The sequence below is a fragment of the Synechococcus sp. H55.7 genome (assembly GCF_047462395.1).
Taxonomy (GTDB): domain Bacteria; phylum Cyanobacteriota; class Cyanobacteriia; order Thermostichales; family Thermostichaceae; genus Thermostichus.
Genome location: NZ_JANSJD010000016.1, coordinates 1 through 57,671 on the forward strand (window position 1 = coordinate 1; position 57,671 = coordinate 57,671).

Annotated in this window: 46 protein-coding genes, 1 tRNA gene and 1 pseudogene (1 of these 48 running past the window's edge); 18 read left to right on the top strand and 30 right to left on the bottom strand. The window is 60.6% G+C overall.

Annotation, left to right across the window (positions count from 1 at the left end; genetic code table 11):
- Positions 1–431: 431 nt before the first annotated feature.
- A complete protein-coding gene (gene argJ, locus NW851_RS09015) occupies positions 432–1,649 on the bottom strand; it encodes a bifunctional glutamate N-acetyltransferase/amino-acid acetyltransferase ArgJ (RefSeq protein WP_414333851.1) in 1,218 nt (405 codons plus the stop codon).
- Positions 1,650–1,898: 249 nt separating this feature from the next.
- On the opposite strand from argJ, the gene NW851_RS09020 reads away from it, so the two are divergent.
- Positions 1,899–2,705: an ABC transporter ATP-binding protein gene (locus NW851_RS09020; RefSeq protein WP_414333849.1), complete on the top strand. Its 807-nt coding sequence runs from the start codon at positions 1,899–1,901 to the stop codon at positions 2,703–2,705.
- Positions 2,706–2,769: 64 nt separating this feature from the next.
- Entirely contained in the window at positions 2,770–3,756 is a 987-nt protein-coding gene (locus tag NW851_RS09025; protein WP_414337918.1) for an ABC transporter permease, read from the top strand.
- A 104-nt stretch (positions 3,757–3,860) separates the two neighbouring features.
- On the opposite strand, the gene NW851_RS09030 is transcribed toward NW851_RS09025, so the two are convergent.
- Both NW851_RS09030 and NW851_RS09035 read right to left on the bottom strand, forming a co-directional pair.
- The gene (locus NW851_RS09030) at positions 3,861–4,874 is read right to left on the bottom strand and encodes a phosphate ABC transporter substrate-binding protein (protein WP_414333846.1); all 1,014 of its coding nucleotides are present in this window, start codon (positions 4,872–4,874) and stop codon (positions 3,861–3,863) included.
- A gap of 92 nt (positions 4,875–4,966) precedes the next feature.
- Positions 4,967–7,117, bottom strand: a complete 2,151-nt coding sequence (locus NW851_RS09035; RefSeq protein ID WP_414337922.1) for a ribonuclease catalytic domain-containing protein — start codon at positions 7,115–7,117, stop codon at positions 4,967–4,969.
- A gap of 416 nt (positions 7,118–7,533) precedes the next feature.
- On the opposite strand from NW851_RS09035, the gene NW851_RS09040 reads away from it, so the two are divergent.
- Together NW851_RS09040 and NW851_RS09045 are read left to right on the top strand one after the other, a co-directional pair.
- Positions 7,534–8,166, top strand: coding sequence for a response regulator transcription factor (locus tag NW851_RS09040; RefSeq protein WP_414337924.1), 633 nt, complete (start codon positions 7,534–7,536; stop codon positions 8,164–8,166).
- Between the two features lie 189 nt (positions 8,167–8,355).
- Positions 8,356–9,564 (top strand): Coenzyme F420 hydrogenase/dehydrogenase, beta subunit C-terminal domain, encoded by a 1,209-nt coding sequence (locus tag NW851_RS09045; protein ID WP_414337926.1) that lies wholly within the window; start codon positions 8,356–8,358, stop codon positions 9,562–9,564.
- A gap of 225 nt (positions 9,565–9,789) precedes the next feature.
- On the opposite strand, the gene NW851_RS09050 is transcribed toward NW851_RS09045, so the two are convergent.
- Complete coding sequence (locus NW851_RS09050) at positions 9,790–10,986, bottom strand: aspartate aminotransferase (RefSeq protein WP_414333839.1); 1,197 nt, start codon at positions 10,984–10,986, stop codon at positions 9,790–9,792.
- A gap of 163 nt (positions 10,987–11,149) precedes the next feature.
- On the opposite strand from NW851_RS09050, the gene der reads away from it, so the two are divergent.
- Positions 11,150–12,526 carry a ribosome biogenesis GTPase Der gene (gene der, locus NW851_RS09055; protein ID WP_414337928.1) on the top strand — a complete coding sequence of 459 codons (1,377 nt, stop codon included), beginning with the start codon at positions 11,150–11,152 and terminating at the stop codon, positions 12,524–12,526.
- A 35-nt stretch (positions 12,527–12,561) separates the two neighbouring features.
- On the top strand, positions 12,562–13,026 hold the full coding sequence (gene smpB / locus NW851_RS09060) for an SsrA-binding protein SmpB (protein WP_414337930.1): 465 nt from the start codon (positions 12,562–12,564) through the stop codon (positions 13,024–13,026).
- Positions 13,027–13,238: 212 nt separating this feature from the next.
- On the opposite strand, the gene NW851_RS09065 is transcribed toward smpB, so the two are convergent.
- The 3 genes from NW851_RS09065 to NW851_RS09075 form a co-directional block, all read right to left on the bottom strand.
- Complete coding sequence (locus NW851_RS09065) at positions 13,239–13,841, bottom strand: glutathione S-transferase family protein (protein ID WP_414337933.1); 603 nt, start codon at positions 13,839–13,841, stop codon at positions 13,239–13,241.
- A gap of 217 nt (positions 13,842–14,058) precedes the next feature.
- Positions 14,059–15,069: a GTPase Era gene (gene era / locus NW851_RS09070; protein ID WP_414337936.1), complete on the bottom strand. Its 1,011-nt coding sequence runs from the start codon at positions 15,067–15,069 to the stop codon at positions 14,059–14,061.
- Positions 15,070–15,090: 21 nt separating this feature from the next.
- Complete coding sequence (locus NW851_RS09075; protein ID WP_414333829.1) at positions 15,091–16,800, bottom strand: SpoIID/LytB domain-containing protein; 1,710 nt, start codon at positions 16,798–16,800, stop codon at positions 15,091–15,093.
- A gap of 77 nt (positions 16,801–16,877) precedes the next feature.
- Between NW851_RS09075 and NW851_RS09080 the strand changes: the two genes are divergently transcribed.
- Positions 16,878–17,300: a DUF1818 family protein gene (locus NW851_RS09080; RefSeq protein ID WP_414333827.1), complete on the top strand. Its 423-nt coding sequence runs from the start codon at positions 16,878–16,880 to the stop codon at positions 17,298–17,300.
- A gap of 255 nt (positions 17,301–17,555) precedes the next feature.
- Here NW851_RS09080 and NW851_RS09085 read toward each other — a convergent pair.
- From NW851_RS09085 to NW851_RS09100, 4 genes are all read right to left on the bottom strand, one after another.
- A tRNA-Val gene (locus NW851_RS09085) sits at positions 17,556–17,627 on the bottom strand.
- A gap of 113 nt (positions 17,628–17,740) precedes the next feature.
- On the bottom strand, positions 17,741–18,079 hold the full coding sequence (locus NW851_RS09090; RefSeq protein WP_414333826.1) for an antibiotic biosynthesis monooxygenase family protein: 339 nt from the start codon (positions 18,077–18,079) through the stop codon (positions 17,741–17,743).
- 3 nt (positions 18,080–18,082) lie between these two features.
- Positions 18,083–18,835, bottom strand: coding sequence for a phosphoadenylyl-sulfate reductase (locus NW851_RS09095; protein ID WP_414337940.1), 753 nt, complete (start codon positions 18,833–18,835; stop codon positions 18,083–18,085).
- Positions 18,836–18,912: 77 nt separating this feature from the next.
- Positions 18,913–19,842, bottom strand: coding sequence for a metallophosphoesterase family protein (locus NW851_RS09100; RefSeq protein ID WP_414337943.1), 930 nt, complete (start codon positions 19,840–19,842; stop codon positions 18,913–18,915).
- Positions 19,843–20,100: 258 nt separating this feature from the next.
- Between NW851_RS09100 and NW851_RS09105 the strand changes: the two genes are divergently transcribed.
- The 3 genes from NW851_RS09105 (at position 20,101) to NW851_RS09115 (ending at position 26,054) form a co-directional block, all read left to right on the top strand.
- Positions 20,101–20,268 carry a hypothetical protein gene (locus NW851_RS09105; RefSeq protein WP_414337946.1) on the top strand — a complete coding sequence of 56 codons (168 nt, stop codon included), beginning with the start codon at positions 20,101–20,103 and terminating at the stop codon, positions 20,266–20,268.
- Positions 20,269–20,401: 133 nt separating this feature from the next.
- Positions 20,402–22,642, top strand: a complete 2,241-nt coding sequence (gene recJ / locus NW851_RS09110) for a single-stranded-DNA-specific exonuclease RecJ (protein ID WP_414337949.1) — start codon at positions 20,402–20,404, stop codon at positions 22,640–22,642.
- Between the two features lie 136 nt (positions 22,643–22,778).
- Complete coding sequence (locus NW851_RS09115; protein WP_414333820.1) at positions 22,779–26,054, top strand: AAA family ATPase; 3,276 nt, start codon at positions 22,779–22,781, stop codon at positions 26,052–26,054.
- Here NW851_RS09115 and NW851_RS09120 read toward each other — a convergent pair.
- The 6 genes and pseudogenes from NW851_RS09120 to NW851_RS09145 form a co-directional block, all read right to left on the bottom strand.
- Positions 26,051–26,479 carry a GerW family sporulation protein gene (locus NW851_RS09120; protein ID WP_414337951.1) on the bottom strand — a complete coding sequence of 143 codons (429 nt, stop codon included), beginning with the start codon at positions 26,477–26,479 and terminating at the stop codon, positions 26,051–26,053. The two genes, NW851_RS09115 and NW851_RS09120, sit on opposite strands and share 4 nt — an antisense overlap.
- Before the next feature lie 265 nt (positions 26,480–26,744).
- Positions 26,745–27,008, bottom strand: coding sequence for a DUF2973 domain-containing protein (locus NW851_RS09125; RefSeq protein ID WP_414333816.1), 264 nt, complete (start codon positions 27,006–27,008; stop codon positions 26,745–26,747).
- Positions 27,008–27,331 carry a DUF2605 domain-containing protein gene (locus tag NW851_RS09130; RefSeq protein ID WP_414333814.1) on the bottom strand — a complete coding sequence of 108 codons (324 nt, stop codon included), beginning with the start codon at positions 27,329–27,331 and terminating at the stop codon, positions 27,008–27,010. Before NW851_RS09130 ends, NW851_RS09125 begins: the two co-directional genes overlap by 1 nt.
- Positions 27,332–27,376: 45 nt before the next feature.
- A pseudogene (locus NW851_RS09135) lies at positions 27,377–28,861 on the bottom strand (cobaltochelatase subunit CobN); the annotation flags it as partial.
- Between the two features lie 27 nt (positions 28,862–28,888).
- Positions 28,889–30,067 (bottom strand): transaldolase, encoded by a 1,179-nt coding sequence (locus NW851_RS09140; RefSeq protein WP_414337955.1) that lies wholly within the window; start codon positions 30,065–30,067, stop codon positions 28,889–28,891.
- 255 nt (positions 30,068–30,322) lie between these two features.
- Complete coding sequence (locus NW851_RS09145) at positions 30,323–31,312, bottom strand: RluA family pseudouridine synthase (RefSeq protein WP_414337957.1); 990 nt, start codon at positions 31,310–31,312, stop codon at positions 30,323–30,325.
- Between the two features lie 260 nt (positions 31,313–31,572).
- On the opposite strand from NW851_RS09145, the gene ppsA reads away from it, so the two are divergent.
- Both ppsA and NW851_RS09155 read left to right on the top strand, forming a co-directional pair.
- Positions 31,573–34,038 (top strand): phosphoenolpyruvate synthase, encoded by a 2,466-nt coding sequence (ppsA, locus tag NW851_RS09150; protein WP_414337959.1) that lies wholly within the window; start codon positions 31,573–31,575, stop codon positions 34,036–34,038.
- A gap of 63 nt (positions 34,039–34,101) precedes the next feature.
- Entirely contained in the window at positions 34,102–35,370 is a 1,269-nt protein-coding gene (locus NW851_RS09155) for a dihydrolipoamide acetyltransferase family protein (RefSeq protein WP_414337962.1), read from the top strand.
- 30 nt (positions 35,371–35,400) lie between these two features.
- Here the strand turns inward: NW851_RS09155 and NW851_RS09160 are convergent, their stop codons facing one another.
- Together NW851_RS09160 and lipA are read right to left on the bottom strand one after the other, a co-directional pair.
- Positions 35,401–36,513 (bottom strand): DUF389 domain-containing protein, encoded by a 1,113-nt coding sequence (locus tag NW851_RS09160; RefSeq protein WP_414337964.1) that lies wholly within the window; start codon positions 36,511–36,513, stop codon positions 35,401–35,403.
- Between the two features lie 77 nt (positions 36,514–36,590).
- A complete protein-coding gene (lipA, locus tag NW851_RS09165; RefSeq protein ID WP_414337967.1) occupies positions 36,591–37,481 on the bottom strand; it encodes a lipoyl synthase in 891 nt (296 codons plus the stop codon).
- Between the two features lie 174 nt (positions 37,482–37,655).
- Between lipA and tkt the strand changes: the two genes are divergently transcribed.
- On the top strand, positions 37,656–39,656 hold the full coding sequence (gene tkt / locus NW851_RS09170; RefSeq protein WP_414337969.1) for a transketolase: 2,001 nt from the start codon (positions 37,656–37,658) through the stop codon (positions 39,654–39,656).
- A 289-nt stretch (positions 39,657–39,945) separates the two neighbouring features.
- Here the strand turns inward: tkt and NW851_RS09175 are convergent, their stop codons facing one another.
- Positions 39,946–40,308, bottom strand: coding sequence for a hypothetical protein (locus NW851_RS09175; RefSeq protein ID WP_414337972.1), 363 nt, complete (start codon positions 40,306–40,308; stop codon positions 39,946–39,948).
- Between NW851_RS09175 and NW851_RS09180 the strand changes: the two genes are divergently transcribed.
- Both NW851_RS09180 and NW851_RS09185 read left to right on the top strand, forming a co-directional pair.
- The gene (locus tag NW851_RS09180) at positions 40,307–40,732 is read left to right on the top strand and encodes a hypothetical protein (protein ID WP_414337975.1); all 426 of its coding nucleotides are present in this window, start codon (positions 40,307–40,309) and stop codon (positions 40,730–40,732) included. The genes NW851_RS09175 and NW851_RS09180 overlap by 2 nt on opposite strands.
- A gap of 258 nt (positions 40,733–40,990) precedes the next feature.
- Entirely contained in the window at positions 40,991–42,037 is a 1,047-nt protein-coding gene (locus tag NW851_RS09185; protein ID WP_414337978.1) for a hypothetical protein, read from the top strand.
- A gap of 121 nt (positions 42,038–42,158) precedes the next feature.
- Here NW851_RS09185 and NW851_RS09190 read toward each other — a convergent pair whose 3' ends face one another.
- The 8 genes from NW851_RS09190 to psbV all read right to left on the bottom strand — a co-directional run bounded on the left by NW851_RS09190 (position 42,159) and on the right by psbV (position 50,925).
- Positions 42,159–42,425: a hypothetical protein gene (locus NW851_RS09190; RefSeq protein ID WP_414333116.1), complete on the bottom strand. Its 267-nt coding sequence runs from the start codon at positions 42,423–42,425 to the stop codon at positions 42,159–42,161.
- Positions 42,422–42,727 (bottom strand): hypothetical protein, encoded by a 306-nt coding sequence (locus NW851_RS09195; protein WP_414337980.1) that lies wholly within the window; start codon positions 42,725–42,727, stop codon positions 42,422–42,424. The genes NW851_RS09190 and NW851_RS09195 overlap by 4 nt, the downstream gene beginning before the upstream one ends.
- A gap of 21 nt (positions 42,728–42,748) precedes the next feature.
- On the bottom strand, positions 42,749–44,578 hold the full coding sequence (locus NW851_RS09200) for a proline--tRNA ligase (protein ID WP_414337982.1): 1,830 nt from the start codon (positions 44,576–44,578) through the stop codon (positions 42,749–42,751).
- Between the two features lie 108 nt (positions 44,579–44,686).
- A complete protein-coding gene (gene infB / locus NW851_RS09205) occupies positions 44,687–47,839 on the bottom strand; it encodes a translation initiation factor IF-2 (protein ID WP_414337984.1) in 3,153 nt (1,050 codons plus the stop codon).
- A 385-nt stretch (positions 47,840–48,224) separates the two neighbouring features.
- Positions 48,225–48,524: a YlxR family protein gene (locus NW851_RS09210; RefSeq protein ID WP_414337986.1), complete on the bottom strand. Its 300-nt coding sequence runs from the start codon at positions 48,522–48,524 to the stop codon at positions 48,225–48,227.
- A gap of 61 nt (positions 48,525–48,585) precedes the next feature.
- Positions 48,586–49,713 (bottom strand): HD-GYP domain-containing protein, encoded by a 1,128-nt coding sequence (locus NW851_RS09215; protein WP_414337988.1) that lies wholly within the window; start codon positions 49,711–49,713, stop codon positions 48,586–48,588.
- Between the two features lie 145 nt (positions 49,714–49,858).
- Positions 49,859–50,383, bottom strand: coding sequence for a photosystem II cytochrome PsbV2 (psbV2, locus tag NW851_RS09220; protein ID WP_414333126.1), 525 nt, complete (start codon positions 50,381–50,383; stop codon positions 49,859–49,861).
- Complete coding sequence (gene psbV, locus NW851_RS09225; protein ID WP_414333127.1) at positions 50,383–50,925, bottom strand: photosystem II cytochrome c-550; 543 nt, start codon at positions 50,923–50,925, stop codon at positions 50,383–50,385. Before psbV ends, psbV2 begins: the two co-directional genes overlap by 1 nt.
- A 306-nt stretch (positions 50,926–51,231) precedes the next feature.
- Between psbV and NW851_RS09230 the strand changes: the two genes are divergently transcribed.
- On the top strand, positions 51,232–52,119 hold the full coding sequence (locus NW851_RS09230; protein ID WP_414333128.1) for a hypothetical protein: 888 nt from the start codon (positions 51,232–51,234) through the stop codon (positions 52,117–52,119).
- A 30-nt stretch (positions 52,120–52,149) separates the two neighbouring features.
- On the opposite strand, the gene NW851_RS09235 is transcribed toward NW851_RS09230, so the two are convergent.
- Both NW851_RS09235 and NW851_RS09240 read right to left on the bottom strand, forming a co-directional pair.
- Positions 52,150–53,454 (bottom strand): hypothetical protein, encoded by a 1,305-nt coding sequence (locus tag NW851_RS09235; protein WP_414337990.1) that lies wholly within the window; start codon positions 53,452–53,454, stop codon positions 52,150–52,152.
- Between the two features lie 49 nt (positions 53,455–53,503).
- A complete protein-coding gene (locus NW851_RS09240; RefSeq protein WP_414333130.1) occupies positions 53,504–55,366 on the bottom strand; it encodes a M61 family metallopeptidase in 1,863 nt (620 codons plus the stop codon).
- A 289-nt stretch (positions 55,367–55,655) separates the two neighbouring features.
- Here NW851_RS09240 and ntcA point away from each other — a divergent pair, with 289 nt between their 5' ends.
- Both ntcA and eno read left to right on the top strand, forming a co-directional pair.
- A complete protein-coding gene (ntcA, locus tag NW851_RS09245) occupies positions 55,656–56,330 on the top strand; it encodes a global nitrogen regulator NtcA (RefSeq protein ID WP_414333132.1) in 675 nt (224 codons plus the stop codon).
- Between the two features lie 190 nt (positions 56,331–56,520).
- Positions 56,521–57,671, top strand: the 5' portion of a protein-coding gene (gene eno / locus NW851_RS09250; RefSeq protein ID WP_414333134.1) for a phosphopyruvate hydratase. It continues 133 nt past the right edge of the window; the window shows 1,151 of its 1,284 coding nt (coding positions 1–1,151); it begins with the start codon at positions 56,521–56,523; its stop codon lies off the right edge, out of view.

A 57,671-nucleotide genomic window follows, 5' to 3' on the forward strand; every position in this document is an offset into this window, starting at 1 on the left:
CGATTAAGCTAAACCGAGAGAGGACAAGGCTTTCCCAATCATGCTGACCGCACAAATCACCTTGCTGGTCTATGGAGTTTTACCTAGTCGGCGATAGACTGAACTACTCTGAAAAATAGCCCACACTATGCTCAGCGTAGCCGAGGTTTAGCACAGCTAGGTATGTCGCGCCGAGAGAGGCGGCCAGCTATAATGCCAAGCGCCAGCATGGAGCCCTGGAGATCTTCCTCAGGGCGTCGCGGCATGCCGCCTTTCTGCTCAGCAATGAGCGGGATGCCATCGCTTCATTGCTGGGTAGCAATATGGGGACTCCGTCCCGCTGTTGCGAACAGCAATGTTCAGCGTAAATGTATCGGCTCTAAGTCTTTTATCGGAGGACTGGTTGGGGCCACACTCGCGTTCGATTCGGTGGTCATAATGGGATCCCTCCTTTAGGTGGTGTATTCGGCGTTGATGCGCACGTAATCGTAGCTGAGATCGCAGCCCCAGGCCATGCCCTGGCCGGATCCCTGGTGGAGATCCACCGTGAAGGTTACCGGATCCCCCTTCAAGTACTCAGAAGCCGCCTGGCGATCAAAATTCAGGGGCATGCCCGCCTGCATAAGCAGAAAATCTCCCAAGCGAATCTCCAAGCAGCGGCTGTCAAAAGGGATCCCGGCCCGACCGGCGGCGGCGGCCACCCGTCCCCAGTTGGGGTCGTTGCCAAAGGCTGCCGCCTTTACCAAGGGAGAGCTGGCGATCACACGGGCCATCTGCCGAGCCGACCTGTCGTCGGGGGCGCCTTGGACGCGGATTTCCAGCAGCTTGGTCGCCCCCTCCCCGTCGCGGGCAATGGCCTTGGCCAGATGGATGCAAACTTGGTTGACCATCTCCGCCAAAGTTTGGGCGGCTGCTGTGCCGGCTTGAATAGCCGGGATCCCGCTCCGGCCATTGGCCAGGGCCAGGAGCATATCGTTGGTGCTGGTATCCCCATCCACGGTGATTTGGTTAAAGCTGAGGTCGGCAGCTTGCTGGAGGATCTGCTGCCACAGATGGGGATCTACAGCCGCGTCGCAGGTCAAGAAAGCCAGCATCGTGGCCAAGTTGGGATGGATCATGCCAGATCCCTTGGCAATGCCCCCCAGCCGGACGGTGTACCCGTCGATCTCGGCCTCTAGGGCAACGCTTTTGGTCACCAGGTCGGTGGTGAGGATGGCACGGGCAGCACTCTCCCCTCCTGCTGGCGAGAGGCTGTCGATCAGGCGGGGCAGGGCTGCCTCAATTTTGGCCATTTCCAATTGCCGCCCGATCACCCCCGTCGAGGCCGTGAGCACCTGTTGGGCCGGGATCCCCAACCGTTCTCCCACCCAGAGGGCCAGTTGGGCGTTGTTGCGTTCCCCTTCTTCTCCGGTACAGGCGTTGGCTTGGCCGGCATTGCAGAGAATAGCCTGCACCGGCTGCCCTTGGGCGAGGATCCCTTGGTTGTAGGTAACACAAGCGGCCTTGACCTGGTTGGTGGTAAAAACACCCGCCCCCACCGCCTCGCAGTCAGCAACGATCAAGGCCAGATCCGCAGCTCCTGAGGGCTTGAGGCCGGCGGCCACTCCAGCAGCTCGAAACCCTTGTGGGGCAGTGACGGCACCTTCAACCGGTTTAAATTGGGATCCCATGCGTTCCTCGGCCAGGTGGGGGTCGGCAATATCATAGCGGCTTGCGGCTCGGGTTTGGGTTCAGGGCAAGTTTTGCCTGAGAAACCTTCTGAAAACCCGTCCTGAGGGCAAAAGTTGTAGTTCTACTAACCAAGCAGAGGCGGCAGAGAGGGTTATTTTTAAAGTATGGGGTGTGCCTGTGTAACCTTCTCTCCTCTTTGCTGGATTTGCAAGGTACCCTCTTGTCCCCTCCCCTAGGAACTGCAAGCCATGCCTGCCCCTGTCATTACCCTTAGCCATGTCAGCAAGGCCTATGCCAATGGCACGGTGGCTTTGCAAGACATGAACATGACCATCCAAGAGGAGCAGTTTGTCAGCTTGGTGGGGCCATCTGGCTGTGGGAAAAGCACGGTGCTGCGGCTGATCGCAGGGCTGGGTGACCTAACCACCGGCTCTATCGAATGGGGGCAAAACACCTCCCAAGGAGAGCCCAAATTGGCCTTTGTGTTTCAGGAGCCGGCCCTCATGCCCTGGGCAACGGTGATGGACAACGTGCGCCTGCCCCTGAAGTTGGCCGGTGAGCCCAAGCCAAAAGCCGATCGAGATGTTCTGGAAGCTCTAGAACTGGTGGGCCTACGGGGGTTTGAGCGCCATTTTCCCCGCGAGCTGTCCGGCGGTATGCGCATGCGGGTTTCCATTGCTCGCGCCTTGGTAACCAAGCCGCAGGTGTTGCTGATGGACGAGCCTTTTGGTGCTTTGGACGAGATCACCCGCAGCAAGCTAAACAGCGAGCTGCTGGAGTTGTGGCAAGAAAAGCACTGGACGGTCATCTTTGTTACTCACAACATCTATGAGGCTGTCTATCTTTCCAACCGCGTGGTGGTGATGGCGGCTCGTCCGGGCCGGGTGGTAGCCGATATTCCCATCGATGCCCCCTATCCCCGCTCGGAAGAGTTTCGCACCTCAACCCTTTACAACGACTACTGCCGTGAAGTGTCGGCTCGTCTCCAGGAAGCCATGTATGGCGCGGCTCAGGAGCCTTATCTGCGTCCCCTCTCGGCCGGACGTTCGCGCTGACGGGATCCCTTCCTTGACGGTGTTCCCTGTTGTGTAGAGCCCCCTTCCTCATCAACCTCAGGATATGTTCGATGCTTTCCTCTCCCTTTTCAATTGGCTGTATCGCCGGCTGGGATCCCTTGGCGCGGCGGAGCGCTTGTCTCTGCCTTGGCCGGATTGGGCTCCGCCCAGGCTGACCGGAGCGGTTAGAGAACAACTCAGGTTCCAACCCACGGCTGCCGCTGCTGGGCCGAGTGCTGCGCCGGCAAAGGGGTTGGATCTGGGCCGCTGGTTCAATCTGGAGGTGATGGCCCCCGTTATTGTCGGGATCCTCTTTTTGGTGGGCTGGGAAGTGGCGGTGCGGGTGACAGGAATGCCCCACTATCTCTTGCCGGGGCCGATTTTGGTGGCGCAAACCCTTATCCGCGACTGGGGAACGCTTTTTCCTTCTCTGTTGATTACTCTGCAGATCACGGTGGTGGCCTTTTTGGCCGCCACCGTATCCGGGCTTGTGCTGGCGATTGTGTTCACCCAGAGCAAGTGGATCGAGCGCAGCTTTTTCCCCTATGCGGTGCTTTTGCAAACAACGCCCATTGTCTCCATCGCGCCGCTGATCATCATTTGGCTGCGCAACAACACCTTTGCCGCGATGGTGGTCTGCGCGTGGATTGTGGCTTTTTTCCCGATTCTTTCCAACACCACTCTGGGGTTGAACAGCGCCGATCACAACCTGCTCAACCTGTTTCAACTGTACAAGGCCAATCGTTGGCAAACCTTGATCTACCTGCGGCTGCCCAGCGCCATGCCCTATTTCATGGGGGGCCTGCGCATCAGCGGCGGCCTTTCTTTGATTGGGGCGGTGGTGGCGGAGTTCGTGGCTGGTACCGGTGGGCAGCGAGCTGGGATCGCCTACCAGATCTTGATCTCCAGCTTCAACCTGCAGGTGCCGCGCATGTTTGCAGCCTTGATCTTGGTTACCGGCTTGGGGATCCTGATCTTCATTTCCCTAGGCGCCTTATCGGAGAGGGTATTGGGCAAGTGGCACGAGAGCGCCATGCGCCGAGAGAATTGAACTGTGACATACTCCCGCACTCCTGCTGGCGCCTAGAGTGCAGGCTTTGCCAATAGTGACTCCTGCCATCGCAACCGGCTCCGCGCCGCTGCCGCTGTGGGTTGCTATCGAAGGGGGATGAACTCGGTGCGGCCAATGATTTGTTGGCCTTGATCCGAGAGGGCATAGTTGATGAAATCGGCCACCGCAGGGCTGGTTCTCTGAGGTGCTACCAAAAACACGTTGCGGGCCAGAGGATAGCGGCCACTTTGGATAGCCTCGCGGGTGGGCATCTGGCCGTCGATGGGCACCATCCTCACCGTTTGCTGGTTCTGCACCTGATCCACGGTGCTGTAGGTGATGCCGTCTTCTCCCAAAGCCCGCAGGAGAGGGGTGGTGACATCTTCGGTGGCGGTGGTGAAGTAGGGCGGGTTGTCGGGGGCAAAGGGCAGCCCCAGCAACACCAGCTCTTGGAAGACAGTGTAGGTGCCGCTCTGGGGGGCGCGGTTGAGAACGCGAATTGGGCGATCCGGGCCGCCCACCTGACTCCAGTTGGTGATCCGACCCTGGAAGATATCGGCCAATTGCTGCAGCGTCAGGCCGCCTTTGTAGGGGTTGTTCACCCCCACCGCCACCGCCAGGGCATCTTTGGCCACCGGGATCGCCTGCAAACCGGCCTGCACTTCGCTGGCATTGAGGGGGCGGGAGCTGGCGGCCATCTGGATGCGCCCTTCCATCAGGGCCTTGAGGCCGGCATTGGAGCCGTTGGGTTTGCCATCCGGGATCCCGTAGGTGAGGGGAATGCCGGGGTTGCGCTGGCTGTAGCCTGACTTCAAGGCCAAGACAAGGCGAACCATTGTGACGCTGCCATCCATCTGCAGCACCGCCGGGTTGGGCAGGGAAGTGTCCAGCTTAACCGGGCCGGCAGGCAGATTGGGGGCTTGCGCCTGGGGAAGGTTGGGTGCCGTCGGTGCCTGTGGCTGGGCAGCCGGAATCTGGCTGGGGACAGAAGGCACGTTCCCTCGATTCAGGAAAGAGTCAAGCAGGCCGGAGCGATAGGCATACCAGCCGCCTCCCCCCAGTATCGCCAGCAAAAGAATGTAAACAATCGGAGGCGGGCCAGAGCTTTGTGCGGTCATGGGATCCCCCCAGAGAAATTCGCAGTCCAGACATTATGAGACCTTCCCCCTCCGTTGTATCAATTACCTGGGGAGATTGGGTAAGCGTCAGGTTAAGGGGCATCCCGTCCCACCTCGCGCAGCTCGATCACATCCGCGCGGGGATCCGCCTGCACGACTTCCAGTTCAATCCAAGCTGCTAGAGGAACCTGGCGTTCTAGGCGTACCGGCACCCGAAAAGCGATCTCATCCAGCAGGGCCAGCACCAGGTTTTCTTGCTCGCGCAGATAGCCCAAGACCAAGGCCCGCCAAATCTGCCCCGGTCGCTGGCGCAGGTACTCAATGCTCCAGTAGCGCTTGGACTTGCGCTCCACTTGAACCGCTTCTGCAGTGCCCGGCTCAATGGCCAGCAACAACTGCTGCACCTCGGCTTCGGTCAAGGGCAAGGGATCCCCGCGCAAGAAAGCCTTGATCTGGTAGTGGGCCACCAGATCCAGGTAGCGGCGAATGGGGGAAGTTACTTGACAGTAGGCATCGAGACCCAGCCCCGTATGTCGCCCCGGTTGGGTGGCCACCTCTGCCCGCGATAGACAGCGCATGATGGCAAAAGATCTCACCGGCCCCTGGGGATACAGATCCAAAACCTCCGGCGGGGGGAGCTCAGGGGCCGGCTGCAGGCGATAGGGCACCGGGATCCCGTTTTGGCAAGCAAAGCGAGCAGCCACCTCACCGGCCAGCACCATCATCTCCGCCACCATCTGCCGCGCCGGCGTATCCTCAATAACACGCAGGTGGGGGATCTCGTCCATGACCTTGATATCTTGCTCCGGCAGGCCGATCTGGATGGCCCCTTGAGCCAGGCGCCAGGCGTAGCGCCAGCGAGCGGCCCGGGCAATGGCCGTCAGTTGTGCCTCTGCCCCCAACTCCAGCATCTCGTCGGCATCGTCATAGGTGAGGCGGTAGTTGACCTTGATTTGGCTAAGGCAGATCTCGTAGTTGCGCACGACACCGTCGCATCCCAGCCGGATGCCGAAGCTGAGGGCAGGCCGCACCTCCCCCTGCACCAAGCTCATCAGGCCGGTGGACAGCTCCGGTGGAAACATCGGGATCACCCGCTCGGGCAAATAGACGCTGGTGCCCCGCCGGCGGGCCTCCAGATCCAAAGGATCCCCCCACTGTACCCAGCAACTGGGATCGGCAATGTGGATCCAGAGCTTGATCTCCTCATCCGACCAAAACTCGACGCTGAGGGCATCGTCGATATCGCGGGTGCTGGCGTCGTCGATGGTGTAGGTGTGGAGATGGGTGAGATCGCGGCGCAGATGGGGATCCAGGAAGGGAGGAGGGCCGCCCAGCAAAGTTTGGGTGTAGCGCTCCACCTCCTTGGGAAATTGGGTGGGGATCCCGGTGAGGCGCAGAGCCAGGTTCTCGTGGCGGCTCCACAGGCCCAGGGCCACCAGGGCGTCAAAGGCTCCTTGGGGAGTGTCGGGAAATCCCATCAGTTGCAGCAGTTGCGAGGCCCGTTCCCGATCCGAGGGGGTGAGGTTGTGGGAGAGATCCTCGTGGCTGCGAATGCTGGCCGCCGCTCCCTGCAGAGCTAGGCGCTCCAGCAGCTCCAGACGGGCTCGCTCCGCTGGGGTCCAAGTGTACTTTTGCCCAGGCTGGGCCACCGCTGCCCTTAGGCGGGCCTCAAACTCGGCCTGTTCCTGCTGCCGCTGCTGGGTAACGGCAATTTGATGGCGGATTTCCTTCACCTGCGCCGGGGTACGCGGCTCGTAGCCTTCCCCCTTTGCCTTAAAGTAGATGAAATCCTCACTCAAAAGGCGGTAAGCAGCATAAGTAGAGACCGGGGAATCGTCGGAAAACAACAACTGGGCCATCTCCGACAGGCTCAGGAGCCGGCGCTCCTCCTGAACCAATTCCCAGGCCAAAGCTAAGCTTTCGGGATCCAACTTCGCCTGCACCGCCTGCCAAAAGCCGGGAATGTCGGAAGCCGTGAAACTGGATCCCCCATTCAAGGCAAAGGTAATTTGGCGAGGGTGAACGCTGTGCACCTGCCCCGAAGCCACGCCCAGCAGTAGGTTCTTTTTGCCCTCGGTGCCCTGAACCACGGCCAACACACGGTCGTTATTGTGGCGAAACTCCACCAGCGTGCCCTTTTCCACCCTCTCTCCCCATGTCGGCTGTCGTTGAAGCGCAGGCTCTCCTCCATTTTCCACCAGCTCTGCCCGCCTGCCCACGCGGAAACCCCGGCCAGAAGACATGCAGACACGAGAACTGGCAATCTTTGCACATCAATACTTAAAGAGAATATGGGTATACGGTACTATGTATACATGAGACACCTATGGGATACAGGCCTTCCGGTAGATTGTGGTTACGTATTCCACACTGCGATTCCAAGGGAGGGGCAAGTTCTGACAAGTTTCTGGGATCAAGTTACCAATTGAGATCCCCAAATTGCGTAGAGATACTGTTGCCAGCATTTCTCAAGCATGCAGTTTCCACTTCCATATGGTATTCTGAGCTCTGAGGGTAGGATACAGTTACCCCAGGCTGCTACTTAGTTAAGCTAGGGGTGTGCCATAGGAAAGCACCCATCGTGGTTTGTTTTCCCTAGACAAAGGTTAGGGAAGCAGATCCCTGCTTTTTCCCTCTTCTAGCGCTCAAAAGGTCAGCCGTGGACAACCCAAAGCGACTGTTGCTTGTCGATGACGATCCCAACCTGATCCTGCTGGTAAAGGACTACCTGGAGTTTCGCGGCTATGAGGTGGTGGCGGCGAGCAACGGTCAAGAAGGGTTAGAGGCGATGCGCCATTTCACGCCGGATTTGATCATCTGCGATGTGATGATGCCAGAGATGGATGGCTACACGTTCGTCCAGACCATTCGCTCCAACAGCGCGACGGACTGGATCCCGGTGATTTTTTTGTCGGCGCGCGGGCAAACGGCGGATCGGGTGCGCGGGCTCAATACGGGGGCAGATGTTTACCTGGTCAAGCCCTTTGAAGCGGAAGAGCTGGTGGCCCAGGTGGAGTCGGTTCTCAAGCACACGGAGCGCCTGTTGCAAATGCAAAGTGTCGGCATTCAGCCGGTCATCAAGCTGGAGCGGGAAATTGAGCTGACCCCGACGGAAACCAAGGTGCTCCAGCATGTGGCCAGGGGGATGTCCAACCGCGAGATTGCCGAGGTGATGGGGGTGAGCCAGCGCACCGTCGAAAGCCACGTCAGCAACATGCTGAGCAAAACTGGCTTGCACAACCGCACCGAGCTGGCCCGCTGGGCCCTCGAAAGTGGTTTGGGCAGGGGCTGAGGGGCCGCCGAGAGAACTTCTGCTGTCCAGTGGGGTGGTCGAGCTGTGGGCCTCACTGGGCGGCGGTGAAGGTGGCCAGTAGGATGGGGGATCCCTCAACTTTTCTGCCCTTGTCCGTCGTTTTGGCAGCAAACTGAAGAAAGTGAGGTAACCGGTCAGGGTGCCTCTGTCCACTACGGTCTAGAACCCATGGGATCCCGTTTACCGCGTCCGGCTCGGCCCATCCGCTCCGGCCACTACCCGGCCAAAGAGCTGTGCAGCCAGTGCGGCCTCTGCGATACCCGCTATGTCGCCTACGTCAAAGAAGCCTGTGCCTTCTTAAACCAGCAGTTTACCCACCTGGAAGAGCAGACCCACGGGCGATCCCGAGAGTCGCTGCGCTCCGAGTCGGCTGCCGTCAGCGACAGCGACTACTTCGGCGTCTACGAGGCAATGTACACGGCCCGCAGGCGGGATCCGATCCCGGGTGCCCAGTGGACGGGCATCGTCAGCAGCATCGGCATGAAGGCCCTCAGCAGCGGCCTAGTAGAAGGGGTGGTGTGCGTGCAGGCGGATCCCCAGGATCGCTTTCAGCCACGGACTGTCTTGGCGCGTACTCCGGAGGCGGTTTTGGCGGCGCGGGTCAACAAGCCAACCCTCTCCCCCAATCTCTCCGTGCTGGAGCAGGTGGAGCAAAGTGGTCTCAAGCGCCTCTTGGTTATCGGGGTGGGCTGTCAGATCCAGGCTTTGCGGGCGGTGGAGAAAAAGCTGGGCCTAGAGAGGCTTTACGTGCTGGGCACGCCCTGTGTGGACAATGTCAGCCGCGCCGGCCTGCAGAAGTTTTTGGAAACCACCAGCCGCTCCCCGCAAACGGTGGTGCACTACGAGTTCATGCAGGACTTCCACATCCACTTCAAACACGAAGACGGCTCGGTGGAAAAGGTGCCTTTTTTCGGCCTTAAGACCAAAGAACTCAAGGACGTATTTGCCCCCTCTTGCCTTACCTGTTTCGACTACGTCAACGGCCTGGCAGATCTGGTGGTGGGCTACATGGGATCCCCCTTTGGCTGGCAGTGGCTGCTGGTGCGCAACTGGCGCGGGCGGGAGCTCTTGGATCTGGTTTGGGAAGAGCTGGAAACCCAACCGGTGATCTCGCAGGGATCCCGGCGGGCGGCAGTGCAGCAGGGGATCCAAGCCTACGAGCAAGCCCTGAGCTTGCCCATGTGGCTGGCTCGGATCCTGGGGGCAGCAATCCAGCGCTTTGGGCCCCGTGGCCTGGAATATGCCCGCTTTTCCATTGATTCCCACTTTGTCCGCAACTATCTCTACCTGCGCCGCCACTACCCCCATAAGCTGGAGCAGCATGTCCCTCCCTTTGCCCGGCGCATCGTAGAGCAGTACCAACTCCCCTCTCCCTAAGGGAGAGGGGTTGGGGGTGAGGGCAACTCCCTAAGGGAGAGGGGTTGGGGGTGGTCGCGTTAGCGGCGCGGAGCGCTTGGGCAACTCCCTAAGGGAGAGGGGTTGGGGGTGGTCGCGTTAGCGGCGCGGAGCGCTTGGGCAACTCCCTTGGGGAGAGAGGCTGGGGGTGGTCGCGTTAGCGGCGCGGAGCGCTTGGGCAACTCCCTTGGGGAGAGGGGTCGGGGGTCAGCAATAGCGGATCCCGGCTTCCGCCCAGCGGTCGATGGCCTGGCCCAAGCGCTCGCAATCGGCAATCAGGCTAATTCGCACATAGCCTTCCCCCCCTTCCCCAAAGGCGTTGCCAGGGGTTACGACCACGCCCGTAGATTCCAGCACCCGCAGGGCAAACTCCGTCGATCCCTCAGGAGTGCCATCGGCAGTGCGGGGGGTCGGGATCCAGAGGTACATCGTCGCCCGCGGCGGCTCAATCTGCCAGCCCAGCTCCGCCAGGCGGCTAATGAGATAGTCGCGCCGGCGGCGGTAGCGCTCCTGCACCTGCTGTAGGTAGCTCTCTGGCAGGGCCAAAGCCGTCTCGGCCGCCTTTTGCAGTGCGCCAAAAATGCCGTAGTCGAGGTTGGTTTTCAGGGTGCGCAGGCTCTGGATGATCTGGCGGTTGCCCACCACAAAGCCCACCCGCCAGCCGGCCATGTTGTAGGTTTTGGAGAGGGTGTGGAACTCCACAGCCAAGTCCTTGGCGCCGGGGATCTGCAGCAGGCTGGTGGGCCGATAGCCGTCAAAGGCCAGCTCCGCGTAGCACAGGTCGTGCACCAGAATCAGCTCATAGCGGTGGGCAAAGGCCACCACTTCTTCAAAAAAAGAGCGGGGCGCCACCGCCGCCGTTGGGTTGTTGGGGTAGTTGAAGTAGAGCACCCGCGCCTGCTTGGCCACCTCCGGCGGGATCTCCTGCAGGTCAATTAGCCACTCCTTCTCGGGGCGTAGCAGCAGCGGGTAGATCTGCCCGCCGGCAATCATGGGCCCGCGAAAATGGGCCGGGTAGGCGGGGCTGGGCACCAGCACCAGATCCCCCGGATCCACGTAGGCCAAGGCCAGGTGGGTCAGGCCCTCTTTGGATCCCAAAAGAGGCAGCACCTCCCCATTGGGATCCAGCTCCACCCCGTAGCGGCACCGGTACCAATCGGTGATCGCCTGGCGGAAGCTGGCCGTGCCCTCGAAGGGAGGGTAGCCGTGGTGGACGGGATCGGCGATGGCCGCCTGGGCTGCCTCCACCACCGGCTGGGGGGTGGGCCCATCGGGGTTGCCCATGCCCAGATCGATCAAATCTAGCCCCTGCTGGCGGGCGCGGGCCTTCAGCTCATCCAAGCGGGCGAAGACGTAGGCAGGCAGCTTGTTCAAGCGTTGGGCGGGGACGAGAGCGCGGTTCATACAAATAGAAAGGCAAGCCGACACCTGGCTCACTTGGGGTTAACTGCACAGCTTACCGCCAGACCCGCACCTGAAGCAATGCGAAGCAGGGCCGAGCTTGGGTATCTCGGATCCCAAAGGCTAGGATAGAAATCTAAGTTCGGTTTTGTGGCAAGGCAGAGCAGTGGCTTTACCCCTTGTGGCCGTTGTGGGTCGCCCCAACGTGGGCAAGTCCACCCTCGTCAACCGCCTGGCGGGGGTGCGTTCCGCCATTGTCCACGATGAGCCGGGCATCACGCGGGATCGCCTCTACCAAGAGGTGGAGTGGAACGGGCGTCGCCTGCAGGTGGTGGATACCGGCGGCCTGGTCTTTGGCGACGACAGCGAGTTCTTGCCCCACATCCGCCAGCAGGCCATGGCGGCGATGGCGGAGGCGCACGCTGTGATCTTTGTGGTAGATGGCCGTGAGGGACTGACCCCCGCCGATCGGGAAGTGGCCGATTGGCTGCGCAAACAACCCCTGCCGGTGGTGGTGGCCGTCAACAAGTGCGAGTCGGGGCAACTGGGCCTGGCCCAGGCGGCGGCTTTTTGGGAGTTGGGGCTGGGGGAGCCGATCCCCTGTTCCGCCATCCACGGCAACGGGGTGGCCGAGCTGTTGGAGGCGGTGCTGCCCCATTTGCCTGAGGTAGACGAAGCTGCAGCAGCAGCGGATCCCATCGCCGTGGCCATTGTCGGCCGGCCCAACGTGGGCAAGTCCAGCCTGCTCAACCGCCTGGTGGGATCCCAGCGGGCCATCGTCAGCCCCATTGCCGGCACCACCCGCGATGCCATCGATACCGTCGTTACCTGGGAAGGGCAGCCCTACCGTCTCATCGACACCGCCGGGATCCGCAAAAAAAACCGGGTGGAATATGGAGTGGAGTTTTTCAGCATCAACCGCGCCTTCAAAGCCATCCAGCGCTCGGACGTGGTGCTGCTGGTCATTGACGCCCTCGAGGGAGTGACCGAGCAGGATCAGCGGTTGGCCGGCCGCATCGAAGAAGAAGGCCGCGCCTGTATCGTCGTCGTCAACAAGTGGGATGCCGTCGAAAACAAAGATACCTACACCCTCAACGAGTTCACCCGCGAGATTCGCGACAAGCTTTACTTTATCGACTGGGCGCCGCTGCTGTTCATCAGCGCCCTCACCGGGCAGCGCACCCACAAGATCTTTGCCCAGGTGAATACGGTGGTGGCCGCCCATCGCAAGCGCATCGCCACCGCCGTGGTCAACGAGGTGCTCCAGGATGCCCTCGCCTGGCAATCGCCCCCCGCCAACCGCCAAGGCAAGCAGGGCAAAATCTACTACGGCACCCAAGTGGCGGAGCAACCTCCCACCTTTCTCCTGTTTGTCAACGATCCCGATCTCTTCAAAGACAACTACCGCCGCTACTTGGAAAAGCACTTCCGGCAAAACCTCGACTTCACAGGCACCCCCATTCGCTTTCGTTGGCGCGGCAAAGCCGAGCGCCTCGTGGGACGGGCAGTGCAAAAATTAGAGGGATCCCTGGCCTCTCGTTAGGCCCTCTGGAGGACGGAGCTCTATTCTGAAAGCCTATGGCTGTGGATCCCAACGTCAAAACCCTGGTGGAGAATCGTCGCGCCCGCTTCGAGTACGAAATCTTGGAGACCTACGAAGCCGGGCTGCAACTGACCGGCACAGAGGTGAAATCGATACGGGCGGGCAAAGCCAACTTACAAGACGCTTTTGCCCTCTTTCGCGATGGCGAGGCCTGGCTGCACAACCTGCACATCTCCCCCCATGGCACCGCCAGCAAGGTGTTCAACCACGATCCCACCCGCCGCCGCAAGCTGCTGTTGCACCGCCGCGAGATCGACCGGCTGCGGGGCCTGGTGGAGCAAAAGGGCCTGACCGTGGTTCCCCTGAGGCTGGTGCTCAACCGCGGCTGGATCAAAGCCCATCTGGGCGTGGCCCGCGGCAAAAAGCTCCACGACAAGCGGCAGGCCATTAAAGAGCGGCAAACCCAGCGAGAGATCCAGCGAGAGCTAAAGGGGCGCTAAGGCTCGCCAAGCTTCCGGCAGCTTCCAATGGGGTGGCCAGCGGGGCAGCCTAGGCGATCCCAAATGCCGCTGGAGCCCTTCGTTGCAGCGATTTCCAGTTTTCCCCTCCCTTGGGCAGAGAGGCTGGGGGTGAGGAATCCTCCGATAGGCTTGGAAGCAAAATCCAACTCGGTCGGCTGCAGGGGGAGGGAAGGAGCCGCCGCCAGCAAGTTCTAGGCACCAGGGAGGGGGAAGAAGCGGTCGGTGGTTTTCACCCGCTCACACCAGGCGCGGATGTTGGGGAAGGGTTTGAGGTCGAACCCACCTTGCTCCGCCACGTGGGTGTAGGTGAAGAGGGCAAGGTCGGCAATGGTGTAGCGGTTGCCCACGAAAAACGCCTTCCCCTGCAGATGGCCTTCCATGATCTCCAGGGCATCTGTGCCGAATTTCAAGTTCTGGGCGATCAAGTCGGCGTGGGCCTCGGCTTGGCCGGCCCGCACCCAGAAGCGAGTGGTGGCAATGTAGCGGGCAATGCGGGTTTGTTCAAAAAATAGCCACTTCAAGATCTCGGCCCGTTCCAACTTGTTTTGGCCGTAGAGGGGGGTGTCTTCTGCCAGGTAAACCAAGATCGCGGCAGACTCGGCCAGGACGGTCCCGTCTTCCAGCTCCAAAGCCGGGATCTGGCCCAGAGGGTTCTTGGCCAGGTACTCGGGGCGGCGATTTTCTCCGACCCTAGAATTGACTTCAACCGTCTCGTAGGGGATCTGCAACTGCTTGAGCAGCAGCTCTACTTTGTAGCAGTTCCCAGAAGTTGGGATCCCGTACAGTCGCAACATTGTCGTTAACCTCACCCCAAAACGCCCAATATAACGCTCAATATAAAAACTCCGTATAAAAACTCCGTATAGAGACTCCGTTGAGCTGCAGGGGCTTTGCTATCCAGGCTGACGCAAGAATTCCGGCCAGAATCCAGCATCGTGGTCTATAAACCAGCCCCATCGAGACGCTCCCTGCCGCCGGCGCTGCTCCCAGAGGAGAGTCTACATTTCGGCGCTAGGGGGGCATAGCCCTATAGCCCAAGTCGCGCAGGAGGTGCTCGGAGCGCCGCCAGTGGGGCCGCACCTTGACGAACAGCTCCAGGTAGACCTTGCCCAGGATCAGCTTTTGAATCTGTAGACGGGCGGCCTGGCCGATCTGCTTGAGCCTTTCCCCGCCTTTGCCGATGAGGATCCCTTTTTGCGAGTCCCGCTCCACGTAGAGGGTGGCCAAGACGCGGGTGACGGTGGGGGTTTCTTCCACCTGGTCGATGGTCACGGCCACCGAATGGGGCACTTCCTCGCGGGTATGCAGCAGCACCTGTTCGCGGATCAGCTCTGCCATAATGAACCGCTCCGGCTGATCCGTCACCAAATCCGGCGGGTAGTAGTAGGGGCCGGTGGGCAGCAGATCGATGGTGGCCTGGATGAGGGGCGCCAAACTGCCGGGATCCAGCGCCGACACCCAGATGACAGGGGCACCGGGGCGCAGGGCTTGGTAGCTCTCTTGGTGGGCCTGGCGCGCGGCAGACTCTTTGGGCAGTAGATCCACTTTGTTGCAGACGAGGATGCAGGGGGTAGCAGCAGGGATCCGCTCGGCGATGAAAGTGTCCCCACGTCCCGCCGGCACCGAGCCATCCACCACGAAGAGGATCACGTCCACTGCGGCAATGGCAGCCTGGGCGTTGTGCACCAAGATCTCCCCCAGGCGATGATGGGGCTTGTGGATGCCGGGGGTATCCACCCAGATGATCTGGGCTTGCGGCAAGGTGAGGATCCCTTGCAGCCGGTTGCGGGTGGTCTGGGCCACGGGAGAAGTGATGGCGATCTTCTGGCCCACCAAAGCATTCAGCAGGGTGGACTTGCCCACATTGGGCCGCCCGATCAGCGCCACAAACCCCGACTTAAAGCCCGGCGGGGCAACTGGAAGCGCATCGGCGACGCGAGAGGGCTGCGGTTCAGCGGGCGCTTTTCCCTGAGGGCCAGCAGGGGTTTCTTGGCTCTGCGCTCGTAGCTCTTCTTCAGCCATGGCCTTCCCCAGCCTTTGTTTCTAGCGGACAGAGTAGGCCCCTGCGGCGGCAGGTAACTGCAGGGATAGGGATCCCAGCGGGGCCAAGGTGGTGCCGGGGTAATAAAAAGCGAGGATTTGCGCCGCGTTCAACCCCCGCCGCGCCAAGGTATAGGAGCCGTACTGGCTCAGGCCCACCCCATGGCCAAAGCCGCCGCCGATAAAGCGATAGCCTACCAGTCGCTCCCCTTGTTTTAGAGGCTCTATCCGAAATAGGGTGCTGTAGAGGCGGGGAAAAGCCAAGCGCACCTGATCCTTGCGCAAAAGAATCGAGTGGAGCCCTTCCGCCGTCTGCAAGTCCAACTGCAGCGCCTGCACCCGGCCACTGACAGAGCGCTCCAGAATCTCCATCCCCGCAATGCTGCTCCAAATGGGCATTGGGATCCCCAGATAGTCTTGGCCGGCTCGCAACTGGGCATTCAGCTCCTCCAGCGATTGGGAGAACTCCCAGCGGAAGAGGCGCGACACCCCCGATTCATTAAAACCCTCCCGCCGGGCCAGGAAGGCTTGCAAGTCGTTCTCCTGCCGCAAATCGAAGGGCTTATCGGGCGGGTGGGCGATATCCACCTGCGGACGCAGATAGGGGCGCGGCTCCCCGTCCCAAACCTCTTCAAACGCCGCCGATACGCCGCCGTTGGTGGAAGAATAAACGGCATCCACCAGCTCGCCGTTGTAGGTGAGCACCAGGCCGCTGGTCTGGCGAATGGCTTCGTCGGCCCGTGGGTGGGTGCCGCTCAGCCCCTTGTAAACCTGGCAGTGGGTGTTGGCACAGAGCTGGTAATCGTCGATCCGAAAGCGGTGTAGGTTCTTGAGGGCGTAGGTGCGCGCCAAAATCGCCTGGGCAGCCATGGCGGCAAAGGGAGCCCCTGGCCCCACCTCATGGGGCACCACCCCCCGCAAATAGGTTTCCAAGGGCACAGCGTTGACCACCGTATAGCTGCCGTAGGCATTGGGCTGAAGGGTAATGGATCCGGCATAGTAGCGGTCGTTCACCCGCAAATAGCCGGCATCGGAGGTCACCCGGAGGCGGGTGCGGTGGTAGCGAAAATGCTCATGCACCCAGCTCAGCTCTGCCCGTTCGCGTCGCTCCTGCACCTCCAGCCGCACCTGAGGGATCCCTTCTTTCTGGGCATATTGCTGAATCTGGATCAGTTGTTGGGGGGTGTAGGCGCGGTTGGCCCACACCTGCCATTCCTGCGGTTGGGCGATCTCGGTGTGGATGCCCAGAGATTCCCAGTAGTTGGCGCTGGCCTCGGCGCTCTCGAAGCTTTTGTGGCTGCTGAGGATGAGGCGGTACACGGTTTCCGGGCTGGCCAGGGCGCGGTTGACGATCCCAACAGTAACTTGTGGGAGGCGCTGCGTCTGGGTGCTGCCGTCTGCTTGAGCAAATTCCAGGGTGAGGAAAGACCCCAGCGGCGCTGCCAATTCCACCTGATCTTGCTCAGAAAGGCCAAAGCGTTGCACAATGCCCACGTGTAGGATCGGGTTTTCGGGGGTGGCCGCCGCGGACAATCGCGCCGGCGAAACAGGGTTCTCGGCCTCTTTGCGCACCCCGGTCGCGTCAGCGGCACGGAGCACCAAGGCTGTCAGCAACAGGCCCAAGCCGGAAATGAAGGTGCTTTGTTTGCGCCAGCGGAGCGGAGTCCTTAAAAACCGGCGAGGTTGGGCAGTAGGAGACTGACAACTGGCCATGGCCGCTTTATCCTAAAACACACCCTGTCGATTGTACCCGCATCTTTTCTGGCCTACCGGCAGCGGTGCAAAGCCCTATGGATGCTGTTCCCGACAAGGAGTTCCCCATCGGACGGAGCCCTGACGTGGCCCGCTCTGCTTTGCGCAAGGGATCCGGCTGGCGGCTGGGCTGGGATCCCTCCCGCTCCCCCTTTGTGGCCCTGGTGGGGGGAGAGACTTGGGCGCTGGAGCTCACCCAAGAGGAGTGGCAAGCGTTTGCGGAAGGGGTGCAGCGCCTGCAGCAGGATCTGGCGGCCATCGCCTCCCAACTGATGGCGGAGGAAAGCATTACACTGGAGCAGACTTTCCCTGTCTTGACTTTGATAGCCAGCGGCAGCGCCACCGCCTGGGGCCTCTACCTGCAGTTGCACCAGGGCCGGCGCGGCGAAGGTTTTTGGCCTGCTGACGTCGTCCCCGAACTCTGTCGGGCCGTTGCTCAATTTTTTGACCCAGCCTCTTGAGCAAGCCTGCAGGGCAACTCTCCCGACAGGCCTGGCCCTTAGCCAACCATTACTCCCGTCAACACCCGAGAGAATCCGTGACATCCACTACTTTCCCCCGCAGGTTGGCAGCGGCATTGGCATCCGCATTATCCAAGAAACTTGCCTGTGAACTGTACGCCTCATCGACCTCGATGAAGTCCCGCTCCCACAAAATACCCAGGAGCAGCTCAACCTAGCCCTGTAGCTTGCCCCCAAAGCGGATTCTGAAGGACATGGGCTGTGCTGGAATTGAACCAGCGGCTCCCACCGTGTCAAGGTGGTACTCTACCACTGAGTTAACAGCCCCTCTGAGCGATGCCGACGCACACCTGGGCGGAAGGTCGGAAATTGATAATATCACATTCAACCCGTGCGATTGAGAATCAGCTTGACTCGAGAGTGGGTGCTGAACCGGCATCCTATTTTTGCAAATTTAAATCGAAGGGATGTTCGGATCCGGCCAACAACTGGTAGTGCAACACCTGCGGCGGGCGAGCAAAGTAGGGCCCGATGAGGGCACGCCAGCGGACAAAGTTTTCCGATTGGCGGAAGTTGACCAGATGGGCCTCTAGGGATCCCCACTGCACCAGCAGCAGGTATTGCTGGGGGTGCTCCAAACAGCGCTGCAGTTGGTGTTGCCGATAGCCATCGGTTTGTTGCAGATAAACGAAAGCCTGGCCGATGGCAGCTTCAAAAGCAGCCTCCGAGCCGGGGGTAATTTCAAACCGGGCCACCTCCAGGACAGGAGCCGTGTTCATAGGCTATGTGTGCAGACCACACTCGGTTTTGGCTGTGCCCTTCCAGCGGCCGGAGCGGGGATCCGCCCCCGGCTCTACCGGCGCCGTGCAGTGGAGGCAGCCGATGCTGGGATAGTTGCGATCGTGCAGGGGATTGTAAGGGATCCCGTGGGCGAGGATGTATTTCCAGACTTGGCCGTTTGTCCAGTCGGCAAGGGGGTTGAGCTTGAGGCGGTTGCGCTTGGCATCCCACTGCACCTTGCCAATATCGGCGCGGGTGGGGGATTGCTCGCGGCGCATCCCGGTAATCCAGGTGGTGCAGTTGGCCAGGGCGCGATTCAGGGGCTCTACCTTGCGAATGTTGCAGCAGAGGTCGGGGTTGGTGCGGTACAGCTCTGGCCCATATTGCGCCGCCTGCTCTTCGGGGGTGAGCAGAGGTTTGAAGATCTCCAGTTGCAAGTGAGGGTAGCGGGCCAACACCTGTTGCTGCAGTTGCAGGGTTTCCGGGAAGTGAAAGTCGGTATCCAGGAAAAAGGCGCGCACCTGCGGGCGAATGGCCGTGAGCAGATCGATCAACACCAGGTCTTCCGGGCCCAAGCTACAGGCCAGCACCAGCCCATCTCCAAACTCCTCTACCCCCCAGGCCAGCAAGTCACTGGCCGACAAGGGCTCAAAGTGCTCGCTCAGAGAGGCTACCTGGGGCTGATACTGTTCTCGCACGGCCTGGGCCGCCAGCTCCCAGCGGCTAGAAGAAGAAGAAGAAAGGCTTGCTGTCATAGGGGGAAGACACCGAATGCAACGATCCTCGTCTTTATTAATCTACACTAATTCGGTCAAGCTTTGGGATTTTTGGGCTACGAGGCAGCGGCGGGCAGAGGTAGGGATCGGGATCCCCTGGCACGGAGGGGGATTTGTCCCCAGCGATCCCGTCGGATCCCCATAACCAAGCCGTGCCAGAGGGGGCTGGGATCCAGCTCCGGCAGGTGAACCCAGTGGTAGCGCAACACCCCTCGCCGTGGGTTGATATCCAGCTCAAACACCCGCAGAGCCGAAACCGGCCCCACCAGCGGAGGTGCCGTCAGGTAAGGGATCCCATCTCGCACATACACCTTCGGCACATGCAGATGCCCGCTCAACACCGCCACCACCCGCCCGTGATTGGCCAGGAGGGTGTGTAGTGCCGAGGCTTGCTCGCTGCGGAGCCGGTACTTGCGGAACAAGACCGCATCCATCTGGGTGGGGGAGATAAAAGGAGGCTGATGGATGAGCAGAATCAGCCATTCCTCGGGCACCGCTTGTAGATGTTCGCTTAGCCAGTGCAGTTGCGAGGGACGCAGCACACCCTGAGGCAAGGGGAAGTGTCCTAAACTAGCGTCGAGGGCAACCAGGCGGATCCCGGGCAGAGGGGAAAGGCTGTAATCGACATAACCGGTAGGAGCTGGGGACAGGGGGAATTGGCTTTGGCACCAACGGATGAACTGATCCCGGTTGAAGCGCCCTTTTCTCCTCAAGGTATCGACATCGTGGTTGCCCAGGCTGAGGTAGTAGGGCACCCGCAGTTGGGCGAGAATCTCCCGGAACAACTCAAAGCTCTCCGGATCGGCTTGATCCACCAGATCGCCGGTAAACAGGACAAAGCGCAGATCGGGTACTTGGTTGAGATGGGCAACGGCAGCTTGCAACTGGCGGCGAGGGGAATCGGACATCCACCAGCAGCGGCAGCCCGTCTCGGGCATCAGGTGGACATCTGAAACTTGAGCAAAGCAAATGCGTTGGGTTGCCATTGTCTAGGTACTTATTCACACCCCACGCCCGCATCATAGTCAATAACCAGCCAGAGGGCTATGGGCTTCTCTTAACCTCTGCCGCGATGACCTCACCCCCAGCCCCTCTCCCAGAGGGGGAGTTGTGGTTGCTGTGATTTGGAATCGCCACAAATGAGTCTGATTCTTGTTCCGGCGCCGCTGCCGAGCAACCGCTAGGGTATAGGGACACAGATCTTCGACAAGAGGATCCCTCAGTTCAAGCAAGGAGAAAACATCATGTCTGCTACCACCCTTGTTCGTTGCGCCTGCGAACACTGCAACTGCAGCTTCGAAAGCAGCCAAGGCTATCGCTACGAAGGCCAACTCTACTGCAGCGAAGCCTGTGCCACCCATGACCACGCCCACCCTTCGCCTTGCTGCGTGGCCTCTCACTGCTGTCAATAGCAGGTTGGCAGGGATCGCTCACCCCGGCTGTTGCTTTCCGGGATCCTGTGTTGCTTCTCTCCCTGGGCAGTTTTTGATACGCTCCTAAGGAGCTCTATCCCCGTCGGCCCGGGGGCCGGCCCAACCCGTTGGCATGGAATACCGCTGGGATCTGCTGCCCACTCCACCCCAGTTTGATCCGGAGCTGAGCCGAGAATACGGCAAGTATGCAGCCAAGGTGCTGGCCTTGCGTGGGCTGCACAGCCGGGAACAAGCGCGGGCCTTCGTCGATCCTGATCAGTATTCTCCCACGCCAGCGGGATCCCTGCCGGATCTGGAGCGGGCAGTAGCACGCCTGTTGCAGGCAAGAAAAAGAGGAGAAACCCTTTGCATTTGGGGAGATTTCGACTGCGATGGCGTTACCGCCACCAGCCTCTTGCTCTCGGCGTTACAGCCCTTGGGCTTCCGAGTCCAGTTCACCCTACCGCTGCGCAGCAGCGAAGGGCATGGCTTGAACCCCCAGCGGCTGCAGCAGGTGCTGGCCCAGGGCTGCCAAGTGCTCCTGACAGTGGATTGCGGTATGGGCAATGCCGCCGAGATTGCCGCCGCCCAAGCCGAAGGGGTAGACGTGATCGTGGCGGATCACCACACGCTGCCGGATCCCTTGCCCCCTGCCCATGCGGTGGTCAACCCACTGCGCCTGCCAGAGGAACATCCGCTGCGCTTTCTGCCGGGGGTGGGGGTGGCCTACAAGCTGGCGGAGGCCCTCTACCAAGCGCTGGGGATCCCAGGCGTAGAAGAGCACCTGGATCTGGTGGCGGTGGGGATCGTGGCCGATGTGGCGGTGTTGCAGCGGGAGTGCCGCTACCTGGTGCAGCGGGGCCTGCCCGTGCTGGCCAAGACGCAGCGCCCGGGGCTGCGAGCTCTTTTGGATCAGATGGGCAACGGCCAATCCTCAGGAACACCAACAGCCCAGGATATCGCCTTTCGCCTTGCTCCCAAGCTGAACGCCATTGGCCGTTTGGACGATGCCAGCCTGGCGGTGGAGCTGTTGACCACCTCCGATCCGCAGCGGGCCCAGACGCTGGTGGAGCATTTTGTTGCCCTCAATGAGGAGCGTAAGCGCCTTACCCAGCAAGTGATTCAAGAGGCCGGCCAACAGGTGGAAAGCCTAGATCTGGGGCGGGAGGGGGCGATTGTCCTGGCCGGAAGCGGCTGGAACCCAGGGGTTTTGGGGATCGCCGCGGCGCGCTTGGCGGAGCAATACGCTTGCCCGACGGTGTTGATCGCCAAAGACGAGAGGGCGGGACGGGGCTATGGGTCGGGCCGCTCGATTCCAGGGGTGAACCTGGTGGAGGCCATCGAGGCCGTGCGCCCCCTCTTGCTGGGGGGAGGCGGACACCCTATGGCTGCCGGGATCCAAGTAGATCTGTCTTGCCTGGCCGCTGTACAACTGGCTTTGCGGCGGGAGCTGGCCGCGAGGGTCAGCCCGGATCGCCAAGCTCGCGCCCTGGCGGTGGAGATCGTCATCGATTGGGAACTGTTGGCCTCTCAGGGGCGGGATAGGGTGGCAGAGCTGGACGAGGTGTATCGGCAGTTGCAGCTTCTGCAGCCCTTTGGCCACGGCAATCCCAACCCCGTCGTAGCCCTGATGAACGTTTGTCGCGGCAGCGTCAAGCTGGGGGCTTCCCAGAATGGCCGCCACTTAAGGTTTGATCTGCAAGGCAGGCCGGGATCCCGTACCCTCTGGTTTTGGCAAGCCGGCGAAGAGCTGGAGCAGTGGCAAGAATGCCAGGCTATGGACATCGCCCTGCAGTTGGAAGCGGATGACCAGGGCAGACAACCCTGGCAAGGCAAAGTACTGGCGCTGCGCTCCTCTGGCGACTGGCAGGCGCCCACCGTTTCCGCCACCCGTCTCCAGATCCAGGATTACCGGCAACGCCCCCTGCCGGATTCTCTCAGAGAAGCCGTCTGCTACAGGGGGCAGGCTCTGCCCCTCGATCAAGACTTCCTCCCGTCGGCAAAAACAGCTCTGGTGCTGGCCCGCTGGCCCTGGCTGCCGACGGATCTGGCCCAACTGCTGCAACAGCTACAGCCGCAAACCCTGATCCTGGCTGCTTCTGGCCACCGCTGGGAGCAGATCCCCCAACTGCAGGCACTCTGGCAAGCGGGCCAACGGGATCCCGACGCTCTGGCGGCAGCGACTGGCCTGCCTCGACAGTGGCTAGCGGAATTGCACAGCCCAGAGGAAATTCCCACCTTGCTGCTGGGCCGCATCCGCGAATCCCAAGCTTTCCACCGCTGGCTGGACGAGGCCAGCTCCGACCAAATCGCCCAGCTCTGTCAACGGCTGCTGCAACCGGATCCCGCGCCGGCGGCTTTGTCTCCGAAGTAGAGGTGAGGGATCCCTTCAATTCCCGCAAAAAAGTTGGCAAGGCTTGGGATCTGGCCAACCCTTTCAAGGCCGACGCGATACTCTAGATCAAACGGCTTAGCTCTAGCGTTTTGCCGCACCCAGAGCCCAGTCTTCCGTGATCCCGGTTCGCCTGACCTTACACCATTTTCTCTGCTACTCTCACGCCGTTTTGGATCTGCGCGGGATCCACACCGCCTGCATTTGTGGCCCCAACGGGGCGGGCAAATCGGCTTTGCTCGACGCCCTTACCTGGGGCCTCTGGGGACAAAGCCGGGCCAGCAACGACAGCGATCTCATCCGCAAAGGTGCCAGTGAAACCTGGGTGGAAGTGATTTACCGCTCGCGGGGGCAAACCTACCGCATCCTGCGCAGCCGCCACCTGTCGGGGGAGGGATCCCTGGAGTGGCAAATTCAAGCTGGAGAAACCGCCTGGCGCAGCCTAACCCGCCGCGGCATGCGCGCTACCCAACAGGCCATCCAAAGTCAGCTTGGCCTCGACTACGATACCTTCATTCACTCGGCCTACCTGCGGCAGGGACGAGCCGATGCCTTTACCCTGAAGCGCCCCGGCGAGCGCAAGCAGATCTTGGCCGATATGCTCAAGCTGGGCCAGTACGACCTGCTGGCCGAGCGCTGCCGCGAACAGGCTCGCAGTGCCAAGCTGAAAGCGGATCTACTCCAAGAGCGCCTGCCCAAGCTGGAGCAACAGCAGGCCTCTATCGAGCAGATCCAAGCCGAACTGGAGCAGCTCCAACAACAGCAAACCCATCTGCAACAGCTCCTGGCCCAACAGCAGCAGGAATTACAGTCTCTAGAGCGGGCCTATGAACATCGCCACACCCTAGAGGAGCGCCACCGGCAACTCACCCAACACCTGCACAAGCTCAGCGCCAACCTGCACCACACCGAACAGCAGTGGCGAGCCCAACGACAGCACCTGCTGCAGTTGGAAGAGCTGATCGCCCAAAGCGAGGAGATCCTGGCGGGCTACGAACGCTATCAGTCCCTGATGGCCCAAGATCGCCATCTTCACCGCCTCTTCGAGCAACAGCAACACCTGCTCCAAGAGCGCCAAAAGCTGCAGGCCCAACAAGCTGAGTACCAACAGCAGCAACTGCGCAGAATGCAGCGGCTGCAACAGGAATTGGCCGCCTGCCAGGCCCAAGCCCAGGCCGATGCCCAGGTGCTGGCAGAAGGGGAGCGCATCGAAAACGCCCTCCACCACTACCGGCAAGCCCAGGAGCGCCTGCAGATCTTGAACGATGCCCAGGCCCAAGCCGCCGCCCTCCTAGAGCAACAACGGCACTGGCAAGAGCAGATCCGCCGCGAGCGAGAACGCCTGCAAGCCCGCCTCCAGCTCCTCAAGCAGCAACTGCAAAACCAGGAAACCCTGGCCCAACAGCAGCAGCAACTGGCCCAGAAAATTGCCGCCGGCGTCGCAGCCCTGGCCGAGCTGGAGCAACGGCGTCTCTACCAACAGCAGGTGCTGGAAAAAATTCAAGAGCGCCGCCTCTTTGTGCAGAAGCTGCAGGAGCGGCAGCGGGTTCTCCAGCACCAATGGCAACAGGAGGAAGAGCGCTGCCGCCTATTAGAGGCTCCTTGGGAGGCTTTTCCCGTTGGCGATAGCAGGACGGAGTCCTTTCACCCCGAGCGGCTGGATCTCGGGGATCCGGATCGCCCAGATCCTTACAATCCAGAGCAAGAAAGGCACCACTCCGCCCCTGCCTTAGCGGGGGTGAAGTCGATGGCAGAAGGTGGGGAGGAAGAACACCCAGAATCCGAAGCCACCCCGGAAGCAGCCTTCTCAGAGCAGCCTGCCGCGCCTGCGCCGGCACCGTCCACCCAGGCGTTGGCTGTCCTGGAATCCCACCTTTGGGTTTGCCCCCTCTGCGCCCGTCCGCTCAGCCCGCACCTGAGGGATGTGGTGCTGCAAAAGCACCGCCAGCGCCAAGAAGAGATTGCCGGCGAGCTCTTTGTGATTCGCGAGCAACTGGCGGTGGCCGACCGGGAGATCGGGCTGCTGCAAGAGGAAGCTCGGCGTCTTGAGCAAGAATTGGCCGCTTGGGATGAGCGTCTGCACCTCCAGGGGCGGCTGCAGCAGCAGTGGGAGGCCGGGCAGGAGCGGCAGCGGCAACTGGAGGCTTGGCGGGCAGAAGCGGCAGAACTGGAGCAAATCCTCAACCAAGAAGCTTATGCCCCAGAGGCGCGGCAGCAGCTTGCCCAGATCCAGCAGGCCCTGCAACACCTGGGCTACGACGAGCGCGAACACGCCCTGCAACGGGGAGAGGTGGAGCGCTGGCGCTGGGCCCTGGGCCGCTCCCACGAGCTGCGCAAAGCCCAGGAGCGCCGAGCCCAGTTGTGTGAACAGATCGCCTCCCTACAAGCGCAACTGGAAGCCCTGCAACAGGCGGGATCCCCTGACTCGCCGCTGGCAGAACGCCTGGCCCAAATCGAGCAGGCGCTGCACCACCTTGGCTACGACGGATCCCTGCACCAGCAGGTAAAAGCAGAACTGGCCCAGGCGCAACTGTGGCCGGCCCGCCTGCAGGCCCTCCAAATAGCCCGCCAGGAGCTGCCGGAAGCCACAGCCCGCAGCCAGATCTTGTCCCAACGCCTGCAGGAAAGCCGGCAGCACTTTGCCCAGGCCACCCAAGAGCTGGAAGCGCTGCAGCAACAACTGGCGGAGCAGCCTGAGGTCTTGCCCGCCCACCTGGAAGGGATCCGCCAAGCTCTGCAGGAGCACCGGCAAGGGCTGGATCAGGTGCTTTCTCAAATCGGGGCGGCCCAACAGCGGCTGCAGCAGGCCCTTGAACAACAGTCGGAGCGGGCAGAGCTAGAGCGACAACTGCAGCAGGCCCGCCGCCAGCAGCAGGTGTACCAGGAGCTGGCCAACGCCTACGGCCGCAACGGCATTCCCGCCCTGATCATCGAAAACGTTCTGCCAGAGCTAGAGGCCCAGGCCAACCAGATCCTGGGCCGCCTCACCCAACACCGCCTCCATCTGCGCTTTGTAACCCAGCGCTCGGGGCGACGCTCGGACAAGCTAATTGAAACCCTCGACATCCTCATCGCCGATCCCCGCGGCACCCGCCCCTACGAGACCTACTCCGGCGGTGAGGCCTTCCGCATCAACTTCGCCATTCGCCTGGCCCTCTCCCGCCTGCTTACCCAGCGCTCTGGCTCCGACCTGCAAACATTGATCATCGACGAGGGGTTTGGCTCCCAGGACGCCACCGGGCGGGCCCAGTTGCTGGCGGCCATCAACGCTGTGGCCTCTGACTTTGCCTGCATCCTGGTGATCACCCACATCCCCAGTCTGCAAGAGGCCTTTCCCCACCGCATCGAGGTGCAGCCCTCCCCCCAGGGATCCCGCCTCTCCATTCGCGGCTAGTCATTTGGCTGGTCATTTGAGGAATTGCCGGCCCGGCTCTGGAGCCACTGCTGCAGCAGGGGAATTATAGTCTCGCCAAGCTGGCTCCACTGGCCGGGCTTTTGGGCCGTGGTCAGCAGCTCCACCCGCTCCCCTCGGATCACCAAAAAGCCCACCGGCTCGATGCGCACCCCGCCCCCCGCTCCGCCAAACAGGCTGGCCGGATCCCGTCCGTTGCTGCGAAAGCCAAAATGGCCCCCTCCTCCGCCAACGCCAAAATAGAGCGACACGTAGGGGACAATCGTTGTGTCGCCAATGGTAATCGGCTGGCCAAAGGTCTGTCCCGTCTCCGCCAAAACCGTCAGCTTGCTCAGCACCGCCTCCAGGACGGCTTCCACCTCGAAATCGGAATTGGAATCGGATCCCATTTGTGACGTTTGCGTCAATGCTGCAGGCCAGCTCCAGAGGCCACCAGGTGAAGAACCAGATTGACTTGACTGTAGTTGCCTCAAACAAGGTTAAGATACCTTGCCGCCTACCCAAGTGCTCCGCGCCGCTACCCTCACCCCCAACCCCTCTCCCTCAGGGAGAGGGGAGTTAGGAATAGTGCTCGGCGCCAGGTGCTTTATCGTAACTTCATCCAAGAAAGGCTACTTACCCCCACAACTGACTCGGGCCGACACCGAGAAAGGGGAAGCTCCTGCGCCGCTTTTAATCCTCGTCAGGAGAGCCAGAGTAGAGATCTTCCAGGCGGCTGCGGGCTTCTTCCAGGCTGGTCGAACGAATCACCAACAAGGGCTCTTCCGTCAGGTTGCCTTCTTCATCCAAGAGCTCTGGGTGGGGCGCCTGTCGGCGAGCCCGACGGGGCGAGGCCTTGCGCTCTTCTTTGCCCAACGTGATGATATTGGCCACCAGGTTACGCAGGGCCACAAAGGCGATGGCCACGAAAGCGATAAGGTAGAGGATCTGCAGCATCACGGGTCAGATGAGTCAGAGGAAGGGTGAATTTGGCGGAAGCGACGGCCCAGCTCGGCGCACTCCATCAGCAGGTGATGCCATTTTGCCATCAGCGCTGGGTCAACGCCAACTTCATTCTCCGACAACTGATAGAGGGCTTCTGCGGCTTGCAATTCTGCTTGGGCAGCCAAAACCCGCTCCAGAAGGGCCTGCTGCGCCTCTGGGCTAATAAATTCTAGGGTTTCTTCTTGCAAAAAGCGGCGGGAGCGCTCAAACCAGTAGCGGTAATCTTCCAGTAGGGGCCCCAGAATCTCTCGCAGTAACTTGGCTTTGCTCATCATTGGGATCCCTCCGCGCCTGGTTTGCTGAGAGCATCTTAGCTGAACTTAACCTTCTCCCGCCAGGGATCCCTGGGTGGCCTCCAGGCGGGCTTCCGTCTCCAGCAGCAGGGCTTCCAGCTGGGGCACCAGCTCTAGGGCCTGCTCTTGCCAGTAGCCCCGCTGGTGGGCTTCCAGCAGCCGCTCGCTCATATCCCGCAGTGCCCAGGGGTTGTGATCCCGCAGAAACTGCTGCACCCGGGGATCCAACAGGTAGGCGCGGGCCACCCCGGCGTACATGAAATCGGGCACGGCGTGGGTGGTGACGTCGTAGGCAAAAAGGTAGTCGAGGGTGGCGGCCATCTCAAAGGCGCCTTTGTAGCCGTGGCGCATTACGCCGGCAATCCACTTGGGGTTGACGACGCGGGCGCGATAGACGCGGTCGATCTCTTCGGCCAGGGTGCGGATCTTGGGGTTGTGGGGACGGGCGTGATCCCCGAAGTAGATTTGGGGGTTGCGGCCCTGGAGGGTGCGCACGGCTGCCACCATGCCCCCCTGGAACTGGTAGTAGTCATCGGAGTCGAGGAGATCGTGCTCGCGGTTATCCTGGTTGTGCAGGACAATTTGCAAGCGGGCCAGTTGCCGCCGCAGAGCTGCGGGGGCCGGCTCTCCCTCGCCCTCGGCCCGGTAGGCGTAGCCGCTCCAGGTGAGGTAGGCGCGCGCCAGATCCGCCTCGGTTTCCCAGTTTTGCGCCTCGATCAGCCCCTGCAGCCCGGCTCCGTAGGCCCCTGGTTTGGAGCCAAAGATGCGCAGCCGCGCCCGCTCTGCCGCTTCTGAAGGCGGGATCCCTTGCTCCTGCCAGTACTGGGTATCGGCCAGCACCTGGGCCCGCAGGGGGTTGTCGGCTTCCGGTTCTTCCAGGGCGGCCACGGCCTGCACAGCCCGGTCGAAGAGGGCAATGAGGTTGGGAAAAGCATCGCGAAAGAAGCCGGAGATGCGCAGGGTTACGTCCACGCGGGGACGGCCCAAAGCCGCTACAGGCAGGATCTCGATATCCACCACCCGTCCCCCCTCCCAGCGGGGCCTAACCCCCAAGAGCGCCAGCGCCTCCGCCCAGTCCTCGCCGCCGGTTCTCAGGGTGGCAGTTCCCCAAACGGATAGGCCCAGGTGGCGGGGATATTCCCCCTGCTCTTGCACGTAGCGCTCCACCACCCGCTCGGCAGCCAGCGAGCCAACTTGCCAGGCAGTGGGGGTAGGAATGGCGCGGATATCCACCGAGTAGAAGTTGCGCCCGGTGGGCAACACCTCCACCCGGCCCCGCGTGGGGGCGCCGGAAGGGCCGCTGGGCACATAGCCGCCATTGAGCCCGCGCAGGAGATTTTCCAGCTCCTGGGGCGTTTGCTGCAGGCGGGGGAGCAAGTCCGTCTCGATCCAGCGCAGCACCTGGCTGGCCGCCGGCCCCGGGGGCGGATCGTAAGGGATCCCCTGTAGCCGCTGGGCAATCCAGAGGCGGGCCTGGGCCTCTAGGGCAGCTACCCCATCTCCGATGCGGCGAAAGTTCTCGCCCATAGAGCTGGCTGGCTAATTCCTCAAGTAGACGGCTGCCCCTAGGCCGACCAGCATTTCTTCGGGGGTAATTTTGCCATCTTGGTTGGTGTCGAGGGCATCGAAGACGCGATCCGCCCCCATCCACTCCTCGCGGGTAATGAAGCCATCTCCATCCAGGTCGTAGATGCGGAAGACATCCTGGGCGGCGTGGGTAATCGTTTCCTTGGCGCCCTCCAGCTTCTGCAGCCGCTCCGTGAGCAGCCTTTCCAGCACCTCCAGCGCCTTGGAGAAGCCCTGGATCCCTTCTTCCAGCTTTTCTGAAGCCATGCGGTTTTCCCGGTGCATCTGGTCGAAGGTGGCTCGATCCATCACCAGACGCGGGATGTCCATTTTCTTAGCTTTTTCCGGATCCAGTTTGCGCTCCAGGTGGCCTTCGGTGTTTTGCAGCTCCGCCAAGAGAACTGGCGAGATGGTAAGCAGATCGCAGCCGGCCAGCTCGATGATTTCCCCAATGTTGCGGAAGCTGGCGCCCATCACTTCCGTCGGGTAATCGTATTTGCGCAGATAGTTGTAGATCTGGGTTACCGACTGCACGCCCGGATCTTCAGCAGGGGGATAGCTCTCCCGGCCTGTGTGTTTTTTGTACCAATCCAAGATGCGGCCCACAAAGGGCGAGATGAGGGTTACCCCTGCTTCCGCACAGGCAATGGCCTGGTGCAGGCCAAACATCAGAGTCAGGTTGCAGTGGATCCCTTCTTTTTCTAAGATCTCGGCGGCGCGGATCCCTTCCCAGGTCGAAGCAATTTTAATCAACACCCGCTTGGGATTCGCCCCTGCCGCCTTGTAGAGCTCGATGAGGTAGCGGGCCTTGGCTACGGTAGCCTCGGTGTCGTAGGAGAGGCGGGCATCTACCTCGGTCGAAACCCGACCGGGGATGATGGAGAGAATGCGCACGCCAAAGGCTACCGCCAATTCATCGATGGCGTGGGCCACTACGGTTTTGGTGTCGGCTTTAGATCCCAGTTCTTTGCGGGCCTTGAGCAAGGTCTCATCGACAATGCCCTGGTACTGGGGCATTTGGGCGGCTGCTGTGATCAAAGAGGGATTGGTGGTGGCATCCTGCGGCTTAAAGGTCTCAATGGCGTTGATATCCCCCGTGTCGGCCACCACGACGGTCATCTCTCGCAACTGCTCCAGCAGGCTCTTGCTCATACTCCCCTCCTTAGCTATCGCGCTTCTGCGACCCAGTCCTAGTGTCGCCCACCCAGGCAAGGGATCCCGGTAGATGTGAGATTGTCTTAATTGTCTGCCCCACCGGTGTGGGGACAACTCTAAACAACTCACCCGGCAAAAACACTTCCAACTTCTCTAAAAATTTACTGAAGGTTGAAACTTCCTGGTCACGGGGATCAGCATGAACCCTGATTGGACAGGCCAGACAGGGCCGAGAGCGACCCTAGAAGCTGCCTATCCGGCCTGGCTGCGCAACTGCCGCAGCAGCCGCTCGAACTCTTCCGGCAGGGGGGCAGTAAACTGCAGCGGCTGGCCAGTGCGCGGGTGGACAAAGGAGAGCTTCCAGGCGTGGAGAGCTTGGCCGCTGAGTTTGACGGGGCTGGTTTTGCTCTGGGTATAGAGGGGATCCCCGACAATGGGCAGGCGCAGGTGGGCAGCATGCACCCGAATTTGATGGGTGCGGCCGGTCTCCAGTTCAAACTGCATCAGGGTGTAGTTGCCCAGGCGCTCCAGCACCTGCCAGTGGGTTACCGCCGCTCGCCCTTGGCCAGAGGGCAAAACCGCCATCTTCTGCCGCTCCACCGGGTGGCGGCCAATGGGGGCAGAGATCGTGCCTTGGCTCTGGGCTGGCCGGCCAAACACCACCCCTAGGTAGATGCGCCGAGCCGTCTTGGCCTGGATCTGGGCCTGCAGATGCTGGTGGGCCTGATCGTGTTTGGCAATCACCAGGGCGCCGGTGGTGTCCTTGTCGAGGCGATGGACGATCCCTGGGCGCAGCTCGCCGTTGATCCCGGAAAGGCGAGGACAGTGGGCCAGCAATGCGTGCACCAGCGTGCCGCTGGCATTTCCAGGAGCAGGATGCACCACCAGACCGCGCGGCTTGTTGATGACCAGCAGATCCTCATCTTCGTAGAGAATGTCTAAGGGGATCCGCTCCGGCTCCAAAGTTGTAGGGGTGGCTGGCGGGATCCGCACCTCAATCTCATCCCCGGCTTGCAGGGGGCGATCCTTATCCAGGCAGGGCCGCCCATTGAGCCAAACCTGGCCCTGGCAAATGAGCTGCTGCAGGCGCGAGCGCGACAGCTCCGGCAGTTGTTCCGCCAACCCCCGATCCAGCCGCAAGCCCTGCTGTTTTTCCGTCACTCTTACCTGGCGAATTGCTGCCACCGGATCCCTGGGGCCTTCCATTTGCCCTGTTTCCGCAAACTGCTGCTTTGAAAACATTGTGGCAGAGCGGTTACTTTTGCATTAGGTAAAAAAGGGCGAAGATTTGTGGCAGCTCTTTCAGCTGGATCCTGGCGAGATTGCCTTTGTCTCCTCCCCATCTCAGCCGTCTCTGGGGGCGTTGTGCCGGGATTCTAGCCCCAGGAAAACCCTCAGTACACTAGTGGGGGTAGAGCTCCTTGAAGCCAGGCCAGGTCCTGGCGGGAGAAGGTCTTTTTGCAACTATCACGCTTGCTCTGATGGGCACAAGGAGACAAAGCATGTTGGATGGAGTAGCGCTGGGATCCCAGCTTCAACAGCCCTCTCAACGCCAGCTTGGCTCAGAGCCACCCTTGGTTGTGCCCCTCATAGAGGTGGGGCTGCGGGACGTGGCCCAGGTGGGTGGGAAAAACGCCTCTCTAGGGGAAATGCTGCAGCAGTTGACCCCCAAAGGAATCCGCGTGCCCCTGGGGTTTGCCACCACCGCCCATGCTTATCGCCAGTTCATCGCCGCTGCCGGCCTCGAGGAGAAGCTGCGGGAGATCCTCAAAGACCTCGATATCGAGGATGTGCGGAACCTGCGCGAGCGGGGCAAAGCCGCCCGCACCTTGATTCTGCAGACGCCTTTCCCCCCAGAGTTGGAGCAGGCCATCAGCGAAGCCTACCAGAAGCTGTGCGAGCGCTACGGCCCCGATACCGATGTGGCGGTGCGCTCCAGCGCCACAGCAGAAGACCTGCCGGATGCCAGCTTTGCCGGCCAGCAGGAGACCTACCTCAACGTGCACGGGATCCAGGCAGTGCTGAATGCCTGCCACCGCTGCTTTGCCAGCCTGTTTACCGACCGGGCCATCTCCTACCGCCAGATCAAGGGCTTTGACCACTTCCAGGTGGCCCTCTCGGTGGGGGTGCAGAAGATGGTGCGCTCCGACCTGGCCTGTTCGGGGGTGATGTTCTCCATCGACCCAGAAACGGGCTTTAAAGACGCGGTGTTGATCACCGCTGCCTATGGGCTGGGGGAAAACGTGGTGCAAGGCATCGTCAACCCCGACGAATACGTGGTCTTTAAACCTACTCTAAAGCAGGGGCTGCGCCCCATCCTCTCCCGCAAGCTGGGCAGCAAAGCCCTGAAGCTGGTCTACGACGAGGAGGGATCCCGTTCCACCAAAAACGTACCCGTCCCCGAGAGCCTGCGCCGCCAATATGCCCTGCAGGACGACGAGATCCTAGAGCTGGCTCGCTGGGCCTGCCTCATCGAGGAGCACTACTCGGCGCTGCGGGGCCGCTTCACCCCCATGGACATCGAGTGGGCCAAAGACGGGATCACGGGCGAGCTGTTCATCGTCCAGGCCCGCCCCGAGACGGTGCAATCCCAAAAGGCCACCAACCGCCTCAGGACCTACCGCTTTACGCAGACGGAGGCGCGCCCAGACCCCCTGGTGCAAGGACGGGCGGTGGGAGAGGCCATCGGCCAGGGCACAGCCCGCGTCATTTTGGATGTGCGCCGCTCGGATCAGTTCCAGGCTGGCGAGGTGCTGGTGACGGAGAAAACCGATCCCGACTGGGAGCCAATCATGAAAAAGGCCAGCGCCATCGTCACCAACCAGGGGGGCAGAACCTGCCATGCAGCCATCATTGCCCGTGAGCTGGGGATCCCTGCCATTGTTGGCTGCGGCAACGCCACGCAGGTGCTCCGCTCCGGCGATCCCATCACCGTCTCCTGCGCCGAAGGGGAGGAAGGGCGCGTCTATCCTGGTCTATTGCCCTATGAGGTGACGGAGATCCCGCTAGAGGAGCTGCCCCGCCCCCGCACCCAACTGATGATGAACGTGGGCAACCCGGAAAAAGCCTTTGGCCTGAGCGAGATCCCTTGCGACGGCGTGGGTCTGGCGCGGCTGGAGTTCATCATCGCCAACCACATCCAGATCCACCCTCTGGCCTTGATCCACTACGACGAGGCGGTCAAGGAGGAGCCGCGCCTGGCGGAGCTCACCGCCCAGTACGCCGACAAGCCGGAGTACTTTGTAGACAAGCTGGCCCAGGGGGTGGCCACCATCGCCGCTGCCTTCTACCCCAAGCCGGTGATTGTGCGCCTGTCGGACTTCAAGAGCAACGAATACGCCCACCTGCTGGGCGGATCCCGCTATGAGCCCCACGAGGAAAACCCCATGATTGGCTGGCGGGGGGCCTCCCGCTACACGGATCCCCGCTACCGCGATGGCTTTGCGCTGGAGTGCCGGGCCATGAAACGGGTGCGGGACGAGATGGGCCTGACCAACGTCATCTTGATGATCCCCTTCTGCCGCACCCCGGAAGAGGGGCACAAGGTGCTGGAGGAGATGGCCCGCCACGGCCTAGTGCGGGGGGAAAACAGCCTCCAGGTGTACGTCATGTGCGAGCTGCCCAGCAACGTCATCCTGGCCGACGAGTTCTGCCAGATCTTCGACGGCTTCTCCATCGGCTCCAACGACCTCACCCAGCTCACCCTGGGGTTGGACCGCGACTCGGCCCTGGTGGCCCACCTTTTTGACGAGCGCCACGAGGCCGTCAAGCGGATGATTGCCCAGGTGATCCAGACGGTGAAAAGCCACGGGCGCAAGATTGGCATCTGTGGACAAGCCCCCAGCGACTACCCTGACTTTGCCCGCTTCCTGGTGCAGCAGGGGATCGACTCCATCAGCCTCAACCCCGATTCCCTGCTGAAAACCCTGTTGGTGGTGGCCGAGGCGGAAGCTGCCGGCGCCCACTAGGGGAGTGCGCCGGGATCCCGTCTGCTGGGTTACAATCTTCTCTGCTGTGTTGCCACCCCCGCCATGATCCACGAACTCTCCATGCCGGCCCTCAGCTCCACCATGGAAACGGGCAAGATCGTTGCCTGGCTGAAGAACCCCGGCGACCGGGTGGAGAAAGGGGAAAACATCCTGGTGGTGGAGTCGGACAAAGCAGACATGGATGTGGAGTCCTTCCACAGCGGCATTCTGGCCAGCATCCTCATCCCAGCCGGGGAATCGGCGCCGGTGGGCGCCCCCATCGCCCTCATTGCCGAAACCGAAGCGGAGCTGGCAGAGGCCCAGGAGAGAGCCAAGGCCCTCTCTAAGGGTGCTGCGCCGGCGGCTACCCCTAGCGCGGCCTCTGTCCCCACCGTTCAACGGCCAACCCCTGCGCCTGCGGCAAGCCCCCCCTCCACGCCCCCAAGTGGCTCCGACGGAGCCGGATCCCAGCGCATCCTGGCTTCCCCACGGGCGAAAAAATTGGCAGAAAGCCTGGGGGTTGACCTGCGCACGGTGCGCGGCTCCGGCCCTGGTGGGCGCATCGTAGCCGAAGATGTGGGGCGGGCCGCAGCTCAGCCCGCCTCTGCCCCGGCGGCAGCTCCTTCCTCGGTCACTCCTCCCCCCGTCTCTGTGCCCCTGGGAGAAGTGGTTCCCCTGAGCACCCTGCAGGCGGCGGTGGTGCGCAACATGAACGCCAGCTTGGGCGTGCCGGTGTTCCACGTCGGCTACACCATCACCACTGACAGCCTGGATCAGCTTTACCAACAGGTAAAACCCAAAGGGGTAACGCTGACGGCCCTTTTGGTCAAGGCTGTGGCCGTGACTCTAGAAAAGCACCCCCTCCTCAACGCCAGCTACACCGAAAACGGGATCCATTACAAAGCCGACATCAACATCGCCGTGGCGGTGGCCATGGAAGATGGGGGCCTAATTACCCCTGTGCTCAGGCAGGCCAACCGGATCGATCTCTACGAGATCTCCCGCCGCTGGAAGGATCTGGTGGAGCGGGCGCGGCGCAAGCAACTGCAGCCGGAGGAGTACAACAGCGGCACCTTTACCCTCTCCAACCTGGGCATGTTTGGGGTGGATCGCTTCGACGCCATCCTGCCTCCCAACCAGGGATCCATCTTGGCCATTGGTGCTGCTCGCCCCACCGTGGTGGCCACGCCGGAAAAAGCCATCGCCATCCGCTCCCAGATGCAGGTTAACCTCACCTGCGACCACCGCGTCATCTACGGTGCCCACGCCGCAGCTTTCTTGCAAGATCTGGCCCAGTTGTTAGAACAAAAGGTGGGATCCCTGACGCTGTAACCAGCCCATCCGCCAATTAGTAGGCAAGAGTTATTCCCTTTGATCGGGGGGGAAAGTTGTTTCTGGAGAGTTCACCTCAGGCTCCTCTGGGGCAAGCGTTTCTCGGCGCACCTCCTGGTCTTGTACCACCTGAAAAATCAGGGTGAAAGGGCGACCCACCTCAGCTTCCACAAACTCTTCTAGTAGTGCCACCTGTCTCGGTGTGACGGGCTCGTCCGCTCGCACCGACAGCACCACCTCCGGCGGATCGGCTACCCAGTTAAACTCGCTGCGCAAGAGGGTTACCCGTTGGAATGTAATGGTTCTGTTGAGCAGAGCGGTTCGTAGCGCCAATTCCAGCCGAGATTGATACAGCAGTTGGGTCATACTGGCTGCCAGCGGCACCAGCAACAGCATCACCAGGCCAAACACCCAAGCCAATCCAGAACGGGCCTTGTGCAAAGGGGCGTAGCCCATCACCAAAAAGGTGAGCATACAGGCCAAGGCAATTCCCAACAGGTTGGTGGAATAGAGGAGCGCCGCCCCCAGGCTGATCTCCCAGTCTCCACGGGCCAACCCTAAGCCAATCACACACACCGGCGGCATCAACGCCACAGCAATCGCCACCCCTGCCAAACTGTCGGCGATCTCTTTGCGCACCCTGGCAAAAGCGCCGATTCCCCCTGCCGCTAGCGCCACTCCCAGATCCAATAGGTTGGGTTGAGTGCGGGCCAAAATTTCGCTGCCCCAGTTGGGAAGACCTACCCATCGCCCCAGCAGGAAAGATACTCCCAACCCAATTCCGGTTCCCACGGTCAGAGATAGGATACCTGTCCGAAACAAGACTACATTCCCGTCCAAAGCCCCCATGGCCATGCCGCGAATCGGCAACATCAAAGGAGCCACGATCATCGCCCCAATGATCACAGCCGGGCTATTGGCCAGCAAGCCCAACGTGGCAATGACACAGGAGCCAAGCACCAACATCAAGTAGTTGAGGCTGAGGCGAGACTCCCGCATTAGCTCCAGCACCAACTCGGCATACTCTTCTGCACTGACCAGGGGCAGCCGCCAGCGGAAGGGCTGTAGCCAACCCTGAGGTGAAGGAACCAAGCCATTTTCTGAGCTGCTGCCAGTAAAACGACGGATCCTGTTCATGTCCATGATTGGGTTCCCTTGGCGGTGTCAAGAACAGACCAGCCTTGGGCTTTCAGCAGTCTAGCTTGGCAGAGAATCGGGGCTCACGATCCCCCTTTGGGAAAGCGCCGCATCAGGTCTTGCACGGCTTCAGCATGGTAGGAGCTGCGGGTCAGAGGCGAAGACACCACCTGCAAAAAGCCCAGCTCTTCCCCCACTTGCCGCCAGTGGTCGAACTCTTCGGGGGCGACATAACGCTCCACCGGCAGGTGTTTGGGGCTGGGCGCCAGGTATTGGCCAAGAGTGAGGATGTCGCAGCCCACCCGGCGCAGATCTTGCATCACCTGTAAAATCTCCTCGGCGGTCTCTCCTAAGCCCAGCATCACCCCTGACTTGGTGTAGAGGCCCGGATCCCATTGCCGCGCCAGTTCCAAAAGCCGCAGGGAGCGCTCGTAGTTCCCCTGGGGGCGCACCCGCCGGTAGAGGCGGGGCACGGTTTCCGTGTTGTGGTTGAGCACCGTTGGGCGGGCGGCGAGAATTTGCTCCAAGGCCTGCCAGTTGCCGCACAGATCCGGGATCAAGACCTCGATGGTCGTCTGGGGCCTGCGGCGGCGGATTTCCGTGATGCAAGCAACAAACTGGCTGGCTCCGCCATCCGGCAGGTCGTCCCGATTCACCGAGGTGATGACCGCGTGGCGCAACCCCAAGCGTTCCACCGCTTCTGCCACCCGCAGCGGCTCAGTGGGATCCAAGGGCAAAGGCCGTTTGGTGAAGTCGATATCACAGTAGGGGCAGGCGCGGGTACAGGCCGGGCCCATGATCAAGAAGGTGGCGGTGCCGTTGGCAAAGCATTCCCCTAAGTTGGGACAGGAAGCCTCTTCGCAAACCGTGTTCAGGCCCAAGTCCCGCAGCAGTTGCTGGACAGACCCGGCCCGTTGGGGGGCTTTGGCCCGCAGCCAGGGCGGTTTACCGCTAGGCGAAGAAACAGCGCTCAATGAAAACCCTCCAACCAGAAATGGCGGCAAGCGTATCTCTCAGCTTAGCCTGTCATTTTGCCCGGCCGAGACCGGCCCAGGCCAATTCCCAGCTCGATGGATCCCCACTGGTTCGGAAGCGAGACCCAAAACACGGCATACTGGAAAGCGAATGTCGAGCGATAGGGATCCCACATGGTTGTTGCTGCTCCTCCCTCCCTGGAACAACTTGCCATCAACACGATTCGTTTTTTGGCGGTGGATGCTGTTCAGAAAGCCAACTCCGGCCACCCCGGCCTGCCGATGGGGGCAGCACCCATGGCCTATGTGCTTTGGCAGCAGTTTTTGAAGTTCAATCCCCGCAACCCCAAGTGGGTGGATCGGGATCGCTTTGTCCTCTCGGCGGGCCACGGCTGCATGCTGCAATATGCCCTGCTGCACCTGACGGGCTTTGATGTCAGTCTGGAGGACATCAAGCAGTTTCGCCAGTGGGGATCCAAAACTCCCGGGCACCCGGAAAACTTTGAAACTCCCGGTGTGGAGGTGACCACCGGCCCGCTGGGACAGGGGGTGGGCAATGCGGTAGGGCTGGCGATTGCCGAGGCCCACCTGGCGGCCCGCTTCAACAAGCCCGGCCACACGATTGTGGATCACTACACCTACGTGATCTTGGGTGATGGCTGCAACATGGAGGGGGTGGCCTCGGAAGCGGCCTCGCTGGCCGGCCACCTCAAACTGGGCAAGCTGATCATGCTCTACGACAGCAACCACATCTCCATCGACGGCAGCACGGAAATTGCCTTTACCGAAGATGTGGGCAAGCGCTACGAGGCCTACGGCTGGCACGTGCAAAAAGTGGAGGATGGCAACCACGACCTGAAGGGGATCGCCGAAGCCATCCAAAAAGCCAAGGAGGTCACCGACAAGCCTTCTTTGATCATCGTCGAGACCACCATTGGCTACGGATCCCCCAACAAAGCTGGCAGCGAGAGCGTCCACGGGGCGCCCCTGGGGCCAGAAGAGGTCAAGCTCACCAAACAAAACTTGGGCTGGCCGCTGGAGCCGGAGTTCTACATCCCCGACGAGGTGCTGGCCCACTTCCGCCAGGCCATCGATAAAGGGGCCAAAGCCGAGGCGGAGTGGAACGAGCGCTTTGCCGCCTACGAGAAGGCCTACCCGGAAGAGGCCGCCGAGTTCAAGCGCATCATGGCCGGGGAGCTGCCTGCGGGCTGGAAAGAAGCGTTGGCTCCCATTGCCGAAACTGGCAAAGAATCCACCCGCAACCTCTCCAAGTTTTGTCTCAACGCCCTGGCCAAGGCGGTGCCAGAGCTGCTGGGGGGATCCGCCGATCTGGCCCATTCCAACATGACCTACTTGAAGGGGATCCCGGAGTTTCAGGCCGGCTCCTACCACGGGCGCAACTTCCGCTTCGGGGTACGGGAACATGGCATGGGAGCCATCGCCAATGGCATGGCTCTGCACGGCGGCCTCATTCCCTACGACGCCACCTTCTTGGTTTTCAGCGACTACATGCGGCCGGCCATCCGGCTGTCGGCCCTCTCGCGGGCGCGGGTGTTGCACATCATGACCCACGACTCAGTGGCCCTAGGAGAAGACGGTCCCACCCACCAGCCCATTGAGACGCTGGCCTCTCTGCGGGCCATCCCCAACCTCTACGTCATCCGCCCGGCGGACGCCCGCGAGACGGTGGGAGCCTACCAGGTGGCCCTCGAGGCCATGTCCACCCCGTCGGTGCTGGTGTTTACCCGGCAGGCGGTCAACCCCGTAGAAGGCACCTCCATTGAGGGGGTAGCCAAGGGGGCCTATGTGGTGGTGGATGCTCCCAACCCGGAGCTTATCTTGATTGCCACTGGCTCAGAGCTGGAGCTGGCGGTGAAGGCTGCTGCTCAACTGCGGCAGGAAGGCCGAGCGGTACGGGTGGTTTCCATGCCCTGCATGGAGCTGTTCGAGGCCCAGCCTCAGAGCTACCGCGACTCCGTCTTGCCCCCCAATGTTACCAAGCGCATCTCCGTCGAGGCGGGATCCACCTTTGGCTGGCACAAGTACCTGGGCTTTGAGGGGGTGGCCATCGGCATCGACCGCTTCGGCGCCTCCGCCCCCGGCCCTGTCTGCATGGAGAAGTTCGGCTTTACGGTGGAGAATGTGCTCAATACCGCTCGTCAGCTCCTAGGCTAGGATTTTTGCTCCTCCGGCCTGAGCCCAGCAGGGATCCCTGCTGGGTCTTTTTTGCTGCCCGACGGTGGCACAACTTGACAAGACTTAGCGAAGGCTGACAACTTGTTAGCAGGACTTGCAAAACATTGCGGTTGTTTCAAGCAAGGTTGAGACACTTGCTCCCCCAACCCTTTTCCCCTTGTGGGAGAAGGGAGCGAGAAAGTTGTTTCATAGTTTCATAGCAGGGAAAACGTTGGCTTCCAGCGATAGGCGGATGTTCTTGCGCCAACTTTGGGTCTGACAGCTCGGCCTACTGCAGGAAGCCCGCCAGTAGAATGACCACTCCCCCCACGACGGCCAAAATCGTCAGTACCCGGCCCGCGTTGGCACTGCCCTTCCAGGAGTAGCTTTTCTCTGGTTTTTCTGATTCTTCTGGCATAGCCATGCCTCCCTTTGCAGCGTTAACTTCCTCCCATGGGATCTTAAGCTGGGCGGCGCAGCGATGGCCCTTGTTGGGGCCTACCCTTGAAAAAACAGCGGCCATCTGGCCCGGCCAGCCCTCTTTGGGAACAATACAAGCAGGCGAGGAAGGACATCCCAATTTTGTCCAAGGGGCGTTCTGAGGCAGAAGCATGAGGTACGCGAAACGAAGCAAAAGAATCGGCTTGATCATGGCCGCTTTGTCAGCCTGGGTGGTTGGACACCGTGCTGTCGCTCAGCCTGCCTTTCAGACGGTGCCGCTGCCGCGCCTGCCGGTGGGTGTGGATCAATCGGTTTTCGATCGCCCGGTGGCCCGCTTCAACCCCAACCTGCCTGCCGAGCTGGTGATCCGCAATCGCACCGGCCTGCCTCTGGAATACGGCTTTACCGATCCGCGCCAGAACGTATCGGAACTGGCTGCCGGAGAAACCTTGCGCCTGAGCAACCTGCCCATCCCCAATTGCATGGCCATCAACACGCCGATGTTGTCCCCCGTGGGCTACCGGGTGAGCGTGGATCCCTTGAATGTCATCACCGTAGAAGTGCGCCTGGTCAACGATGTGTCCGGCGACCATTGTCTCGATTTACAAGAGACAGGCGCTATTTTCGTGAATTGATGCCAGCTTGAACGGGCAAAATGTAGCCTCTGGGCTTTCGCGGCTGCTTTCTCATCCTTGCCCTAGGCGTTAGATGGCAGTTAACCTTACTTAAATCTGACACTGGGGTTGGGTCTAGGGGAGAGCCAGCCGGAGGTGTAGGCGTATCGACAGCAATCGACCCCTGTGACAGGATGCAAACAGGAGGTCTAGGTTGACTTTGCTCCGCCTCTGGGCTACTCACCTATAGGCCAGCTTAACCTTATTTTGGATGGTCTCATGAGCGATAACTTGTATTCTTGGTTTCCCCGTGCCTTGCTGATCGGCGCTGCTGTTGTGGGGTTGTCGGGCCTGCCGGCAAGGGCTCAGCAAATTACGGATCCCAACCCGGCTCAAGCGGCCACTAATGTGGAGCCCACCTCGCCGATCTCGGCTTCTTTTCGTAGCCAAGATGGGGTCAGCGTGCGCCCGGAGACGGTGCGGGTTTTTCTGGACGGCAAAGATGTTACTGCTGAGTCGGTGATTACCCGGGATTTCTTCACCTACCGTCCTGCCCAGCCCTTGCCGCCGGGACGGCGGGAAGTCCTGCTGGAGTTCACCAACACCCAGGGGGTGACCCGCCGTGTTACCTGGAGCTTCACCGTGGGTAGCCCCGTCCGCGCCTCTATCGACCTGGTGGATCACAACGCCGGCAATCGCCCCTTGGCCGCGGGCGAGATCCTGCTGGTAACTGTCAAGGGCACTCCCTCCAGCCGAGTTACCGTTTACCTTGTCCAGGACGGACGGCAGGTGCAAACTCTGCCAGCTCAGGAAGTTTCCAGCGGCACCTATGTGGTCAATGCCTTGATTGAGCCGAAGGATACTACCCGTGAGGGGATCGTCATCGCTCGCCTGGAAAACGGCGGCCAGGTGCGCTTTATGACTGCAGAGCAGCCGGCCCGCCTGATCGAGGGGGCTACTGGGGGCGTCCAGCGGCTCACCACCCAAGAGGTTTCCGCGACGATCAGCCCCTCCAGCCTGCTGCCCCAGATCACCAACTTGCGCGATGGGGATCGGGTTGCCGGCTCTTCCTTTACGCTGCAGGGCACCACGGCTCCCAATGCTTCCGTGCGGGTGAATGTAACGGCTTCGACCTCGCTGGGGGGCATCATCAGCGCCCAACAGACGGTGACCAACCAAACCGTGCAAGCCGATGCCCAAGGCCGCTTCACCGTTACGGTGCGGCCGCCCATTCCGGCCTCCGGCACCGTGTATCAGATCAATCTCACGGCCACCTCTGGCAACCAAACCAGCCCGACGGTGACCTTGCGCCTCACCCAGCAGTAGGCTGTCCACTTAGTTGGACTGAGGTTGTCGGCCTGCCGGTCTGGCAGTGGCGGCCAAGCTCCCCTCTCCCAGAGGGAGAGGGGCTGGGGGTGAGGGCTGGGAGAGGGGCTGGGGGTGAGGGTCAATCGGAAGGCGGCTGAGAGACTTTTGGGTTCTCAGAGTTTGCAGTTGGCAGGGCCTCTTGGACGCGGGTTGGGGAAAGAGAAGACCGCTGTTGCCAGCGCCACAGGATCCCGGCCATGACCAAGGTGGGCGAGACGATCATGGCGAGGATCACCGGCAGGGTCTCCGGCAAGGCCAGATAGGGGCCACCGTATTTGATCGCCGCGCTGATAACCGCAGCGGCCACCATCAATTGCAGGGCAAACCAGAGGGTTTTGGGTTTCATGGTTGGCTGGGATCCCCTACCATGGCCGTGAGGATACCGGCAACGCTCTCCAGATCTTCCGGTACTCGGTACAAGGTCAAGTCTTGTCGGATTGTCTGTGGATCCCCAAGGATCTGTCCGAATTGCCAGGTAGATCCGATGGTGACGGCGCCGTAGATCTGCGTTTGCGGCTCCACCTGGGCTAGGGCGATCATCTCCACCGCCATTTGGACAAAAGCCCGCGTCAGATCGTCCTTTTTGGCTTCCACCACCAGCAGGATGTTCTTGCCGCGCAATAGATAATCGAGGCTGCCTTTCAGCATTGGTGACGACAAAAGCCCTACTCAATCTGGCACGGCTAGGGCAGCAGCAATCCGCTCTTTCAGGGTAGCCACCACTTCCTCAATGGGAATTTCTACCGCTTGGCCGGTGGCCCGCTCGGCCAATTCCACCTTGCCCTGCTTAAGACTGCGCCCGGTGGTAAGGCGGTAAGGGATCCCGATGAGATCCGCATCTTTGAACTTGACGCCGGCCCGCTCGTCCCGGTCGTCCCAGAGGGTCTCGATGCCGGCAGCAGCCAGTTCCTGCACCAACTTTTCCGCCACCTGCATCTGCTCCGGGTCGGAGACGTTAGGCACCACCACCACCACGTGATAGGGGGCAATGGCCACCGGCCAGATGATCCCATAGGCATCGTGGGATTGTTCCACCGCCGCCTGGGCCAGGCGCGATACCCCAATGCCGTAGCAGCCCATCCACAGCGGCTGCTCGACGCCCTGCTCGTCGGTAAAGGTGGCCCGCATCGGCAGCGAAAACTTGAGGCCCAACTGGAAGATGTGCCCAATCTCGATGCCACGGGCGGTTTCCAGAATCTGGTCGGGGTTGAGCAGACAGCGATCCCCCGCCTGGGCTTTGCGCACATCCACCACCTCCGGCAGAGGGTACTGCTCGCCCCAGTTGGCCCCCACCACGTGCCGCCCCACCTGGTTGCTGCCGGTTACAAAGTTTTTCAGCAGGGCTGCCGTCTGGTCAACTAGGCGCAAGATCTGAGGGGCAAAGTGTTTCTGCCGGCCCAGGCAGCTATCCGGTAGGTCGGGGGCGATGTAGCCCACCGGGATCGGATCCCCTTGCCAGCTTTTCTGGATCTCCGCGTCCGCCAGGGTGAGGGTGAGCAATTTGTGGGCCTGGTAACGCTCCGCCAGACGGCTGAGGTGGTTGGCCAGTTTTACCTCATTCACCTCTTGATCGCCGCGAATGCTCAGCAGCACCACCACCCGCAGGCCGTTGTCGTAAAGGGCTTGGTAGAGGACGTTTTTGACAATCAGAGTGGGGGAGATCTTCAAGAAATCGGCCAGCTTCTCGATGGTTTCGGTTCCCGGCGTGTCCAGAACCTGGAAGGTGGTGTAGGGGGAGTCTGCTGCCGGTGGCGGAAGGGAGACGGCCTTCTCCACATTGGCGGCATAAGAGCCATCGGGGGTGTAGAGGATCTCGTCTTCGCCGGCAGAGGCCAACACCATAAACTCCTGAGAAGCCGCGGATGGCCCGCCAATGGCTCCGGCGTCGGCATCCACCACGCGAAACTCCAGCCCGCAGCGGCGCAGGATGCGGCTGTAGGCCCGGTACATGTCCTGGTAGGTCTGGCGCAGGCTCTCTTCGTTGGCGTGGAAGGAGTAGGCGTCTTTCATGATGAATTCCCGCCCACGCATCAGGCCAAAGCGGGGCCGGATCTCGTCGCGGAACTTGGTCTGGATTTGATAGAGGGTCTGCGGCAACTGGCGATAGGAGCGGATCAGATCCCGCGCCAGCAGGGTGATCACCTCTTCATGGGTGGGGCCCAGGGCCTGCTCGCGTCCCTGCCGATCTTTAAGGGCAAACATGATCCCTTCGGCTTGGGTGTACACGTCCCAGCGGCCCGATTCCCGCCAGATCTCCGCCGGCTGCAACTGGGGCAGCAGACACTCCTGAGCGCCAATGGCGTTCATCTCTTCCCGGACAATGTCCGAGATCTTCTGCAGCACCCGCCAGAGGAGCGGCAAATAGGTGTAGATCCCCGGGGAGAGCCGCCGGATAAAGCAGCCCCGCAGCAGCAGCTTGTGGCTGGGCAGTTCTGCTTCGGCGGGATCCTCCCGCAGCGTCACAAACAACATCTGGCTCAGTCTCTGGCTCTGTTGCATCCATTTCCTCCCTCTGGCCACTTAAGATTTTCTCCATTGCTTTGGGGGGAAACTCTCCCCAGGGATCCCTTGGGGCTGGGATCCCTGAAACTCTACCACCGGCTGCGACTAGGCAGGAGCCAACGTCCGCCGCTTGGTGACCATCTGGTAGACCTCGATGATGTCGCCTTCCTGCCAAGCGTGGAACTTCTCGATGCCGATCCCGCACTCGAAACCAGCGGCCACCTCCCGCACGTCGTCTTTGAAGCGCTTCAGAGAATCGAGACGGCCCTGGTAGACCACCTCCCCTTTGCGGCGAACCCGCACCAGAGCATTGCGCTGCACCTTGCCGGAGAGCACGTAGCTGCCGGCAACCGCACCGCGGCTGATGGGGATCACCATGCGCACTTCCGCTTGGCCCAAGGGCTCTTCCACCTCCTCCGGCTCCAGCAGGCCCTCCATGGCCGCTCGCAGATCGTCCAGCAGGTTGTAGATGATGTCGTATTCGCGCACATCCACCCCCTTGTCGTCGGCAGCCTGCCGCGCGCCGGGAGCCAGGGTGGTGTTGAAACCCAGGATGATCGCGTCGCTGGCCGCCGCCAAATCCACGTCGGTCTCTGTGATCTCCCCGGGGGCCGCCAGCAGCACCCGCAACTGCACTTCCTCTTGGGGCAAATCCCGCAGCGCTGTCTGGATGGCCTCGGCGGATCCCTGCACATCCGTCTTGATAATGAGGTTCAACTCCTTGAGCTGGCCTTCTTGGGCCTTGGCAGAAATGCTGCCCAAGCTGACGCGACGAGACAGCAGCGCCTGTTGCAAACGGGTTTGCCGCAGCGCCTCCGCCCGCTCTTGGGCAATGCGACGGGCTTCTTTTTCGTCGGTGTAAACCTGAAACTCGTCACCGGCTGCTGGAACCTCATCCATACCCAACAGTTGCACCGCCGAAGATGGCCCGGCCTCTTGCAATCGCTGACCGCGATCGTCCATCATCGCCTTGACCCGGCCCAAGACGGCACCGGCCACCAGGGTATCGCCCACCCGCAGGGTGCCGTTCTGCACCAACAGAGTGGCCACCGGCCCGCGGGCTTTGTCCAGGTGGGCTTCGATCACCGTGCCGCGGGCAGGACGGTCGGGGTTGGCCTGCAGCTCCGCCACATCGGCCACCAACAGGATCATCTCCAGCAGGGCGTCCAGGTTGCGGCGGGTGAGGGCGCTCACCTCTACCATGGGTGTATCCCCACCCCACTCCTCTGGCAACAGCCCGTGTTCCGCCAACTGCTGCTTGATGCGCTCCGGCTGGCTGCCGGGCTTGTCGATCTTGTTGATGGCCACGATGATCGGCACCTGGGCCGCCCGAGCATGGCTGATCGCCTCCAGCGTCTGCGGCTGCACCCCATCGTCGGCAGCCACCACCAAAACGGCAATGTCGGTGACGCGGGCGCCGCGGGCGCGCATGGCGGTAAAAGCCTGGTGGCCGGGAGTATCTAGGAAAACTATGCGCCGCTTCTGGCCTTCAAAGTCCACATCCACGTGGTAGGCGCCGATGCGCTGGGTGATCCCGCCCGCCTCGCCCTGGGCCACCTTGGTGTCGCGGATGGCATCGAGCAGGGTGGTTTTGCCGTGGTCTACGTGGCCCATGATGGTCACCACTGGCGGACGCAAGACCAGATGGTCGATGTCCTCCACGTCCAGCATCTCGGTTTTTTTGACTTCGGATTCTGCCTTTGGCCGGCGAACCTCGTACCCAAACTCTGTGGCTACCGACTCGGCCAGCGACTCGTCCAAAACCTGGTTGATGGTCACCATCACCCCCTTGAAAAAGAGGGTTTTGATGATCTCAGTTTCGGCCACACGCAGGCGGTGGGCCAATTCCTGAACGGTGAGGCTGCCCTCCAAGAGCAACACCTTCTCTGCCGGCAAGGACTCCGTCTCGCCGACACGAACAGCAGTGTTGGCTTCGGCGGAGGTAGATGGCTGCTGCGAGCGGGCAGCGGGACGGGGACGGGTAGTGGGAGCAGCCGTTGCCGCAGGTGGACGATAGGAAGGAGGCTTGGCAGTAGGGCGGGCCAAGGGCTTGAGGGCGTTCAGCTCAGCCTGCTTGACCGCCGAAATGACGGCCATGGGATCCAAATCCAAGCCATCCCCGTCTCCTTCCCCTCGTCTGCGGCTGCGTTTGCGCTTGGCCTGAGTGCGGCTGGCCCGTCGTTCGAGGGCTTGCAGTTCCTCGTCCTCTTCTTCTACCGTCTTGCGCTTGATTTTGGGCGCAGCAGGCCGCACGGGAGCTTCAGCCAACACCGGGGTGGGGCGTTCCTCAGGGATCCTTTCTGGCAAGGGAGTGGCGGCATCCGGGTCGAGGGGGGCTGGCTTGGCCACAGGACGGGTAGGAGGCCCCACCAGTTCTATCCGCCGCTGTGGACGAGGAGCTTCACCGGCTTTGCTGCTGCCGGAGCTCTCTTCCTTCTTGACTGCCGGCGGGCGCGGCTCAGGGCGACTGCTGGGACGAACGGGTGCGCCCACCAGTTGTGGACGCGGGCGCTGTGCAGGCTGATGAGAAGGCGCTTTCTCTTCTCCAGGCCGAGGGGCACGGCTGAGGGATGGGGCTTCCGGGGGGCGAGGGAGCTCAGAAACCTGTTGCGGAGATCCAGGAGGCTCTGCCGGTGGTTCCGTCTCGGTGGCAGCTCGTCGAGGGGGCGTGAGCACAGTTGGGCGCTTGGGCACAGGACTGGGTTCCGAGCTGCTGGCTTTGGCCGTTGTAGCCTCAGGGCGAACGGGAGGAGCTGCCGGTTGAGGCAGGCTATCCGGCTTTTGGGCGGCCTCAGATGAAGGGGCAGGGGAGCTGACTTGTCGCCGCGGCGGGCCGATGAGCTGAGCGCCACCGGCGGAGACTCGCTCAGGTCGAGACAGGGAAGGTTTGGCAGCCGGCGGAGCGGCAGCGGGGTTGGCCTCGCCAACTGGGGCTTGCTGCTGAGCAGGTGCAGGGCGGCGAATGCCGACGATCGCGCTGGCGGTGCCGGGCCCTTTCTGGGGAGGGCGCTCACTGGCTTTGGCTTCAGCAGGAGGCTCCGGCGGCGGGTTGTCCCATTGGGGTTTGGGCCGGGGCTGAGAAGGTTTCACAATGCGGGGGGCGCCCAGCTTGCTGCGCACCAACTCGGCTTGCTCCGGAGAAATGGTGCTGCTGTGGGTTTTGAAAGGGATCCCCAGTTGCTCACAAACCTCCAACACATCCCGACTGTCGCGCCCCATTTCCCGGGCAATGTCATAAAGTCGAACTTTATCGGTCATTCGTCTGCTAGCCTCTGCTCCTTTCTACTTGTCAGTTTTACTATCCAAATAATTAGTGAGTAGGACTGAACCTGTTGGGTGTGTGGGCGCTTCCTCCGGTACATCGACAGCGTCTCGGCGATCCTTCAAGGACGCAGACTGGAGGGAATCTAAGTCCGAAGCTGCTTTGGAAACATCCGCAGAGGACATAAAGCTAAGACAACCGGGGAAGGAACCAACATCAACAGCGCTTTTAGAATAACCTTTCTGCGGCTCATACAGACCGGCCTCGGCTGACCCAGCCAACCCCCATTCTGACAGTTGAGAGGGGCTGCCGTGTAGTTCACAACTGGATGAACCTAAACAAGGTGTCTCAATATCTTACCCTGGCCAATTCTGGAGCTGCCTAGGTTTTGTCTGAAGCACTGGCCTCCGGAGGTGATGTTTCCCAGGGGCCTTGGGCCTCAGAATCGCGCAGCAGTTGCTGCTCCAGCCGCTGAAACACCGAATCGGGCACAGGTGCTTTGAGGGCTCTGCTCATCTGTTGCTTGCGTCGGGCTGCCTGCAAACATTCTAGCCGGCGACAGACATAAGCAGAACGCCCCATACCCTGATCCAAAAGCACTTGGTGGGAGTCAAATTGTCGAACCAGCCGCCACAATTGCGAGCGAGGAAACAACTGGCGACAGCCTACGCAACGACGCAACGGATCGGCACCCAGCAAAAGGCTCTATCCTGCCAACACAACACAAATAACCCTCTCCAGCCTACTTCAGATCCGGCAGGCGCGATTGCAGAAACTCAAAGAAACGCTCCACCAAGTAGGGATCCCGCCATCCCCTTGCCGTCTCTTCCCGCAGGATGCCCATAGCCTCTTGAACGGTGAAGGCTCGCTTGTAGGGTCGCTCCGAGGTAAGGGCGTCGTAGATATCGGCAATCTGGAAGATGCGGGCCACGAGTGGAATCTGTTCTCCCTTGAGGCCGTCGGGATAGCCGCTGCCGTCCCAACGCTCGTGGTGGTGACGGATGAGGGGCAGCACATCCTTCATGGTGCGCAGCGGGCGGCAGATTTCCTCTCCGATCAAGACGTGGGATTTCATCACTTCCCACTCTGCCGGCGTATGTTTGCCCGTTTTACCCAAGATGGCATCGGGTATGCCCACTTTGCCGATGTCGTGCAGGTAGCCTCCCCAGGTCAGCACCTTGATCAGGGGACGGGGTAGCTGGAGAAACTCGCCGAAGCTCTTGGCCAGTTGTGCCAGGCGCTCACAGTGATCCCCAGTGGTGGGATCCCGACTTTCTACGCTGCGGGCAATGGCGAACAAAACCTGGGCAGCATGATCCAAGTCTTCATTGAGGTGCTTTTGGCGAACGAGGGAACGCACCCGCGCCAACAATTCCGACTCGTCAAAGGGCTTGCTCAAGAAATCATCGGCTCCAGCCTCGATGCCGCGCACGCGATTTTTGCGATCGCTGGCCGCTGTGATCAACACCACCGGGATCAGGCGCGTCTCCTCATCAGCTTTGATGCGGCGACAGACCTCGAACCCATCCAACCCCGGCATCATCACATCCAGCAAGATCAGATCCGGCTGGAAGGTTTGCAACATCTGCAGGGCTTGATGGCCACTTTCGGCCTCGCTGACCCGATAGCCAATGCTCTCCAACAGATCCCCCAGCAACAGGCGACTGTAGGGCTGGTCATCCACGATCAGTAGGTGGCCAGCCTCAGCCTGATCCGCAGCAGGTGTAACGGGGATGCCAACCGTTACCGGCATCTTGAGTTCGGTCGATTGGGCAGGGGAAAAGCTGCTCACCATACATCGCAGTTGCAACACCTCTAGGCTAATCCCACTGCCAAAAGCAGAACATCGGTCTTTGTACTGAGCTCTCATCGATCCAAGGCTCTGGGGGCGTCGTACAGGGTCCACCCAGATATCCCGGCAATCCGCTTCTGGGTACAAACGGCCCAGGGCGCGCGTGTCCTCTGGGCATGGTGGTCTGGGGAAAAAGAGCCGGGATCAGCTCAGTTGGCAACCCTCAACCGACATCGATCAACTCATGGGATCCCCAGCCGGGGGCAACCTGAGCCGCTCTGAGAATAAAGGCAGCCAGATTTTTCAGGGCTTCGTCGTCCATCCAGGAAGGGGGCACGGGGCGGCATCCATAGCTGAAATCCGAGCCATCGTAGCTGCGGGGATCCCTCTGATACTCCACCAAAGCTTGAATCGTATCTCGGGGTGGGGTGGCACCGCGCAAGTCCTTCAAGGAGAGGGAAATGTTGGGAGCTGGCAGGGTGGAGCCGCCCACATGGCAGTTCAAGCAGGCGGACTGAAAACGATTTTTGCCATCCGTGAGCTGCTCTGGAGTAAAGGTGAGGGTGCGCCCTGTGGCGTCTAGAGGTAATTCCACCGGGCCGCTCACCCGCAAATACTGGTTCACGTAGGGGTCAATGCGGGCCGCCACCGGGCTGGCCAGCCCCAGCACAGCCAGGATCCCGACCCAGATCCAGAGGCGGGACGGGATCCGACAACCCATAAGCAACTTCCGAACCAGACGCAGCATCAGAGGTAGGCCGACAGGTCGCTGTGGCTTTCGCTTTTGGTGCCGCCCCAGCCGGGGGAGGTTTTGGCTTGCACCAAAATATAGCCGGCAATCAACTTCAGATCCTCATCGGTGAGGTTGCGCAGGCGAGGATACTCGCTCAGAAGCTGAGTGTTGGGATGATACTCAACCAGGGATTCGGCCCCGTCATAGGTGACCGGGTTTTTGATGTAATCCACAATCGCCAGCACATTATCCCGTGGAGGAGTTGCCCCCTCCAGATCCGAAAGCTTCAGGCTCACATCTGGGTTGGGATAGGTCTGGCCCCCCACATGGCACTGGGCACAGGCTTTGTTAAAAAGTTGCTTGCCTCGGGCTAACTGTGCTTCGGTAAAGGTAATGGACTCAGTGGGCGACAGAGCCACCGCAGGAATATCCTTGGCCGCGAACGCTGGAGCCAGTCCCCAGCTCAGCCCAGCCATCAAGGCAGCCAAGAACAGGACAAACAACCGATGACGCCCTGGCAGCAGCACCTTCTGAAAAGAAAAAGCTTTGCTAAACATGGTTCTCCTTAGATCAGCTAGTCAAGAGGAGAGGTCGGCTCCACTCCAGCCACAAACCCGACAACAGGATCAAGAATAGACCATTGAGAGATCATTTGCAGACGAGATCCGGGATCCGCATCGGTTCCGCTTGCCCTGGCTGTTAAGCTTGATCGCGGAGCTAGGGCCTGTTGGAGCTGACTGTGTTGCAGCCTGGTCGAGGGGTGGGGAGCTGAGCGGGTAATATAGAGCTTGGCTTGCTTGCCCGGCAGCTTAGAGCAGGAGATCTCGCCAGACTCCGTCCCAGGTTTTCGCAGGATTGCCCCCATGTCCTCTGTCCGATTTCAGCCGTTGCGGGTGGCTTTCACCTGTGCGGATCCCAGCCAAGTCCAAATGCCCGTTGCCGAGTTGCTGGCAGCGTTGCCGGCCTCGCCACTTCTGACCTACACTGACCCGGAAGCAGCGGACTTGCGGGTAGAGATGCTGCCCGATGCCATCTACCACTTCTATCGGCGGGGGGAAGAAGTGGCTCTGGCCGCCTTTCGGATCCCGGTAAAAAAGCCACAGGCCCTGCCCCGCAAGCTGGTGCGGCTGCTGGAGCACGTGGCTGCTTTTGGCAACCTCCTCAACCTGCAACCTGCCACCGATGCTTTGAGCAGCGTCCTAGAGGTGGAGTTTCTCCAACTGGAAACGCCGGCAAGCAGCTCTGCCCCTGCCGAAGTGAGCCCCCTGCCGCGGGATCCCCAGGGACAGGTGCAAATCCAGGCAGGCCGCAACCTCGCCATCGCCCTGCGCAACAGAGCCCCCACCCCCGTGCACGTCTATGTGGTGGTCTTTGACGAGCGGCGCTACAGCGTGGATTTGGTTTACCCCTATCAACCGGATCTGCCCGCTCGTTTGCGCCCCAGCGAGAGCCTGCTGATCGGCTCTGGGCCCCGCTACCTGCTCCAGATGCAACTGCCCGAAGGCGCAGATATGGCGGTGGATCGCTTCAAAATCTGGGTCAGCAGTACCAGTATGCAGCCGGGCATCATGGCGATGCCCCCCCTAGGACAAAGACTGGAACCCCCCTCTGAGGATCCCTATGGGGCCGGATCCCGGCTGGATCGGGAAGTTCGGCTGGCCATTTTGGGCAAGGCGGGCAGCACGCCCATGCCGGCTTTTGCCGAGGATCCCTGGTGGTGTGTGGAGCAGGCTGTCAAAATTGTGGCTTGAGCTAATGCGCTTGGGTGCCTTTCAGATTTCTCAAAGATGACTTTTTAGGATCCCCTCAAAGGCAGCCTCAACCTCATCAACGCTGATGACTGATAAATGGTAGAGGGAAGATAGACTGGTTTTTACATCTTGGCTAACATCGGTTAAAACCATGAAAACTTGGTTTTTCTGGAGACCGAGGTCAGAAGCAATCTTGGAGTACTTCTGTACTTTGTCTTGGTACTCGCCTGTCTTTGATTCCACCCAGTAGAATTGATCGTTAATATGAAAGAAAAGATCCATTTCAAAATCAGCTCCATTCGGCAAAGTAACTTGAGCATTTGTTATGTAAGAGAAATCAATCTTTTCAGCTTGACTTGCAGCAAGGCAGATCAGCTTATCCCTAACGTATCTCTCTAGCCATTTTCCTGAGAGAAAATTTAGTGCTTGGGACGACCTACTGGGTCTTGCTACCAACAGATACCTGGGTGCCTTAAAGTATCTGTACTCTTCTAAAAATGCGATTCCATGTAACTCTTTGGCAACCTGGCAAGTTGAGCTGATTACTTGTTGAGGCTCGTCTTTAAGGTTTATTGAGAAAGAGTTTCCGCTATTCATATTTGATTTAATCATTCCATAGAATCTTTTAATCAAAGAATATCGATTGCCCATAAAGGCAGCTATTTGATCTAATTTTTCCTCTTTTTCTTTCACATCTATGCTTTTGATTTTTATGTTTTTTGAGCTTAAGAATGATTCTATCTTTGATACGTCGACCTCTAATATACCGGCGGCAGCGATCTCCTCTTTATCTCTCGGTACATCGTCTGTTAGCCTAGGCTCTGGTGTTTCATGACTGGCAACCTGCTCATTCTGAGAGCTCTGATCTGTAGTTTGAGATATCTCTAATCTGGGAAAACTTTGGATAGCAATCTGTAGTCGCTGATAAATATCTTTAGTTTCTTTCACTAAGTTTTCCAGGATGGCTCGCTGATCGTTTAGCTGCTCATTATGTTCGGAAAACTTTACAGATATAGCCTGCAGAAGATCTCTACTCCAACTTTGCAGCAAATCTTGGTGACTATCTACAAGACGAGATCTAAGCCCTTTGAGATCGGCTTGAGTAGCCTGTAACTTCCGAGAAATCTCGTCTGCCAATCCTTCGACCAGTTTGGTTAAGGTTTTGTTGGCGTTGTTGAGTTCTTGGCTGTGTTGCCTTAAGTGTGAAGATATCTCTCTAATGATCTCTTGTTTCCAGATTTCCGGTCTAGGACTGACCTTGTAATGGCGAGCAACGTAAACACCCAATGAGAAACCAACAGCCACCCCAATTAATAAAACCAAAACGAAGTCCATTAGATTCGCTCCTGACCCCTGTTGTTACTTCTCGTTTAAGTTAACTAGGTTACTCGCTTGTTTCAAGATTCTCAGGCGAGGTGAGCGAATTTTCAAGAAGAGGCGTATCTTGTCCCGAAGAGCCGAGCAGGGATCCCAGCCAGCCCTGCTGGAGCGCTTTCTGGGTGGGAGTGAGTTGCGGCAACGCTTCGAGGGTGTAAACATCCGGGCGGGGTGGATCCAAGGGGATCCAGAAGTGTTTCAACTGATCGCCTTGGAAGACGCTCAGGCAGATGACCTGGTGGGGCTGGTAGGCCGCCAAGCGTTCTGGCAAGTTGGCAGCGCTTACCCGGAAGCCATCCAAGGCCACCAGCTCGTCGCCGGCCCAGATGCCTGCTTTTTGGGCCGGGGATCCCATCTCCACTGTGCTGATGCGGTTGCCTTCGCCGTTGAAGTTCAGGCCCAGATAGGGGGAAGGGTCAGGGCGGCTGAAGTGGGCCTTGAGGGTGAGGCCAAAAGGGTGTAGGTGAGCGTTGTAGTCCAGCTCTTCCGTACCTTCCACATAGGCGGCGAAAAAGCGGCCAAGATCGGCGCCGGCTGCCCGCTCAAAGGCTTCCCGCAAGTCTTGGTGGGTGTAGCCTTTCTCAAACCGGCCAAAGCGCTGCCACAAATCCTGCATGGCCGTGTCCAGGGATCCCTGGCCCCCCGAAAGGTGGCGAATGTGCAGATCCAGCAGCCAGCAGACCAAAGCGCCCTTGAGGTAATAGGAAACCTGGCTGTTGAGGCTATTTTCGTGGGGACGGTAGAGTTTGATCCAGGTGTCGAAACTGGATTCCCGCAGCGATTGCACGGCCCGACCCGGAGTACGCTGCAGCCGGCCAATTTGCTCGGCCAGGATCTGCAAAAAATCTTTGGCGCTGAGGATCCCTGCCCGCAGCAAGATGACATTTTCGTAGTAGCTGGTTGCCCCCTCGCAAAACCAGAGGCAGTCCACGTAATTTTCTTGGTTGTAGTCAATTTTCTCCAAAGCCAGAGGGCGCAGCCGCTTGACGTTCCAAGCATGGAAAAGCTCGTGGGCCAGCAGAGCCAAAAAGCGGCGATAGGACTGGGGCCGACGCAGCTCCAGGCCAGAATAGTTGAGGGTGGTGCTGTACTTGTGCTCTAGGCCGCCAAATCCCCCTGGCGACAAATGCACAATAAACCAGTAGCGGTCGTAGGGCAGCCCGCCAAAAAACGCCGCAGTGGCCCGGACAATTTTCTCGGCATCGGCCACCGCTTGCTCCAAATCCAGGGTGCCTGCTCCCCAGACCACGAAGTAATGCGGGATCCCTTCCACTGCAAACGACCGCAACTGGTGCAGGCCCACCTCCACCGGACTATCCACCAGCTCGTCGTAGTCTGCTGCCACAAAAGACTGGCCGGAAGCAGGATCCTCAGAAGAAGAAATCAAAGGTCGCAAACTGGTGGCGATGCGCCAATCAGGCTTGGGAGGGATCACCGTCAAGGTGTAGGGTTCCCGCTCGCGACCGGGCACATAGAAAAAGAGCGCCGCCCCGTTGAAGTAGGCGTGGGTGAGATCCAAATGGTTGGTGCGCACCGTCAGCTCATAGGCATAGACCCGATAGCGAACCTTCACAGCCGAACAGCCCGGCGGCTCGATCTCCCAAGTGTTCTTATCTACCTTCCGCCAGGCCAAAGGGATCCCTTGCTCCGTTGCCGCCTGAAACTCTTGCACATGGCGGGCATATTCCCGCACCAGGTAGGATCCCGGCGTCCACACCGGCAGCCGCAGTCGCAGAGGCACTTCTGGATCCACCTCTTGGATCTGTAGTTCCACCTCCAGCAGATGCTTGGCCGGCTCCGGCATCCGCACTGTGAAATGCTGGCGGCTCAGTTGAGAAGGTGCAGCAACAACAGCCTCCGGGATCCCCATAGGATTTTCCAGTCCACCACTTGCTTCCTACCACCCAGAGCTGGCAAGGCCCCAGTGACAATAGCCCTTATCCTACCCTTGGCTTGGGATCCCTTTGTGGAACAGAAACGAGACCTAAAAACGTAGCCCGTGCTACAAAGATGCCTAGGCAGAACCCTCTACCTTAGGGTAAACCCGGCTATTGTTGCCGATTCTGGAGTCGATAGGGTTGCAACTCGGCCCAATGCTTCTAAATTGATCTTACATGGATTGATCTTAGGTATAAACTGACCTCAAAAGGTTGATGAGTATGGTGGTGGCCGTCGCAGAAAAATCTCTGATCACAGCCTTCAAGCAACTGGGAGGCCCTCACCATCCTCCGGTTATCGAAACGTTTGAACGTGGTAAGACCATCTTTTTCCCTGGGGATCCGGCGGAGCGGGTTTACTTTTTGGTGAAAGGAGCTGTCAAGCTCTCGCGGGTCTACGAAATGGGGGAAGAAATTACCGTTGCTCTTCTGCGGGAAAACAGCATCTTCGGGGTGCTCTCCTTCATCACGGGGCAGCGCTCCGACCGCTTCTATCACGCGGTGGCCTTTACGCCTGCTGAGTTGCTCTCTCTGCCGATTGAGCAGGTGGAAAAATCCCTGCGGGAGAACGCCGAACTGGCCATGTTGCTGCTCAAGAGCTTGTCTTCCCGCATTTTGCAAACGGAGATGATGATCGAGACGCTGGCTCACCGCGATATGGGATCCCGTCTGGTTAGCTTTTTGCTGATCCTCTGCCGCGATTTCGGGGTGCCTGGCCCGGATGGGGTCACCATTGATCTCAAGCTGTCTCACCAGGCCATTGCCGAAGCCATTGGCTCGACCCGCGTCACCATCACCCGTCTGTTGGGAGAGCTGCGCAAGAAGAAGTACATTTCCATTTACAAGAAGAAGATCACTGTACACGACCCGATGCGGCTGAGCCACCGCTTTGTCTAGAGGGGATGGGGCCTAAACTCTGCCCCCCAAACCAGCCAATGCTCAACTCACCCCTGCAGCTCCGCAGAATCTTTGGGTTCTCTCTCTTAAAGTTTTCTGGAAGCTGACGGGATCCCGGTCAAGGATCTATTAGCCTGTGGGGGGATCTGGCTTTGGCCAGAGCTGTCTAGCCAATTGCTGAGGTGTAACTGTGGAAACGGCCATCGAGTGGATTACCGCCCATGAGATCCTCGACTCGCGAGGACGCCCCACCCTAGAAGCCCTGGTGGGCCTGGCCAACGGAGCAACGGGCTTGGCGCAGGTGCCCAGCGGCGCTTCGACCGGTACCTTTGAGGCCCACGAGCTGCGGGACGGGGATCCCAAGCGCTATGGAGGTAAGGGCGTGCTGAGGGCGGTGGAAAACATTCTTGGCCCCATCCAGTCGGAGCTGCGGGGAGAAGATGCCCTCAACCAAGCCCGCATCGACCAGTTGCTGATCGACCTGGACGGCACCCCCAACAAGTCCCGCCTGGGGGCCAACGCCATTTTGGCAGTTTCTCTGGCGACGGCCAAAGCGGCGGCGGAAGCGGTGGGCCTGCCTCTTTACAAATATCTGGGCGGGCCTTTTGCCAACTTGCTGCCGGTGCCGTTGATGAACGTGCTCAACGGCGGTGCCCACGCCGACAACAACGTGGACATCCAGGAGTTTATGCTGGTGCCCATTGGTGCGGCCAGCTTTCGCGAGGCGCTGCGCTACGGGGCCGAGGTGTTTGCGGTGCTGAAGACGGTGCTACAGCAGAAGGGGCTGTCCACCGGGGTGGGGGACGAAGGCGGATTTGCCCCCGATCTCCCCTCCAATGCGGCAGCTTTGGATCTGTTGCTGACGGCCATCGAACAGGCAGGCTACAGGCCGGGGGAAGATATCGCCTTGGCCCTGGACGTGGCCGCCAACGAGCTGCTGCAGGATGGGCAGTACCACTTCGAGGGCCAAGCCCGTAGCGCCGAGCAAATGGTCAATTACTACGAGCAACTGCTGGCCAACTATCCCATCCTTTCCGTTGAAGATGGACTGGCGGAGGAAGACTGGGCCGGCTGGCAGGCCCTCACCACTCAACTGGGATCGCGGGTGCAACTGGTAGGGGACGACCTGTTCGTCACCAACCCAGCCCGGCTGCAGAAAGGCATCGACAGCGGCGCCGCCAACGCCATCTTGATCAAGCTCAACCAGATTGGCACGCTGACGGAGACGGTCTCGGCCATGCACCTGGCTAGCCAGGCAGGTTTTCGCTCTGTGATCAGCCACCGCTCCGGTGAGACAGAAGACACCACCATCGCCGACCTGGCGGTGGCCACCCGCGCCGG

Excerpts from the sequence above, each read along its gene's own strand:
- NW851_RS09145 (WP_414337957.1), bottom strand. The coding sequence starts at position 31,312 with ATGTTTTCAAAGCAGCAGTTTGCGGAAACAGGGCAAATGGAAGGCCCC.
- NW851_RS09235 (WP_414337990.1), bottom strand. The coding sequence starts at position 53,454 with ATGGACTTCGTTTTGGTTTTATTAATTGGGGTGGCTGTTGGTTTCTCA.
- smpB (WP_414337930.1), top strand. The coding sequence starts at position 12,562 with ATGGCTGTGGATCCCAACGTCAAAACCCTGGTGGAGAATCGTCGCGCC.
- NW851_RS09140 (WP_414337955.1), bottom strand. The coding sequence starts at position 30,067 with ATGAGCAAGAGCCTGCTGGAGCAGTTGCGAGAGATGACCGTCGTGGTG.
- ppsA (WP_414337959.1), top strand. The coding sequence starts at position 31,573 with ATGTTGGATGGAGTAGCGCTGGGATCCCAGCTTCAACAGCCCTCTCAA.
- NW851_RS09155 (WP_414337962.1), top strand. The coding sequence starts at position 34,102 with ATGATCCACGAACTCTCCATGCCGGCCCTCAGCTCCACCATGGAAACG.
- NW851_RS09075 (WP_414333829.1), bottom strand. The coding sequence starts at position 16,800 with ATGGCCAGTTGTCAGTCTCCTACTGCCCAACCTCGCCGGTTTTTAAGG.
- NW851_RS09080 (WP_414333827.1), top strand. The coding sequence starts at position 16,878 with ATGGATGCTGTTCCCGACAAGGAGTTCCCCATCGGACGGAGCCCTGAC.
- NW851_RS09025 (WP_414337918.1), top strand. The coding sequence starts at position 2,770 with ATGTTCGATGCTTTCCTCTCCCTTTTCAATTGGCTGTATCGCCGGCTG.
- NW851_RS09175 (WP_414337972.1), bottom strand. The coding sequence starts at position 40,308 with ATGATCAAGCCGATTCTTTTGCTTCGTTTCGCGTACCTCATGCTTCTG.
- NW851_RS09090 (WP_414333826.1), bottom strand. The coding sequence starts at position 18,079 with ATGAACACGGCTCCTGTCCTGGAGGTGGCCCGGTTTGAAATTACCCCC.
- NW851_RS09190 (WP_414333116.1), bottom strand. The coding sequence starts at position 42,425 with ATGAAACCCAAAACCCTCTGGTTTGCCCTGCAATTGATGGTGGCCGCT.
- NW851_RS09240 (WP_414333130.1), bottom strand. The coding sequence starts at position 55,366 with ATGGGGATCCCGGAGGCTGTTGTTGCTGCACCTTCTCAACTGAGCCGC.
- era (WP_414337936.1), bottom strand. The coding sequence starts at position 15,069 with ATGGCTGAAGAAGAGCTACGAGCGCAGAGCCAAGAAACCCCTGCTGGC.
- NW851_RS09130 (WP_414333814.1), bottom strand. The coding sequence starts at position 27,331 with ATGATGAGCAAAGCCAAGTTACTGCGAGAGATTCTGGGGCCCCTACTG.
- NW851_RS09100 (WP_414337943.1), bottom strand. The coding sequence starts at position 19,842 with ATGGCAACCCAACGCATTTGCTTTGCTCAAGTTTCAGATGTCCACCTG.
- argJ (WP_414333851.1), bottom strand. The coding sequence starts at position 1,649 with ATGGGATCCCAATTTAAACCGGTTGAAGGTGCCGTCACTGCCCCACAA.
- NW851_RS09035 (WP_414337922.1), bottom strand. The coding sequence starts at position 7,117 with ATGTCTTCTGGCCGGGGTTTCCGCGTGGGCAGGCGGGCAGAGCTGGTG.
- NW851_RS09020 (WP_414333849.1), top strand. The coding sequence starts at position 1,899 with ATGCCTGCCCCTGTCATTACCCTTAGCCATGTCAGCAAGGCCTATGCC.
- NW851_RS09030 (WP_414333846.1), bottom strand. The coding sequence starts at position 4,874 with ATGACCGCACAAAGCTCTGGCCCGCCTCCGATTGTTTACATTCTTTTG.
- NW851_RS09195 (WP_414337980.1), bottom strand. The coding sequence starts at position 42,727 with ATGCTGAAAGGCAGCCTCGATTATCTATTGCGCGGCAAGAACATCCTG.
- NW851_RS09200 (WP_414337982.1), bottom strand. The coding sequence starts at position 44,578 with ATGCAACAGAGCCAGAGACTGAGCCAGATGTTGTTTGTGACGCTGCGG.
- tkt (WP_414337969.1), top strand. The coding sequence starts at position 37,656 with ATGGTTGTTGCTGCTCCTCCCTCCCTGGAACAACTTGCCATCAACACG.
- NW851_RS09230 (WP_414333128.1), top strand. The coding sequence starts at position 51,232 with ATGTCCTCTGTCCGATTTCAGCCGTTGCGGGTGGCTTTCACCTGTGCG.
- psbV2 (WP_414333126.1), bottom strand. The coding sequence starts at position 50,383 with ATGCTGCGTCTGGTTCGGAAGTTGCTTATGGGTTGTCGGATCCCGTCC.
- NW851_RS09105 (WP_414337946.1), top strand. The coding sequence starts at position 20,101 with ATGTCTGCTACCACCCTTGTTCGTTGCGCCTGCGAACACTGCAACTGC.
- infB (WP_414337984.1), bottom strand. The coding sequence starts at position 47,839 with ATGACCGATAAAGTTCGACTTTATGACATTGCCCGGGAAATGGGGCGC.
- NW851_RS09180 (WP_414337975.1), top strand. The coding sequence starts at position 40,307 with ATGGCCGCTTTGTCAGCCTGGGTGGTTGGACACCGTGCTGTCGCTCAG.
- recJ (WP_414337949.1), top strand. The coding sequence starts at position 20,402 with ATGGAATACCGCTGGGATCTGCTGCCCACTCCACCCCAGTTTGATCCG.
- NW851_RS09160 (WP_414337964.1), bottom strand. The coding sequence starts at position 36,513 with ATGGACATGAACAGGATCCGTCGTTTTACTGGCAGCAGCTCAGAAAAT.
- NW851_RS09185 (WP_414337978.1), top strand. The coding sequence starts at position 40,991 with ATGAGCGATAACTTGTATTCTTGGTTTCCCCGTGCCTTGCTGATCGGC.
- NW851_RS09050 (WP_414333839.1), bottom strand. The coding sequence starts at position 10,986 with ATGAACCGCGCTCTCGTCCCCGCCCAACGCTTGAACAAGCTGCCTGCC.
- NW851_RS09125 (WP_414333816.1), bottom strand. The coding sequence starts at position 27,008 with ATGCTGCAGATCCTCTACCTTATCGCTTTCGTGGCCATCGCCTTTGTG.
- psbV (WP_414333127.1), bottom strand. The coding sequence starts at position 50,925 with ATGTTTAGCAAAGCTTTTTCTTTTCAGAAGGTGCTGCTGCCAGGGCGT.
- NW851_RS09095 (WP_414337940.1), bottom strand. The coding sequence starts at position 18,835 with ATGACAGCAAGCCTTTCTTCTTCTTCTTCTAGCCGCTGGGAGCTGGCG.
- NW851_RS09215 (WP_414337988.1), bottom strand. The coding sequence starts at position 49,713 with ATGAGAGCTCAGTACAAAGACCGATGTTCTGCTTTTGGCAGTGGGATT.
- NW851_RS09065 (WP_414337933.1), bottom strand. The coding sequence starts at position 13,841 with ATGTTGCGACTGTACGGGATCCCAACTTCTGGGAACTGCTACAAAGTA.
- ntcA (WP_414333132.1), top strand. The coding sequence starts at position 55,656 with ATGGTGGTGGCCGTCGCAGAAAAATCTCTGATCACAGCCTTCAAGCAA.
- NW851_RS09045 (WP_414337926.1), top strand. The coding sequence starts at position 8,356 with ATGGGATCCCGTTTACCGCGTCCGGCTCGGCCCATCCGCTCCGGCCAC.